Genomic DNA, 57,671 nt, shown 5'->3' on the forward strand with positions numbered 1-57,671 from the left:
ACGCACAACACTGACCGGCGCGTGCGCCGCCTGCAGCGCCGCCGCCAGGCTTTCCGTGTTGAGCGCGGGGTCAACCGTGGTGTCGGCCATGCCCACCATCAGCAAGGCCGGCGGCGCGGCGGCGCTGACGTGCGCAATCGGTTGGGAATCCGCCGGCGTGCCGGGGAAATGGAAGACGGGTTTCAGGCTGCGCGCCACGATGGGCAGAAAGTTGTAGGGGCCGGCCATGCCGATCCAGCCGCGCAGCATGGCGGGTGACGCGTCAAAGCGCGCCAGCCAGCGCGCGTCCAACGCCACCATGGCCGCGTTGTAGCCACCCGCGCTATGCCCGGCTACGAAGACTTCGGCCGGGTCGCCACCGTAGCGTGCGATGTGATGCAAGGTCCATGCGACGGCGCGCGCGGAATCGTCCACAAAGTCCGGGTATGACACGTCGGGGTAAAGCCGGTAGTCGGCGATAACGGCCATGATGCCGCGCGAGGCCAGCGCGTCGCCCACGAACTTGTAGTCGGCACGCGAACCGCTGCGCCAGCTGCCGCCGTAAAAGAACACCACCACGGGCGGGCGATCGACGCCGGGCGGCGCGTAGATGTCCAACTGCTGGCGGGGGCTATCACCGTAGGCCACGCCTGACACGACGCGGCTGGCGTCTTCAGGCACCGCGCCATTCAGCACGGCCAGCGGCGAACACGCCGCCAGCCCCAGCACCAGAACCGAGGCCAGCACGGCAAGGATCAGCGCGCTACGCATCGGCGTGCCTGAACGAAGGAACCACGGGGCGGCAAGGTCGTCTCCTTGTGAAGAACATGGGGCATGGGGCCAGTGGTCTGTGGCCCCATGCCCCATATACGAAGACGGCAAGGATTTGGATGCGGGCAGGCGGCCGGCTACACCGGCTACGCCTTGGTCATCAGCCTCTTCCAGCCTTCCAGACCCAGCTTTTTCATCGTGTCGATGTTCTTTTCATAGATGTCCGCCGCGTCCGGGAACGATTCCACTGCCCGGTCGATGCTGTCTTCGCGCAGCAGATGCAGAATCGGGTACGGCGAACGGTTCGTGTAGTTCTCGATGTCGTCCGGCTGCGTGTCCGCAAACTGGAACTGCGGGTGGAAGGTGGCCACTTGCAGCTCGCCCACCAGCCGCATGCGCTTGAGCAGGCGGTCGGACAGCTCTTCGAAATCGTTGAAATCCAGGAAGTCGTCCAGCGCGTCGGGCAAGATCAGCAAGGTGGTGTCGATCTGTTCCGGGTCGGCCTCGGCCAGCAAGGCAAGCTCGTCCTGCAAGTCGGTCAGGACGCCCTCGGCGTCGGTGGCGTCGCTGACCGCAAAGCGGATCTGGTCCTTGACCTGAACCGCTTTGGCGAACGGGCAAAGGTTCAGGCCGATGACGGCCTGAGTCAGCCAGTGGCGGGTTTCAGCCACCACATTGGCGTAAGCGTCAGAAGTCGAAATCATGCCGGCATGGCCGCCATGGTCTGGGCGACGGCAGCCGTCAGCTTCTTGCCATACGGCACGTGCAGGAATTCATTGGGGCCGTGGGCGTTGGACTTGGGGCCCAACACGCCGCACACCATGAACTGCGCCTTGGGGAAGCCCTTTTGCAGAATGCTCATCAGCGGAATCGTGCCGCCCTGGCCGATGTAGCCGCAAGGCTGGCCGTAGTACTGCTGCGAGGCGGCATCCAGCGCCTGGGTCAGCCACGACACGGCGGCCGGCGCGTTCCAGCCGGTGGCGGCGCCTTCGTTGGCCTTGAAGATCACCTTGGCGTTGTAGGGCGCATCGGCTTCCAGCAGCGCCTTGATCTCTTGCGACGCGGCCACGGCGTCCACCAGCGGCGGCAGGCGCAGCGACAGCTTGAACGCGGTGCGCGGGCGCAGCACGTTACCCGCGCTGGACAGCGGCGGCAGGCCTTCGGCGCCCGTCACCGACAAGGTCGGGCGCCAGGTGCGGTTCAACAGGGCTTGTTCGGGCTCGGTCGTCATGGGCAGCACAAAGCCGCCTTCGGCGCCGCAGCTCCAGGGGAAACGGCGCCACACTTCGTCGCCCAGGATGCGGGCGGTGGCAGACACCTGTTCCACGCGGTCGGCGGGAATTTCGCAATGCAGGCTTTGCGGCAGCAGGCGGCCGGTGCCGCTGTCTTCCAGGCGGTCCAGCAGATGGCGCAAGATGCGGAACGACGACGGCACGACGCCGCTGGAGTCGCCCGAGTGCACGCCTTCGTCCAGCACCTGCACTTCCAGCGTGCCGGACACCATGCCGCGCAGCGACGTGGTCATCCAGAGCTGGTCGTAGTTGCCGGCGCCCGAATCCAGGCACACGACCAGGGCGACGTTGCCCAGGCGGTCGCGCAGCGCGTCTACGTAAGGCAGCAAGTCGTAGCTGCCGGACTCTTCACAGGTTTCGACGATGCCCACGCAACGCGGGCGCGGAATGCCTTGCTTGTCCAGCGCCATGATGGCGGTCAAGGACGCATACACGGCGTAGCCGTCGTCTGCGCCGCCGCGGCCATAGAGCTTGCCGTCTTCGTACTTCGGGGTCCACGGGCCCAGGCCCGCGCGCCAGCCCGAGAATTCCGGCTGCTTGTCCAGGTGACCGTACAGCAGCACGGTGTCGCCGTTGTCGCTGCGGGTGGCCGGCGCGTCAAAGAAGATGACGGGCGTGCGGCCCGGCAGGCGCACCACTTCCAGTTTCAGGCCCGATACTTTCTGCGCTTCCACCCACTGCGCCGCATCACGCACCACGCGTTCAATGAACGCGTTCTTTTCCCAGTCGGCGTCAAAGGCCGGGCTCTTGGCGGGAATGGCGATGTAGTCGGTCAGTGCGGGGATGATCTCGTTGTCCCATTTGTCGTCGACAAATTCCTGGAGCGCTTTCGGGTCCAGGGTGGGCGGCAGTGCGTCTTCGGGGATACGTGCGTTCATGGCGCTGGAATCCTGTGTGCGGGTGTGCGGGTATGGGGTAATTCGCTATTTTATGCCTGAATGGTTATGGCTGAACGGCGCCGCTATCGGGCCGCGTAGGCTTCGATCCGGGTCCAGACCTGGCGGGCCAGCAATTTGGCGTTGTCCACCGACTGATACAGCCGAATCTCCATATGGATGTCGTTACGCGCGCTGTCGGCCCGCACCAGCTTGCCTGCGCGCAAGTCGGCCTCGATCAGCGTATGCGGCAGCCAGGCCAGGCCAAAGCCCTGGCGCGCCATGGCGTGCAGCGCGTCGGCCAGGTCTGACTCATACAACGCCTGCAATTGCGGCACCACGCAAAGCCCGCGCAGGCGGTCGTGCAGGATGCGGCCTAGCGACATGCTGTCGGCATAGGCCAGGAACGGCACGGCCGGGTCCGACGCCAGCTTGGGCACGGCATAGCGGGGGTGGCGGCCGCCCTCCGACACGGGCGCACTGACCGCAACCAGTTTGTCGGCGCCCACGCGCCGGCAGCGGTAGCCGGGGTTATCGATCTTGGCGTACAGCGGCTCGTGCGCATGGCACAGCAGGAAGTCGACCTCGCCATCCGCCAGCATGTCCACGCCGTAGTTCAGGGTGGTGGTGATGACCTTCAGCTGGAACGCCGGCATGCCCTGCTGCACGCTGGCCATCAACCCCGGCAGCACCGAATGCGCCAACGTCTTGCCCGACGCGATGATGATCTTGCGGTTGCGTTCCTGCTCGGGCTTTTGCAGCGCCAGCCGGGTGTCGCGCAGGATGTCCAGCACGTCGATGGCGGCGGCCAGCATGCTGCGCCCGGCCGCGTTCAGCGTGGTGGCCTGATGGCCGCGTTCCACCAGCGCCACGCCCGCCCATTCCTCAAGCGCCTTGATGCGGCGGCCGAACGCCGGGTGCGTCACGCTGCGCGCCTCGGCCGCCTGGAACATGTTGCGCGACTTCGATAGCGCGACGAAGTCTTCCAGCCATTTGGTGTCCATCTGTCTCTCTCACCCCTGCCCGCTTGTCCGGTGCGGGATCGGTATTCATGGGCTGTGCCGATTCGGCACAGCGGGTGCTCATTTTGCACAACCCAGAAACAATTGGCAACTAACATCCCGGCATCGACTTCTGGAAAACCCTGATGCCCGACGCCCCTGTTTTGCTCAAATCCATCCGCAGCCACTTTCTGGGCGGCGCCGAGGCCGTCGCCGGCGGTGTGCCGATGCAGCAACAGCAAGTGGTGGACAACGCGTCGGCCCGCCTGGTCGACATGAACGGCGGCTACAGCGTCGGCCAGTTGTACGTGCAGGAATACCGGCTGGCCCAGCCGCGCCACCCCTACCCCATCCTGCTTTGGCACGGCGGCGGCATGACGGGCGCGCAATGGGAAAGCACGCCCGATGGCCGCGAGGGCTGGCTGTGGCGCTTGCTGCAAGCGGGCTATGACGTGTTTGTGTCCGACGCGCCCGAACGGGGCCGCGCGTCGTGGGCGATGTATCCGCAGGTCTATGACAGCGCGCCCATCTTCCGGTCCAAGGAAGAAGCGTGGCGGCTGTTTCGCATCGGCCCGGCCGACGGCTATGCGCCCGCGGGCCAGCCCCGCCACGCCTACCCCGCGCAGCAATTTCCCACCGACGCCTTCGATACGTTCTCCAAGCAATTCGTGCCGCGCTGGCTGACTCACGGCGACATGGCGCTGGACGCCTACCGCCAATTGCTGGACCTGGCTGGCCCCTGCATTGTCATCGGACACAGCCAGGGCGGCGGCTTCGCCACCCTGCTCGCCCAGGAATACGCGGCCACCGTGCGCGCGGTGGTCGCCGTCGAACCGACGGGCACGCCCGCCACGGCTTGCTGTCAGTTGCCCCCGCAACTGCTGGTCTGGGGCGATCACTTTGGCGCGGACGACACCTGGCAGCGCTACCGCGCCCAGACGGACGCCTACTGGAACGCCCTGCGCACGGCCGGCCAACGCGCCGATGTGCTGGACCTGCCCGCCGCCGGCATCGCCGGCAATTCCCATTTCTGCATGCTGGACCGCAACAGCGACCAGATAGCCGGATTGATCGTCGATTGGCTGAACCGCAGCCTCGACTAACCTTCGCCTGGAGACACAGATGAATTTCAAGAAATCCACCATTGCCCTGGCGCTGCTGACCGGCGCTACGCTGGCCGCCGGCGCCGCTTCGGCGCAGCAAGCCGCCGACTACCCCGCGAAGCCCCTGCGCCTGATCGTGCCGTTCGCCCCGGGTGGCACGGCCGACATCATCGGCCGCGTGTTCGCCGCCCAACTGGGTACCGAGCTGGGCGCCACCGTCGTCGTGGAAAACAAGGCGGGCGCAGGCGGCTCGATCGGCACGCGCTACGTGGCCGATGCCGCACCCGACGGCTACATCCTGCTGCTGGCGTCCTCCAGCACCCACGGCACCAACCCGGCCGTGTACAAGACGTTGACGTATGACGCCGTGCAAGACTTCACCGCCATCACGCAACTGGTCACCGTGCCGGGCGTGCTGAGCGTCACCAAAGACTTCCCGGCCAGCGACCTGAACGCGCTGATCGCGGCGTCCAAGGCCAACCCGGACAAGTACACCTACGCCTCGTCGGGCGCGGGCGGCCTGGGCAACCTGGCCATGGAACTGATGAAGTCGATGACGGGTTCCAAGCTCATGCACATCGCCTACCGTGGCGCGGGCCCGGCCTTCACCGACGTGATCAGCGGCCAGGTGTCGATGATCTGGGAACCGGTGCCGGCCTCGCTGCCCTACATCAAGGGCGGCCAGATTCGTCCCATCGCCATCGCCGCCGACACGCGTTCGCCGGAACTGCCCGACACGCCGACCTTCAAGGAAGCCGGCCTGCCGCGCTACGAAGCCAACGCCTGGAACGGCCTGCTGGCGCCCAAGGGCCTGCCGGAAGACGTGAAGAAGAAGCTGCACGACGCTTCCGTGAAGGCGCTGAACACGCCCGAAGTGAAGGCCAAGATGGCCAGCCTGGGCGGCACCGTGGTCGCCGGCACGTCGGATGAATTCCAGCAAGTGATCGCAAGCGACGTGAAGAAGTGGAAGAACGTGGCGGCCGACGCCAAGATCCAACTGGATCAGTAAGCAGCAAAACGCCCCGGGCAAGCGCGGCTTCCCCGGGGCGATGACGATGGCTGTTGCCAGATACGGCTGTGGCTTGCGTCAGCCGATGCTTGCGTCAGCCGATGCCTGCGTCAGCCGATGCTTGCGTCAGCCGCCGCTGAATTCGGCTATTGCTTCAGGCCGATACGGCTGTTGCCTGAAACCTTAAGCGCCGATCAGCGCCGCCTGCGCGCCCCGTCCCAGCGCCGGCGCATCGGCGTCAATCACCTGCCCGCCCGCCTGCAACTTGAACACGGCCACCGCTTCGCGCAAACGTTGCGCTTGGGATTCCAGCGACGCGGCGCTTGCCGCGGCCTGTTCAACCAGCGCGGCGTTTTGCTGCGTCACGCTGTCCATCTGCGACACCGCCTGATTCACCTGCTGAATCCCTTGCGACTGCTCTTCGGACGCGCTGGAAATCTCGTTGATGATGTCCGTCACGCGGCGCACCGACGTCACAATCTCTTCCATCGTCGCGCCCGCGGCTTCCACCTGATCTGACCCGATCGACACCTTCTGCACGGAATCGTCGATCAAGCCCTTGATTTCCTTAGCCGCCTGGCCGCTGCGCTGCGCCAGGGCGCGCACTTCGCTGGCCACCACCGCAAAGCCCTTGCCCTGCTCGCCTGCACGCGCGGCTTCTACTGCGGCGTTCAGTGCCAGGATGTTGGTCTGGAATGCGATGCCGTCGATCACGCCCACGATATCGGCGATGCGCTTGGAGCTGTCGGCAATGCCGCGCATCGTGCCCACCACGTCGCCCACGGCCTTGCCGCCGCGCGTGGCCACTTCGGACGCCACCGTCGCCAATTGCGAGGCGCTGCGCGAACTGTCGGCATTGTTCTTCACGGTGGACGACAGCTCGTCCATGCTGGCGGCCGTTTCTTCAAGCGAAGCCGCTTGCTGCTCGGTACGCGAAGACAAGTCGATGTTGCCAGCCGCGATCTCGCGCGAACCGGTGTGGATTTCTTCCACGCCCAGACGAACGGCCGACACGGTGCGCGCCAGGCTGTCCTGCATGCGCTTGACGGCGGCGTACAGCACGCCGATTTCGTTGTCGCCGCGTTGTTCGATGCGGTTGCTCAAGTCGCCACCCGCGATGCGGTCAAACAAACGGCCCGCGTCATGCAAGGGGCGGAAAACGGAGCGGGCGAAGATCGCGTACAGGCTCACCACCAGCACCGCCACCACCACCAGCAAACAGACCAGCAGCACAATCGCGCCGTTGATGCGCGTGGATGCCTCGCGCGCCACGCGTTGGCCGATTTCGTCCGCGTAGTCCACATACTTCTGGATGGCTTGCGTGAAGGCGATGCCCAGCGGCGTGACCTTCTCCAGGTTCAGGCGGCTGGCGTCTTGGGGCTTGCCGGCGCGAATGGCCGCCACCATCGGCGCGATGGCGTCGCGCTGGTAGACGTCATAGGCGGCCAACGCGGCGTCGAACAAGGGCTTACCTACTTCCGACACTTCGGGTTGCTTGCGCGCCATATCAATCAAGTCAGACGCTTTTTTCGTGTAGCCGTCCAGACGCTGCATGCTCGGCAGGCTGTCGATGCTCTTGCCTTCGATCAGCGCGCTCTGGGCGGCCAGCAAGACGAGACGCGCGCGCAGCAGTTCGGCAGCGGCGCCGTCCACGGCATTGGCGCGCACCAGGTTCGTGTCCAGCAAGACTTCAATGGACGTGCGGTTGGACGTGAGTTGCTGATAGACGGCCACGCCGGTGACCAGGAAAAGGCCAAAAAAGACGGCCAGGGCGGTCGTCAAAATGGCGCGGATACTTAAATTCTTGAACATATAGGGTCACTCCGGTTTGCATAACGCTCCCCGGGTTAACGACAGGCTGCAATGAAAAGTTAAATATCTCATTGGGTTACAGCGCGCTGACAGCCGCTGACAGCCGCTGGCAGCCCCTGGCAGCCCCTGACCGCCCCTGACAGCCCCGGACCGCCCTTTGCCCAGTCAGCGCAGCGGCATGTGGCGCTGCGTATACCCCAGCCCGGTGGCGGCGTCGTGCGGAATCACGGGCATCGCCGCATTCCATTGCAGCCAGTCGCGCCGCATGTCCGCCAGCCTGCCGGGATCATGCGTGGCCTGATTGGCGCGTTCGCGCTCATCGCGCGACAAGTCGAACAAGTACGAGTAGCCATCCACCTGCAAATACTTCCAGTCGCCCTGCCGGCTGGCGCGCTGGCCGCGGTGCTTGGTGCGCCAATACAGCTTGCGTTCGAACTCCGGCTTGCCATGCAACACGCCCAACATCGACACGCCGTCCAGCGGAAAGTCCTCGTGCGGCGCCACGCCCGCCGCGTCCAGCACGGTGGCGGTCCAATCCATGGTCATGCACTGTTGACGGCTGATGCGGCCGGGCGAGATCACGGCGGGCCAGTGCGCAATCCACGGCACGCGGATGCCGCCTTCGGTCAGGTCCATCTTGCCGCCCATCAAGGGCCAGCTATCGGCAAAACGGTCGCCGCCGTTGCCGCTAGTGAAGATGATCAGGGTGTTATCCAGCAGCCCGTTGCGCGCCAGCGCCTGGCGCACGCGTCCCACGCCTTCGTCCATGTGATGAATCATGCTGCGGTAGGTATGCACGCTGCCGCCATTCAAGTCGAGCAGATTGGGCGCCACCTGATAGGCGCGCGCTTCATCGCCGCGCGCTTCCCACGGCGATTGCGGCGCCGTGTAGTGCAGGCTAAGAAAGAGCGGCGTGCGCGCTTGGGCCGCGTGGTCGATGGTTTGCACCGCGCGCTCGGTCAGCAGATCGGTCAGGTAGCCGGTGGCATTGGCCGCACGCAGGTTCTGCCACAAGTCGTACTGGCCATGCTGGTCGCGATGGCTGAAGTAGTCCACGTTGCCAGACAGCGATCCGTAGAAGTCTTGATACCCCGATCGCAACGGGCCGAAATGTGGCGGGTAACCCAAGTGCCATTTTCCGACCAGCGACGTCGCGTAGCCCGCCGCGCGCAACAACGACGCCAGCGTAGGATGCGCCGGCGGCAGGCCCAACATGTCACTGCCGCGCGCGCTGCCGTTCAAAGGTTCTTCGGCCGCGCCACGCAGCCGGTATTGGTAGCGCCCCGTCATCAATGCAAAGCGCGTGGGCGATCCCACGGGCGCATTGGCATAGCCCTGCGTGAAGCGAATGCCGCTTGCAGCCAAGGCATCCAGTTCAGGCGACACATCGCCAAAATCCGCGGGCCGGCCGCCATAGCAACCCAGGTCTGCGGAGCCTAAATCGTCCGCCACGATGAAGACTACGTTTGGCCGTTCCGCCACGTTCTCAGTGCGCATGCTTGCCTCCTTCGTGTGAATGAACTACGGTCACTGAGCACTCTAGATGCGAGCAAGCGGGGACGCTAATAGCAAGATCGACCGAGTAATAACGGGGAGGCATCAACATGAAGTTGCAGCAAGTGTTCGACTTTCTGGCGGTCACGCAACATGGCAGCGTGCACGCGGCAGCCCGCGCGACCGGGCAAACTCAACCGGCAATGACCAAATCCCTGCGACGGCTGGAACGCACACTGGGATTACCGTTGTTCGACAGGCACGCCAAAGGCATGCGGCCCAACGACTACGGCAAACGTTTTCTTCCTCATGCGCAGCATTTGGTTCACGAGACCAAACGCGCGCGCGACACCATGTCGCAAATGCGCGGCGAGCGCATGGGCACGGTGCAATATGGCATCTCGGCGGCGGCATCGGTGTTGCTGGCGCCGTCCGCCATTCAGCGCTTTCGGCAGGTCTACCCCGAAGTGGAGCTCAGTTGCCGCAGCGGGCTTTACCACACGCTGACGCCGTTGCTGCGCGACGGCCAACTCGACTTCGCCATCTGCCCCGTGAACGCAGAGAATGCGGACTCACAGTTGAAGGTGCGCTCGCTGATCGACAGTCCGCTGGTGGTGGCGGCGCGCCGCGATCATCCTTTGCGGCAAGCGCGCACGATGTATGAATTGCAAGACGTGGTGTTCACCGTTGCAGGGCCGCCCGGCCAGCCAGGTGCAGCGGTCTACAAGGTATTTGACGACGCCGGGCTCGGCGCGCCGCGCGTGGACATGTACACGGATGGCCTGATCGACGCGGCAGCGTTGGTGGCCAACAGTGACCGCATGGCGCTGCTGCCCACCGCGCTGATCACAACCGGCATGCTGCGCGAACAGCTTGAAATTGTGCCCGTGTCCGAACCCTTGCCCAGCTATGCCATCGGCTTGTTCCAACGCAGCGCACATCCGCTGACGCCGGCCGCCGAAGAACTGGCGACGCAGTTCGAGCGCGAAGCCACGTACTTTCGCAACGGCGCCTCATAACCGCAAGGCCTAGCGCGTTTTTCGCTTGCTCTCGCGTGACAATGCCTGCCGCTTCGGCAGGCATTGTTGCTTCTGGCTTGTTGCTTCTGGCTTGTTGCTTCTGGCTTGTTGATTCTGGCTTATTGCTTCTGGCCGTGTCACTTCAGGCACGTTGCTTCAGGCAAGTTGCCTCAGGCCGCAGAATGGCGAGCCGCCCGGCAGGTCCAGGCCAACGCCGCTGCCCACACCGCCTGCAACGCTGCCCACGCATAAAACACCGGCGCCAGCACCACCGACATCGCAATGCTGAACCACAGCCAGGCGAACACGCCCCATGCCCAGCGGATACGGTGCGCGGGCGAGCGCCGCAGCAACATCCACGCAGCCGCGGCAGCGAATGCGCCGGGCGACAACGCCATGTGCAACATGCCTCGAGCAAGCGCCACGCCGTGGCTATCGCCAGCGGCAATAAACCCGCCTTGGATTTTTCCGAAAGACAGTGCCATCACGGCCACATAAAACGCGTAGATCAGTGGAACCAGGATAAGCAAAACGGTTCCGATGACATCGTGCAGCTTATTCAGCTTCATGACGATTCCCCCTATGAATGCAGGATTCCGCCAATGCGGGCTGCCCTCATCCTACTTGCGGAACCGGCGCGTGGCCAATCGTGGCCCGGCCAATCGTGGCCCGCTCAATCGGGGCCCGGCCTCTCGTGGCCCCGTCAATCGGGGCATGGCCGCTCATGGCCCGGCCGCTAATGGCCCGGCCAATCCGAACTCGCAAAAAAAGAACGGGCGCCAGGCCCGTTCTTTATGCTTCCGATGCACCGCGCAAGCGGCAACCGGAACGCAAGCATGTTATCGCTGTAGCTTTACTTCAACCAGGCGCGCGCGTTGCGGAAGATGCGCATCCACGGGCTGTACGCGCCACCCGTGTCGGCATTGCCCCAGGTCTCGGGCGCCCACGACATCATGACGTTGCGGGTCACGCGTTCCGGGTGCGGCATCATGACCGTGAAGCGGCCATCGGCGGTGGTGACGGACGTCAGGCCGCCCGGGCTGCCGTTCGGGTTGAACGGGTAGGCCTCGGTGGCTTGGCCACGGTTGTCGATGTAGCGCGCAGCGGTGAGCACGCGGCTGGCGTCGCCCTGCTGCGAGAAGTCGGCAAAGCCTTCACCGTGCGCCACGGCGACGGGAATGCGAGCGCCTTCCATGCCGGCGAAGAAGATGGACGGCGACTTCGCCAATTCCACCATCGACAGACGGGCTTCGTACTTTTCCGACTGGTTGCGCGTGAAGCGCGGCCAGTGCTCGGCGCCCGGAATCATCGGGGCCAACGCAGCCATCATCTGGCAGCCGTTGCACACGCCCAGCGCGAACGTATCGGGACGCGCGAAGTACGCAGCGAACTGATCCGACAGCTTGCTGTTGAAGCGGATGGTGCGCGCCCAGCCTTCGCCTGCGCCCAGCACGTCGCCGTAGCTGAAGCCGCCCACGGCCACCAGGCCTTGCATCTGCGCCAGGTCCACGCGGCCGGCCAACAGGTCGGTCATGTGGACGTCGATGGCTTCAAAGCCCGAGGTATCAAACGCCCAGGCCATTTCGACCTGGCTGTTGCAACCCTGCTCGCGCAGGATGGCCACGCGCGGACGCTTGCCGGTGTTGATGAAGGGCGCGGCGATGTTCTCTTGCGGGTCGAAGGACACGTTCGGGCTCATGCCCGGGTCGGTCGTGTCGTTCCAGACGTCAAGTTCCGCTTGCGCGCACGCCGGGTTGTCGCGGCGCGACATGATGCGGTAAGACACTTCGCTCCAGGCGCGGCCGAGTTCAGCGCGCGGCTGGCCCCAGACCTTCTTGCCGTCGCGATAGAACTCGACTTCATCGGCGCCATTCAGGCCGCCGATCACGTGCGAGTGAGCCGACAGGCCGGCGCCACGCAGCACTTGCATGACGGCGTCACGTTGCGATGCCGGCACTTGAATGACGGCGCCCGCTTCTTCCGAGAACAGCGCCTTGAGCGTCAGTTCTTCGCGCTGCACCTTCACTTGATCCGGGCGGATCTTGTAGTCGCCCCAATCCGCCGATTGCGGATCGAACGTCAGCATGTCCAGATTCACCGAGATACCGGTGCGGCCGGCGAAGGCCATTTCGGTCAGCGTGGCGAACAGGCCGCCGTCGGAACGGTCGTGGTAGGCCAGGATGGTGCCGGCTTCGGCCAGCGTGCGGATCGTGATGAAGAACGCGCGCAGCTCTTGCGGCGCGTCGATGTCCGGCACGGTTTCGCCGACCTGGTTGTACGTCTGCGCCAGAATCGAGCCACCCATGCGGTGACGGCCACGGCCCAGATCGATCAGGATCAGCACGCTGTCACCGGCGTCGGTGCGCAACTGCGGCGTGAGGCTGGCGCGCACGTCGGCAACGGGTGCAAACGCCGTGACCACCAGCGACACCGGCGCCACCACCTGGCGCTGTTCGCCGTCCTGTTCCCAGGACGTCTTCATGGACAGCGAATCCTTGCCCACGGGAATGGACAGGCCGGTCGCCTGGCACAGCTCGCTGACGGCGGACACGGTGTCATACAGCGCGGCGTCCTGGCCGTCGACGCCGCAAGCCGCCATCCAGTTGGCGGACAGCTTGATGTCTTCCAGGCGCGCCACGTCGGCGGCGGCCAGGTTGGTCAGCGCTTCGGCCACGGCCATGCGGCCGGACGCCGGAGCGTCGAGCATGGCGATGGGGGTGCGTTCACCCATCGACATCGCTTCGCCGCGGAAGCCTTCGTAGTCGGCCAAGGTGACCGCGCAATCAGCCACCGGCACTTGCCACGGGCCCACCATCTGGTCACGGCTGGACAGCCCGCCCACGGTGCGGTCACCGATGGTGATCAGGAACGACTTGTTGGCGACCGTCGGGTGACGCAGCACGCGGTAAGCGGCTTCGGTCAGGTCGATGCCGGCCAGATCCAGCGGCGCGGACACGCCAGGCAGGCGGCGCACGTCGCGCGTCATGCGCGGCGGCTTGCCCAGGATGACGTCGATCGGCACGTCCACGGGGCGCACTTCGGCGTCGCCTTGCGGGCGAATGGTGTCCAGGCCGGGCAAGCCCTCGCCGTCCACCACGCGCAGCTGGCGTTCTTCAGTGGCCACACCCACCACCGCGTACGGGCAGCGTTCGCGGCGGGCGATGGCGTCAAAGCGTTCCAAGTCTTTCGGCAGAATCGACAGAACATAGCGTTCCTGCGATTCATTGCTCCAGATTTCAGCGGGCGACAAGCCCGATTCTTCCAGCGGCACACGCTTCAGATCAAAGATGGCGCCACGGCCGGCGTCGTTGACCAATTCCGGGAAGGCATTGGACAAACCGCCCGCACCCACGTCGTGGATGGCGATGATGGGGTTGTTCTCGGCCTGCTGCCAGCAGCGGTCGATAACTTCCTGGGCACGGCGTTCGATTTCCGGGTTGCCGCGCTGGACGGAATCAAAGTCCAGTTCGGCCGAGTTGCTGCCCATGCTGATGCTGGAGGCGGCGCCGCCGCCCATGCCGATACGGAAGCCCGGGCCGCCCAGCTGAATCAGCAGCGCGCCAGGGGGGATCACGTCTTTGTGGGTCAGGCCCGCGTCGATGCTGCCCAGGCCGCCCGCGATCATGATGGGCTTGTGATAGCCCCAGCGCGTGCCGCCAGCGGTCTGCTCGAACGAGCGGAAGTAGCCCAGCAGGTTGGGCCGGCCAAATTCGTTGTTGAACGCCGCGCCGCCGATGGGGCCGTCGATCATGATGGACAGCGGCGAGGCGATGCGCTCGGGCAGGCCGTGGTGGTCGGCTTCCCAGGGTTGCAGCGCGTCGTCGAAACGCAGGTGCGACACGGTGAAGCCGGTCAGGCCCGCCTTGGGCTTGGAGCCGCGGCCGGTTGCGCCTTCGTCGCGGATTTCGCCGCCCGCGCCCGTGGACGCGCCCGGGAACGGGGCGATGGCGGTCGGGTGGTTGTGCGTTTCCACCTTCATCAAGGTGTGCACGGTGGTGTCGCGGCGGATGTACTTGGCGCCGTCAGCGCCCTCGCCCGTGACACCGGGCACGCCGGCCTGGAAGCGCTGCGCGGGGCCGCCTTCCATGATGGCGGCGTTGTCCGAGTACGCGACGACGGTGCCTTCCGGCTGCGCCTTGTGCGTGGCGCGGATCATGCCAAACAGCGTGTTGGGCTGCGACTGGCCGTCGATCACCCATTCGGCGTTGAAGATCTTGTGGCGGCAGTGTTCGCTATTGGCTTGCGCGAACATCATCAATTCCACATCGGTGGGGTCGCGGCCCAGGTCGGTGAACGACTTGGCCAGGTATTCGATTTCGTCTTCCGACAGGGCCAGGCCCAGCGAAATATTGGCTTCGGCCAGTGCTTGCACGCCGCTGGCCTGCACGCCAACCGTGCGCATGGGCTTGCCGGCCAGCGTCTGGAACAGCGCCTGGCCGTCAAAGCTGGCGTCAACCACGGTTTCGGTCATGCGGTCGTGCAGGCAGTCCGCCGCGCGCGCCAGCATGGCGTCGTCAAACGATTTGGTGCCGAGCAGGCCGCGTTCCGGGGTGATCACGTAACGCACGCCGCGCTCGATGCGGTGCACCGACGACAGGCCACAGTTGTGGGCGATGTCGGTGGCCTTGCTGGCCCACGGGGAAATGGTGCCCAGGCGGGGAATGACCAGCAGGGACAGGCTCTTGGCCGGGGCGTCGGCCGTGCTGGGCGTGCCGTAGTCCAGCAGTTGGGTCAGGTGTTGCTGCTGTTCGGCCGTCAACGCGGCGTCGGTGCTGACGAAGTGCTCGTAACGAGCGGAGATGTCGGCCACCGGCAGGCCGGCTTCCTTCAATTGCGCCAGTAGGCGATCGCGACGAAAGGAGGACAGGACGGAGGAACCAGGCAGATGCTGAACTAGGGACACGATGCGGGCGCCGTATAAGGATGGGTGCAAAAAGTGATTTTACCTGTTTAGGGGGTTTTCCCGGAGCCGATATTCAAGAAGCGTTCAAGAACCGTTCAAGAATCTTGCCAACCCCCGGTTTTCCCTATTGTTACAAAAGAATTCCACCGGCCTTGCACCCGCATGGTGCGTAGCAATATTTCGGTAAAGCCCTGAGGGCATCGCGGTTTATCCGCCACCCCGCGGCCCTGGCCAGGGCTTGTCTGACGCGATGCAACATGTTGTTGTCGCCCCGCACCACGGGAAAACACGAGCTATCGCGCCCTCGGGGCAACGGTAGGATGCAGCGACTCTCAATAGAAAGCGCGCCTAGCGCCCTGCCGTCGCCTCACCCATGTCCCGTTCCGAAGCCCCCGCCGAGCCTGTCGAACCGATCATCCCCGTTGAAGCAGATCCCCCCGTCCGCGTGCCGCTGGCCATCGAAGACTGGCTGGCCGTGATCCTGCTGGCGACGCTGGCGCTGATCACGTTCGCCAACGTGCTGGTGCGCTACTTCACCGACCAGTCGTTTGCGTGGACCGAAGAAATTTCGGTGTTCCTGCTGATCGTGCTGACCATGGCGGGCGGCAGCGTGGCGTTCGTGCGCAACCACCACATCCGCATCGAAATCCTGGCCGACAACGGTTCACCCCGCCGCCAGCGCATCATGGCGCTGATTTCCAACGGCTGCGTGCTGGCGTTCTTCCTGCTGCTGACCGTGCTGTCGGTGAAGCTCGTGTCCGACGAATATATCTACGAAGAAACCTCGCCCGCGATTGGCGTGCCGACCTGGTGGTATTCKATCTGGCTGCCCGTGATGGCCGCGGCGATTTCGCTGCGCACCATCGGCACGATCCGCCGCATCGCCCGGGGCGCCGACACGAAATGATCGCCACCCTCTTGTTCGTTGTCTTCATCGTGCTGATGCTGATCGGCGTGCCGGTTGGCGTGGCGCTGGGTATTGGCGGCACGGTTGCCATCGTGCTGTCCAACCTGGACACGCCCTGGTATGGCCTGTTGACCGTGCCGCAGAATTTCTACGCGGGGCTGGCCAAGTACCCGCTGCTGGCGATTCCGATGTTCGTGCTGGTGGGGTCCATCTTCGACCGCTCGGGCGTGGCCAAGCGGCTGGTGGACTTTGCCATCGCCATCGTCGGCCGCGGGCCGGGCATGCTGCCGCTGGTGTCGATTGCGGTGGCCATGTTCCTGGGCGGCATCTCGGGTTCCGGCCCGGCCTGCGCGGCGGCGGTGGGCGCGGTGATGATCACGGCGATGTCGCGCGCGGGCTATCCGGGTTCATTCTCGGCGGCGGTGGTGGCCGCAGGCGCCGCCACCGACATCCTGATCCCGCCGTCGGTGGCCTTCATCATTTACTCGGTGCTGGTGCCGGGCGCGTCCGTGCCGGCATTGTTCGCTGCGGGCATGATCCCCGGCATTCTGGCCGGTTTCGCACTGATCATTCCGGCGGTGTGGCTGTCGCGCAAATACAAGATGGGCGCGCTGGAAGCCCACCTGCCCCGCCCGCCTTTCTGGGCCAGCCTGCGCGAAGCGTCGTGGGGGCTGGCGGCGCCTGTGCTGATTCTGGGCGGCATGCGCATGGGCTGGTTCACGCCCACCGAGGCCGCCGTCGTCGCCGTGTTCTACGGCTTGTTCGTGGGCGGTTTCATTCACCGCACCATCAAGTTCCGCGACTTGTACAAGATTTTGCGAGAAGCCGCCGAGCTGTCCGCCGTGATCATGCTGGTGGTGACGCTGGCCGGCATCTTCGCGTGGGCGCTGTCCACGCTGAGCGTGATTGACCCGATCACGAACGCCATCGTCAATTCCGGTCTGGGCGAATGGGGCGTGCTATCGCTGCTGATTCTGCTGCTGATGACGGTCGGCATGTTCCTGGACGGCATTTCGATCTTCCTGATTTTCGTGCCGCTGCTGATGCCGATTGCCAACGCCTACGGGTGGGACCCGGTGTGGTTCGGCGTGATCCTGACCTTGAAGGTGGCGCTTGGCCAATTCACCCCGCCGCTGGCCGTGAACCTGATGGTGTCGTGCCGCATTGCGCGCGTGCCGATGGAGTCCACGGTGCGCTGGGTGGTGTGGCTGCTGGGCGCGATGTTCCTGGTGCTGGTGGCGGTGCTGGTGTTCCCGCAGCTGGCGCTGTGGTTGCCGAAAAAGCTGGGCTATTGAAGTGCAGGTTCTCAACACAACAACAGACACACTCGCAAAGAGAGGAGACATCGCATGAACTTCCGCAACCTGATCGGCGCCGCGCTGTGCGCGGCGGCTGCCGTCGGCATGACGCCGGTGCACGCGCAAAACTACAAGCCCGAATACAAGCTGTCGATCGTCGTGGGCACCACCTTCCCGTGGGGCCAGGGCGCCGAAATCTGGTCCAAGCTGGTGCGCGAGCGCACCGATGGCCGCATCAACATCAAGGTCTATCCGGGCACATCGCTGGTGCAAGGTGACCAGACGCGCGAATTCACCGCCATCCGCCAAGGCGTGATCGACATGGCCGTGGGCTCAACCATCAACTGGTCGCCGCAGGTCAAGCAGTTGAACCTGTTCTCGCTGCCCTTCCTGATGCCCGACTACGCTGCCATCGACGCGCTGGTGCAAGGCGATGTGGGGAAAGAGATGTTCAAGCTGATCGAAAAGGCGGGCGTCGTGCCGCTGGCATGGGGCGAAAACGGCTACCGCCAGGTCAGCAATTCCAAGCGCGAAATCAAGAAGCCCGAAGACATGAAGGGCATGAAGCTGCGCGTGGTGGGTTCGCCGCTGTACATCGACACGTTCACCGCGCTGGGCGCCAACCCCACGCAGATGAGCTGGGCCGATGCGCAGCCGGCACTGGCCAGCGGCGCGGTTGACGGCCAGGAAAACCCCCTGTCCATCTACACCGGTTCCAAGCTGTACACCGTGGGCCAGAAGTATCTGACCCTGTGGAACTACGTGGCCGACCCGCTGATCTTCGTGGTGAACCGCGAAGTGTGGAATTCGTGGTCGGAAAAAGACCGCGACATCGTGCGCCAGGCCGCGCTTGACGCCGGCAAGCAGCAGATCGTGATCGCGCGCAAGGGCGTCACGCCGGAAGACCCGTCGCTGCTGAAGGAAATTGAAGGCCACGGCGTGACGGTCACGTCCTTGTCGCCGGCTGAGCACGACGCGTTCGCCAAGGTGACGCAGCCCGTTTACGACAAGTGGAAGAAGCAGATCGGCGAAGACCTGGTCAACATGGCCGAGAAGTCCATCGCCGCACGCAAGAAGTGAGCCGCACCGTACCGACTTAGCAGCAAGCCCCAGGGGAACGGCGGCGCAAGCCGCCACACCGAGGCAGGGACGTCAGATCCCTCCCAACCAAACAGGCGCCAGCCACAAGCTGGCGCCTGTTTCCTTTTCAGGGGAGATTCGCCGATGGGATGCGATCGCAGGATCGGGTCATCGGTCTCAATGGGCGTCCATTACGCCGGATAGCTGACTTCCAGAATATCCAGCTCTTCAATGCCGCCCGGCGTGCGCAGCACCACCGTGTCGCCTTCCTTCGCCTTGATCAGCGCGCGCGCCACAGGGGAAATCCAGCTGATTTTCCCGGCCAAGGGTTCGGCTTCGTCCACGCCCACGATGGTGACCTTGTGCTCTTCGCCGGCCTTGTCCGAATACAGCACCGTGGCGCCGAAGAACACCTGGTCGCGGTTGGGCTGGATGGCCGGGTCCACGACTTCGGCAATGTCCAGGCGCTTGGTCAAAAAGCGCATGCGGCGGTCGATTTCGCGCAGGCGCTTTTTACCGTACAGATAGTCGCCATTTTCAGAGCGGTCGCCGTTGGAGGCGGCCCAGGACACCACTTGCACCACCGACGGGCGCTCGACGTTCATCAGATGCGTGAGCTCGGCGCGCAGGCGTTCGTAGCCTTCGGGCGTCATGTAGTTTTTGGTGCCTGCCGGCAGCGCTTGGGTTTGCGGCAGATCATCGTCGTCGTCGTTGTCCGACTCTTTCACAAAGGCTTTGTTCATAGCGGCTGCGCCGCAATGGCGCGATCCCAGTCAATGGCTTGCAGGATGGGCGGCGGCGCCGCCCGCGTCAGAACCAGTCGTGCCAGACTGGTTTCAAGTCGGACGGCAGCGAGGGCAGACGGCCCAGGTCGATCCGGCTTTCCTTGGGACTGTGAAAGTCCGAACCGCGCGAGGCCAGAAAGCCGTAGCGGCGTGCAACGTCGGCGTATTGGCGGGCTTCTTCGACGGTGTGGCTGCCCGTCGTGACTTCGATGCCTTCGCCGCCCAGTTGCAGGAATTCGTCGAACAGCGCGGCGAATTGCAAAGGGGTGTATTTGTAGCGGCCCGGGTGGGCGATGACGGCGCGGCCGCCCGCGCCACGAATCCAGCCCACCGCTTCGGCCAAGGTGGCCCATTGCATGGGCACGTGGCCGGGGCGGTCGTCGCCCAGGTGCTTGGTGAATACGGTTTGCACGTCGGGGCAGTAGCCGGCTTCGACCAGATAGCGCGCAAAGTGCGTGCGGCTGATCAGTTCGGGGTTGCCGGCAAAAGGCAGCGCGCCTTCGTAGGCGCCGGGCATGCCCATTTCAGCCAGCCGGTCGCCGATGCGCTTGGCGCGTTCGGCGCGGCCCGAGCGCGTCTGGCGCAGCCCTTCCACCAGCGCGGTGTTGTTCGGGTCAAAGCGCAGGCCCACGATGTGCACCGTCAGCCCTGCCCACGTCACCGAGATTTCCACGCCCGTGGCAAAGCGCATGCCTAGGTCTTCGGCCGCACGCGCGGCTTCGGCCAGGCCGCCCACTTCGTCGTGATCCGTCAGCGCCCAGACGTCCACGCCATTGCCGTGCGCGCGCTGCGCCACGTCGCGGGGCGCAAGCGCGCCGTCCGAAACGGTGGAATGGCAATGGAGGTCGATGTTCAAGGTGCGCGATGTCATCGGGCTATTGTAGAGAAGGCCCGGCGCGGTGGATAGCGCCGGGCTGTCCCCATAATCGCGGGGCGGACGGTTCGGCCTGGTCTGGTTCGGTCTGGTCCGGGCAACAAACTCAGGTCAGCAGCTCAGCCGAGCAATTCAGCCGACCCATTCAGCCCAGCAAGAACGCCGCCACCGGTTCAACCTGCGCGTCAGCGATCAGCGTGGGGGCATGGCCCACGCCCGGCACTTCCATGGCTTGGGCGCGCGGATTGCGTTTCAGCATCTCGTCAACCGTGGTGCGCGTCAGCAAGTCAGACTTTTCGCCGCGCACGATCAGCACCGGGCAAGGCGTCGCATCATAAGACCGCCACAGAATCTGTTCGCCCGCCGCCAGTTCGTCAGGGGTTTGCGCGGCCAGCGCCTGGGCCAGCGCCAGGTCATAGTGCTTGACCCACTTACCACCGTTTTCCGGGTACAGGTACTGCGCCAAGTCTGCCCATTGCGCGTCGGTATGCGGCCCAAAAGTCTCGGAATTGGCGCGCATGGTGGCCACCGCTTCTTCAAACGTGGCGAATTCGCCCGGCTCGCCCACGTACTGGCCAATGCGCGACAAGGCGCCCGTTTCCAGGCGCGGGCCGACATCGTTCAGCACCAGCTTGTCCAATTGAATGCCCTGGCCTGGCGGCAGCATGCCCGCGTGCGGGCGCATGGCCTGCATCGCGGTGGCGAAGACGGACGCGCCCGACAGCGCCATGCCGATCAGCCCGCCCATCGACGTGCCCACCCACGCCAGCCGGGCCGGCTGCAACCGCGCAATCAACGTGACCATGTCGGACACGTACTGCGGCACTGTGTAGAACGCCGGGTTGACGAGCCAATCCGACCGGCCGCGCCCCACCACATCGGGGCAAACCACCCGGTACTGGCCGGCCAGCCGGCGCGCCAGCACATCGAAATCGCGGCCGCTGCGGGTCAGGCCATGCACGCAAAGCAGCACCCGGTCGTTGGCGGGGTCGCCCCATTCCCAGTAGGCCATCCGGTGCAAACCGGCCGGGCTGGCGCAAGTGACGAAGTCCAATCGGGGCTGCTGGGTAGCGTCCACCATCTACACACTCCACAAACCGGCGCGCGCCAGGACGGCGGCACAACAGGGCGGACTAGTGTAATCGCGCTACTCGAACATGCACATGAATGGGGCGCGGCAGCCACGACGATGTCGGCCACGCGCCGCACCCCTTCCCCGTGCTGGACACTGCGCCCGCGCCTCGCTACGATCTCCCCATTCTCTTCGGCGCCCCCGGCAGGAAATTGCATTTTTCTATCGCGCCGATCCATTCATTAAATTGGAATCGGCCGCCGCTTAGGGCGAGAGTTATGAGCTTCAGGCATTGCCAGATCAGTCATCCCAAAATTGATATGGAGTCCGTATGCAGCAAAGCAGTCCTGCCTCTCCGCTGACCACCCCCGACCATTCCCCCCCCGCGGTCAGCCCCCCTCCCCCCGAACCTCCCAAAGTGCTCCAGGATGTGCTGTCGCGCGCCGACGTGCAGATCAATGGCTCGCGCCCGTGGGACATCCAGGTGCATGACAAGCACATGTACGAACGCGTGTTCGCCAGCTGGTCGCTGGGGCTGGGCGAATCGTATATGGATGGGGAATGGGATTGCGAGCGGCTGGACGAGTTGTTCACGCGGCTGCTGCGCGCCGACATGGGTTCCGCCGCGCTGGGCGTGGCGCGCATCAAGCTGATTGCCGAACACCTGCGCCACAAGCTCTTCAATTTGCAATCCAAGGGCCGCGCCTTTGAAGTGGGCGAACAGCATTACGACGCGGGCAACGACGTGTTCGAAGCCATGCTCGACAGCCGCATGATCTATTCCTGCGCCTACTGGGAAAACGCCAAGACGCTGGAAGAGGCGCAACTGGCCAAGCTGGACATGATCTGCCGCAAGCTGCAATTGAAACCCGGCGAAACGCTGCTGGATATCGGCTGCGGCTGGGGCGGGCTAGCCAAGTTCGCCGCCGAAAACTATGGCGCCACGGTCACGGGCGTGACGGTATCGAAAGAGCAATTGGCGCTGGCGCAGGAACGGGTCAAAGGCCTGCCCGTGACGCTGCTGCTGCAAGACTACCGCGACCTGCAAGGCAGCTTCGACAAGGTCGTGTCCGTGGGCATGTTCGAACACGTCGGCCCCAAAAACTACGACACCTACTTCAGCAACGTGCAGCGCCTGATGTCGACAGACGGCGTGTTCCTGCTGCACACCATCGGCATCGCGGCCACCAGCCAAAGCACCGACCCGTGGATCGACCGCTACGTGTTCCCGAACGGCAAGCTGCCGTCCGCGCGTGAAATCGCCACCGCCGTTGAACACCGCTTCATCATCGAAGACTGGCACAACTTCGGCGCCGACTACGACCGCACGCTGATGGCCTGGTGGGACAACTTCGAACGCGCCTGGCCCACGCTGCAAGCGCGTTATGGCGTGCGCTTTTACCGCATGTGGAAATACTATCTGATGTGTTGCGCGGGCTTCTTCCGGTCGCGCGAGGGTCAGCTCTGGCAAGTGATGCTGACCCACCCGCAACGTCAGGACACGTACCGCTCGTTGCGCTGAACGCGTCAGGCCGGCATTGCATCCTGGCGGATCATGTCGGCCGCGCGCTCCGCAATCATGATGGTGGGTGAATTCGTATTGCCGGACGTGATCAGTGGCATCACCGACGCGTCCGCAATACGCAGGCCTTCCAGCCCGAACACCCGCAAGCGCGAATCCACCACCGCACCGCTGTCGGCGTTCTTGCCCATCGCGCACGTGCCTACCGGGTGGAAGATGGTCGTGCCGATCTTGCCGGCGGCTTCGCGCAGCTGCGCATCTGTTTGATAGTCCGGCCCCGGCAGCCATTCCTGCGGCTGATAGCGCTGCAAGGCGGGCGCAGCGGTAATGCGGCGCACCAGCTTTATGGAATCGGCCGCCACTTGAATGTCGGCTTCCGTGCTCAGGTAATTCGCCGCGATGACGGGCGCACTGGCCTCGCCCGCCTGCACCGGCCCCTGCGCATGCACGCTGCCGCGCGAGGTCGGCCGCAGGTTGCAGACGCTGGCCGTGAACGCATCGAAACCATGCAGCGGTTCGCCAAACGCGCCCAGCGACAGCGGCTGCACATGGAATTCCACGTTGGCGCGCGCTTGCCCCGGGTCCGACTTCGCAAACGCCCCCAGCTGCGACGGCGCCATGCTCATCGGCCCGCTGCGCTTCATCAGGTATTCCAGGCCGATGCCCGCCTTGCCCCACCACGACGCTGTGATGCGGTTCAGCGTCTTCACGCCATTGACCTTGATGATGACGCGCAGTTGCAGATGGTCTTGCAGGTTTTCGCCCACACCGGGCAAGGCATGGCGCAGCGCGATACCGCTTTCGCGCAGCCGCGCGGGTTCGCCGATGCCCGACAGTTCCAGCAGATGCGGCGTGTTCACCGCCCCCGCTGCCAGCACCACTTCGCGCCGCGCGCGCACGGTCAGGCTTTTGCCATCGCGCCGTAACTGCACGCCCACGCAGCGCTTGCCTTCCAGCATCAGCTGTTCCACATGCGCGCCCGTCATCACATGCAGGTTCGGGCGCTTTTGCACGGGGCGCAGAAACGCCTTCGACGTGTTCCAACGCCAGCCGCGCCGCTGGTTCACTTCGAAGTAACCGCTGCCAAAGTTGTCGCCCCGATTGAAGTCCTGCACGCGCGGAATGCCTTCCTGTTCGGCCGCGCTGGCAAAGGCTTCCAGGATGTCCCAGCGCAAGCGCTGCGCTTCCACCCGCCATTCGCCGCCCGCGCCATGGAATTCGTCGGCGCCACGGTGATAGTCCTCGCTGCGCTTGAACACCGGCAGCACCTGGTCCCAGCTCCAGCCGGGGTCACCGGACAGCGCCGCCCAGTCTTCATAGTCTTCACGCTGGCCGCGCATGTAGATCATGCCGTTGATGGACGAGCAGCCGCCCAGCACGCGGCCGCGCGGATAGATCAGTGAACGCCCGCCCAGCCCCGGTTCCTTCACCGTGCGGTACATCCAGTCGGTGCGCGGGTTGCCGATGCAGTACAGATAGCCCACCGGAATGTGAATCCAGTGGTAGTTGTCGCGCCCGCCCGCTTCCAGCAGCAGCACCCGCGTGTTCGGGTCCTGGCTCAGCCGATTGGCCAGCACGCAGCCGGCCGAGCCTGCGCCGACGATGATGATGTCGTATGTCTCCATAAGCTCTTCTTATCTGGTTTTATCCGGCGCCCCCCAATCGAAGGCCGCCGTCACGATGAGCCGACCCGGCTGCGTCGCGTGCGCGCGCGCCGGGCATCTGGCAAGACTCTGGCGCAGCGGCCCGCAACTGTCCAATGAAATGTTGAAAACCGGTTTATAAGCATCTTTAATAATGCTCATCCCCCGATTCCGGACATCGCCATGGACCTGAAGCACATCCGCACCTTTGCCGCCGTGGCCCGCGAAGGCAATCTGACGCGCGCGGCCGAGCACCTGCACCTGACCCAGCCGGCGCTCAGCTTGCAACTGAAGAACTTTCAGGAATCGCTGGACCTGACGCTGTTCGCGCGCACCGCGCAAGGCCTGGCGCCCAACGCCGATGGCCGCGCGCTGCTGCCGTCGGCGCAGCGCATCCTGGACGCGCTGGACGATTTCCAGCGCGCCATCGGCGCCTTGCGCGACACGGTGCAAGGCGAGTTGCGCATCGGCACCATCCTGGACCCGGAATTTTTACGGCTGGGCGCGACCCTGCAATACCTGGTCGAGCACTACCCGAAGATCCGCCCCACGCTGCGCCACGGCATGTCCGGCTCGGTGGGCCGGCAGGTGCGGGCGGGGGAATTGGATGTGGGCTTCTTTCTGGGGCCTGCGGGGTCCCAATGCGGACCGGGGCTGGACGCGCTGCCGCTGGCGTCGTTTGCCTATTACGTGGTGGCGCCCAAGGGCTGGGGCGCGCAGGTGGCCGGACGCGGCTGGGCGGAAATTGGCGCGCTGCCGTGGATCTGGACCCCGCCAGATTCCGTGCACCATCGCCTGCTGGCGGACAAGTTCGATGCGCTGGGCATCGCGCCCAACGCGGTGGCAGAAGTGGATCAGGAAGCGTCGATGCTGGACCTGGTGCGCTCGGGTGTGGGGCTGTCGCTGGTGCGGGACTCCATCGCGCTGCGTGAGTCGCAGGCCAACGGCTTGCTGCTGATCAAGGGGCTGTCGATTCAGGCCGAGCTGTCATTCATCACGCAGGCGCCGCGCCGTGCCGACCCGCTGGTGGCGGCCGCGTTTGCGGCGGTCGAGGCGGCGTTTGGATAGCCGCCCCGAGCAGCACGATTCTCAGCCCCGAGCCGCACGGTTCTCAGTCCCGAATGCCGGCTTGAACCCACGTCCCCAGCCCCCCCCGCTTTTACACGGCCGCCGACGCCGAACCGCCCGCACGCAATGACGCGGCCTCCTCAGCCGTGAACGCACGCGTCGCCAAGGCTTCGGGCGCGGGATGCGTCGCCAGCTCACGCAGCGCCGGCACGGGTTGGGCGAGCTTGGTCAAATCCGGACGCGGACGGCGCAAGGCGTCGCTGGCCGCAAACGCCTGCTCCATCGCATGGCCGCACGCCAGCACGCGCGCATCGCCGCGATGCGGGCCGATGACTTGCAGGCCGAATGGCATGCCGCGTTCGTCCACGCCGCACGGCAAAGACAGCGCCGGGTTGGCCACCAGCGTCACCACGTAGGTCAGCCCCAGCCAGTGGTAGTAATTGCGCGCAGGCTTGCCTTCGATGGTCTGCGCATACAGCTCCGACCACGGAAACGGCGACACCGGCGTCACCGGCGACAGCACCAGATCGTAATCGCGGTACAGCGCTTGGAAACGGCGGAACAGGCGCGTCTGCTCCAGATGGCTCCAGGCGCGGTCGGCCAGCGTCATGTTGGCGCCGATCTCGTAATTGGCGCGCACGTTGGGGCCGAGCAAACCAGGATCTTTTTCGTACGTGTCGCGAAACGCGGCGACGAAGCTTTCGGCGCGCACCACGTCAAAGCAGCGGTCGGCCTCGCCCATGTCTATCGACACCGGATCGCAGCTGCGGAACAAATGCCGCATGGCTTCGATCTTGGCGCGGAAGGTGCGGCGGATATCGTCGTCCACCGGGCACACGCCGAAGTCTTCGGTGTAAGCCACGCGCAATGACCCCAAGTCCACCCGGCCCGGCACCGCGTACAACGCGCCGTCATCGGAATACGACAACGGGTCCAAGGGATCAATGGCGACGGTGGGCGCCATTTGCAGGCAGGCATCTTCGACGCTGCGGCCCATGGGGCCGACGACAGAAATCGGCGTCCAGCCCAACTGGCGGCGGTCAACGGGAATCAAGCCCGGTGATGGCCGAAAGCCCACCACGCCGCACTTGGCGGCGGGGATGCGCAGCGACCCGCCGGTATCCGACCCGGTGCACAAGGGCAGCATATCGGTGGCCAGCGCCGCAGCCGAACCGCCTGATGAGCCGCCCGCGTTCAACATGGGGTTGAAGGGGTTGCCGGTGGCGCCCCAGACGGGGTTGCGGGAATTGGCGCCCGCGCCCATTTCCGGCACGTTGGTCTTGCCCACCACAATGGCGCCGGCCGCCCGCAAGCGCGCCACCAGAATGTTGTCGGCCACCGGCACGTTTTCGCGGAAGTTGGGCGACCCGTAAGTGCTGAGCAGGCCGCCCGTATCTTCCAGGTCTTTCACGCCCAGGGGCAAGCCATGCAGCGCACCCAGCGCATCGCCGCGCATCACGGCCGCTTCGGCGCGCCGCGCTTCGTCGCGCGCGCGGTCAAAGCAGGTGGCCGTCACGGCATTGATGGCCGGGTTCACCGCCTGGATACGGGCGATGCAGGCATCCAGCAGCTCCACTGGCGACAGGCTGCGGGCGCCGATGCGCCGGCGCAGTTCAACCGCGGACAGCGACAGCAGATCGTTGGAATGGCTCATGCAAAAATCCTTGTCAGTCTTGAAAACAGCGCGGGGACGGCCATGACCCCCCCCCGGGTGTTGCGCGGCATGCCCGGCGCGGCGGGCATGCCTTGCGAAGCGTGGGAGCAGGCTTACTGTGCCTTGATCCCCGCGCGTTTGGCAATCTGCGCGAAGCGCGGCGTTTCTTCAGCGATGATGCGCGCGACCCCCGCGCCGTCCATCGGCGTGGGTTCAAAACCGCTGGCGCGCAACTGGTTCTGGGTGTCGGGGTCTTGCAAGGTCTTGGTGATGGCGGCGTTCAACGTCGCGACCACATCCGCTGGCACGCGCTTGGGCGCGAACACGGCAATCCAGGTGTCCATGCTGACGTCCGGGTAGCCGGCCTCGGCCACCGTCGGCACGTCCGGCAGGAAGCCGGAACGCTGCGGCGTGGTCACGGCAATGGCCTTGACCTTGCCCGATTTGATCTGCGGCATGGCCGACACCACCGTATCGAACAAGACCGGAATCTGGCCGCCGATCAAGTCCGTCATGGCCGGCGAACTGCCCTTGTACGGAATGTGCGTCATGTGCGTGCCGGCGGCTTCCTGGAACATCTCGCCCGCAAAGTGCGACACCGTGCCAATACCGAACGAGCCATACGAAAACTTGTCGCCCTGCTTGCGCGCGGCGTCCACCAAACCCTTCACGTCTGAATACGGCGTCTGCGGATTGGCGACGATGATCAACGCCGCGCGTCCCACCATGCCCACCGGCTGGAAGTCTTGCGACGGGCTGTACGGCAGCTTGTCGTACACGGCCGGGTTCACCGTAAACGTCGTGCCTGAACTCAGCAGCAGCGTGTAGCCGTCGGGCTCAGCTTTAGCCACCGTCTGCGCGCCCAGAATCGTGCCTGCGCCCGCCTTGTTCTCGACGATGATGGACTGCCCCAGTTCCTGCCCCATGCGCTTGGCGATGATCCGGCCCAGCACGTCGCCCGCGCCGCCCGGCGGAAAGGGCACGATCAGCTGAATCGGCCGTTGCGGATACCCGGCGGCCTGCACGGCCCCGGCGCTTGCGGCCAAAGCGATGGCGGCGCACGCCACGGCAAACTTCCTGCGTTGCATGAACATGGTTATTTTCCCCTTGTTGTTCAATTGGTCTGAGCAGAAGTCACAGCAAATAATGCGTTGAAAGCCTGGGCCTAGCCCCCGGGTGCCTTGCGCAGCCGCATGGGCGACAGCAACGACGGGGCCACGCCCTCGTCGATCAGCGCGTCCGGCAGCGGCTGCCCGGTCAAGAGCGCCGCCGCCATCGCCGACACGCCCGCCGCCGACTGAATGCCATAGCCGCCCTGCGCCGCCAGCCAGAAAAAGCCCGGCTGCGCCGCGTCAAAACCCACCACCAGATCGCCGTCCGGCACGAACGAACGCAGCCCGGCCCACACATGGGCGGGCCGGCGGATCGTCAGCGTGGTGGCTTCTTCTATGTGATAGATGCCGGTGGCCACATCCAGTTCTTCGGCCACGACATCGTGCGCGTCGACCGGGTCGGCGTTGGCGGGCGAACCCAGCAACTGGCCCGCATCCGGCTTGAAATAGAAACTCTCGTCGATGCCAACCACCGCCGGCCACGCCGTGCAGTCCACGCCTTCGGGCGCGGCAAACGTGAAGGCGCTGCGGCGGCACGGCTGCAAGCCCACCGGGGCCACGCCGCAACGCTTGGCCACTTCATCGGCCCAGGCGCCCGCGGCGTTGACGACGATGCCGGCGTCAAGATGCGTGCCGTCCGTCAAGGTCAGCGCCCACCGGCCATCCTCCTGCCGCGCGCCCGACGCGACTTCGGCGTGGCAATGCAGCACCGCGCCATGGCGGCGCGCGCCCGCCAGAAAACCCTGGTGCAGCGCATGCACGTCCAAGTCGCGCGCGTCGGGTTCGAACATCGCGCCGCCCGCCACGGCCTCGGGCCGCAGGCATGGCACGCGCGCCAACGCGTCATCGCCATCCAGCAATTCCACATTGCCGGCCAGCGCCCGCGCGGCCTCGAAACTGTGGATGAGCGTGTCGCGCTGCGCTTGGCTGGCGATATACAGGCAACCGCGATCCTGAAGAATCGGGTGCTCGGAAAAGCCCGCCGGCGGCTGTTCGTAGAACGCGCGACTGGCGCGCGTCAGCGCCTGGATCTGCGGCGTGCCATAAGTTTCCATGAACATCGCGGCGGAGCGGCCCGTGGAGTGATAGCCCGGCTGCGACTCACGCTCCAGCAGCAGTACACGGAGCGGAACACGGAGCGGAACACGCGGCGGCGGCTCGGTTTCCGCAGCCAACCGGTAGGCCAGCGACGCGCCAGCAATGCCGGCCCCCACGATGACAACATCAAACTGCTGCGTGCTCATGATGCCCTTCAGAATTCTCGTATATGAGAATTCTCGGATATGACAAAATACTCGTCAACCAAAAAAGGCTGGCGAAAAACACGCTAGCCCGTGCCGCTAAGGGAAAGCACCGATATGGCCCCCGTTCGCCCGCCCTCGCCCGCCGCCGACATCCTGGCCGACCGCAGCAGCCTGGGCGTGCGCCTGCGCGCGCTGCGCAAATCGCGCTCGATGACGTTGAAGGCGTTGTCGGCGCTGACCGGCGTGGCGCTGTCCACCCTGTCGAAGATGGAACTGGGCCAGGTATCGATCAGCTACGCCAAGTTCGCCGCCGTGGCCCGCGCGCTGGACGTGGATATCGCGGAACTGTTCGGCCCCGTCGAACACGCCGACCCCGCTGACGCCGCGCCCAGCGCCTTGCGCTGCACGCTGGCCGACGCCCCCGGTTACCTGACCGGCACCTACGACTACAAACTGCTGGCCGGCCAATACCCGCGCCGCAGCATGACGCCCATGTACGGCCGCATCCTGGCCCGCGATGCCTCCGAGTTCGAGGACTACATGCGCCACGCCGGCCAGGAATTCCTGGTGGTGCTGGAAGGCGAAATCGAGCTGCGCTTCGAGAACGGCGAATCGATGCGGCTGGCCAAACACGACACGGCCTACTTCGACAGCGGCGTCGGGCATATCTATTTGTCCTGTAGCGCCGCCCCTGCCGAAATCATGGTGGTGATGACGGGCGGACACGACAGTTAACGCGTCAGGCACGGGGTTTGCTGACCCTGCGGATCATCCCCTGCAGGCAGACCCCGATGACCGCATCCAAGCCCGATATCCGCAAGGGGCAATATTCCGGCCCGCTTTCGCGCGACACCTTCACGCTGCGCTTCATGCGCCGCTTTTACGACCCCGCGTTCAAGGCTGAAATAGAGGCGCTGGCACGGTTGGAAGCCATCGCGTGGGATGCGTACCAAGACGGCCGCAAAGCGCCCATCACCGAGAAAGCCGGTGCGGGCTACGCCGACCCGGACTACGACCTGTCCGTGGAATGGAAAGACGCGCACGATCGCCTGGAGCAAGCCGCAAACGTCCAGCGCGACCCCGGCACCCGTTCGCGTGTGCTGATCGTCATCGGGTCCGCCCGCAACGACGGCACCTGTCCGGGCGAAGTTTCAAAAAGCTGGCGGCTGGCGGGGTTGATGCAAGCCGAAGTGGAAAGCGCGGGCCTGCAAGCCGACATGCTCGACCTGAGCCGGCTTACGTCGGAATACCAGTATCAGATCCATGCCTGTAAAGGCTGCGTGTCGTCGGCTATGCCGCTGTGCCATTGGCCGTGCAGCTGTTACCCCAACCATTCGCTGGGGCAAGACAACGATGCCATGAACGATATCTATGAACAATGGGTCGCGGCGCACGGCGTGATTCTGGTGGCGCCCACGTATTGGTACCAATCGCCCAGCCCGTTAAAGCTGATGATTGACCGCCTGGTGTGCGCGGATGGCGGCAACCCAGATCCCACAACCACGTCCGGCAAAGATGTGGAAAAGGCAAAGCAGCTTGAATTGGCCGGCTGGCCCTACCCCAAGCACCTTGCCGGCCGCGCTTACGGCGTGGTGGTGCACGGGGATGTCGCCGGCATCGAAGTGCAGCGGCGCGCGCTGTGCGACTGGCTTGACTGGATGGGGCTGATCGATGCCGGGGCCATGGCACGGCTGGATCGCTACATCGGCTATTACGAACCCTACGCCACCAGCCACGCCGACCTGGACCACGATCAGGCGGTGCAGGAAGAGGTGCGCAATGTGGCGCGCGCCATGGTCAATTGCCTGCCCCGTTTGCGCTCGGGCGAACTGGCCCCGGCGGATGAAGGCCTGCGCAGTCCCCGGCCGAAATAGGTGAGGCCCATGCCGAAGCCGAACGTGAAGAACGACGACAACGAACAGCACGCAAAACGGGAACAACCACCGCCTGCAAAGTCGCACGCGATCACGCGCTTCTTCGACCACTTTGCCGCGCACGTCACCAAATGGGCGGGGTCGCCAACCGCGTTCGGCGCCGCGCTCATCGCGGTGTTGATATGGGCCTGCACCGGCCCCGCCTTTGCTTATTCAGAAACCTGGCAACTGGTCATCAATACCGGCACCACCATCGTGACGTTCCTGATGGTGTTCCTGATCCAGCAGAACCAGAACAAGGACGCCCGCGCCCTGCACCTGAAGCTGGACGAATTGTTGATCGCGCTGAAAGGCGCCGACGAAGGATTGGTTGACGCCGAGCAACTGGACGAAGACAAGCTGCTGGCGCTGGCTGCGGCCTGCACGGCGCGGGCCCGCGCGCAGGCCCGCGTCGACCGCAGTAAAGGGCGCCGGTCGACGTCAATAAAAGGCGCAAAGAAAACCGTGCGCGGCAGCCTGCGGGTGCGCCGGCGAGTGATGCGCGTGGGCAAGACGGCCACGCCCTAGCCGCCCGCCCCTGCCCCATCAATCAGAATTCCGCCGTCACCGACAACAGCACGGTCAACGGTGCGCCGACGGTCAGGCCTTCACGCGCGGCCGACTGCCAGTAATTCTTGTTGAACACGTTTTCCACCGTGGCCCGCACCATCATCGGCGTGCCGTTGGCCTTGAACCCGTAGCGCGCGCCCACATCGAAACGAGTCCAGCCGGGAATTTCCTGCGTATTGCCCACGTCCACGTATTGGCGACTCGTGCGCAGCATGCGGGCCGTCAAGGTCAGGCCTGGCAGAAAGGGCGTATCCCATTCCGCCGCCGCATTGAACTGGAACTGCGGCACGGCCGGCGCGCGGTTGCCGTCGTTCACACCGCCTTCCGTGCGAGTCAGACGCCCATCGGTATAAGCCACGCCCCCCAGCAGGCGCACGCCTTTCGCGGCGTCGCCTTGCACCAGGAATTCCAGGCCACGGTTGCGTTGCTGCCCATTGGACACGTAGCGGCGGGTGGCCGGGTCCAGGAAACTGCTGGGGTTCTCGATCTGGAACGCGCTGAGCGACGTGGCGAACTGGCCGAAGTCGACCTTCGCCCCCACCTCGACTTGTTTGGAGATGGCAGGCGCAAACATTTCGCCCGCGTTGACGGCGCCTTCGGGCGCGGTGCCGCCCTGGCTCAGGCCTTCGATGTAGTTGGCGTACAGCGAAAGGGGCTCAATCGGCCGAACCGTCAATGCAAACGCGGGGGTGACGGCCGACTTGTCGTACTCGGACGTGTGCCGCCCCGTAGCCGCGTCGAAGTTGGTCGACTTCACCTGTTGATGCCGCACGCCGGCAATGAACTGCACCCGGTCGTCAAACATCGAAAGCGTGTCCGCCAAGGCCACGCTGTACAGGCGCGACTCGCTCGTGCGGGGCAGGTCGCCGGGGCGGGCAATGTTCGGCTTGGGCAGATCAACCGGATCATAAATATTCGAGAACACCGTGCGCGAACGGATGCGGGCGGACGAATAGTCGATGTCCAGCGCGCTGGCGCTCAGCGCGGGCTCGTGCTTGATCGCGCCGGTATGGAAGCGGCCGCGCACGCCGACCTCTGCCGTCTTGCTCAGCAACGACTCGTTCAGGCGCGCCGGCACGGCGCCAATATCGCCATTGCCATCCAGCATCAGCCAGCTGGTTTGCAGGCTTTCGAAGTCGTGCTTGCGCGCACCCACCGCGCCGTACACGGTCCAGTCCGGCGACAAGTCATATTCAGCGCGCAGCGCGCCCGACCATTCCTTGGTTTTCCAATACGTCCACGACGGGAAGAAGTTGCCCCGCGCATCGGGCGCCCGGCCAATGGCCACGCCCGGCTCCGGCGGGAACAACAAACCGCTGCGCGCGTCGGTATTCCGGTTCTGATAGTTGATGTCGCCTTCCAGGCGGAAACGCTCGGCCTGGTAATCCAGGCCGAGGGCTACCGCGCCCAGGCTTTCTTTCGAGCCATCCATGGGCAGGTCGCCACCGCTGCCCGCCACGTTCAGCCGCACGCCCCATTCCTGGGTATCACCATAGCGGCGGGCCAGATCGGCATGCACGCCAAACTGGCTGTCGCCAATGTAGGACAGGGTGTAGCGGTTCAGCGGTTCGGCCCCCGCGCGTTTGGGCACCAGGTTGATCGAGCCGCCCACGGACCCATAGGGCGCCATCCCGTTGAGCAAGGCGTTCGGGCCGCGCAGCACTTCCACGCGCTCCACACCAATCAAAGAACTGGAATTGCGCGGCGACACGCCATACAGGCCGTTGAACGACACGTCGTAATTGAACAGCGTGAAGCCGCGAATGTTGAACTCGTCGCGGCCCGCCCCGCGCGAATAGGTGTTGCGCACCGACGGATCATTGACCAGCACATCGCCAATGTTCTGGGCCTGCTGATCTTCGATCAGCTTGGACGTGTACTGCGTCACGCTGAACGGCGTGCTCATGTCGTCCATATTGCCCAGCAGGCCGACACGGCCGCCGCGCGCCACCTGGCCGCCGGCGTACTCGGGCGGCAACCCGCTGGATAGCGCGCTGCCGGTGACGGTCACCGTATCCAGCACGGTGGCGCCTGCTTCTGGCGTCGCGTTCAAGCGAAATTGATTCGGCGCCTGGCGCGTGGCGCTCAAGCCTGTGCCGACCAAGGCCTGGCGCAGCGCGTCCGCTCGCGAGTAGTTCCCCCGCACGCCGCCGCTTTGGCGGCCCGCCACCAGGTCTGGTGCCGCGGCCAGCAAGATGCCCGATTCATTGGCCAGCCGCGCCAGCACGTGGTTCAACGCGCCCGGCGGGATATCGAACGACAAGACGTCCGACGTTTGGGCGGCGCCCGCTGACGCCGCTTGCGCCCGGGCTGGCTGATCCCAGGCCGCAAGCGCCACGACTAACGCCAGCGGCAAGCCCAAGGCTCGCGCCCCGCTGCGGGTCAACGCCATGGGGCGAGCGGGCGCGGCGGCGAACGCCGTGCGGGAAAGAGGGGTGCGATGGGGCATGACTGGCCTGTGCTCTCGTGCGAAGGAAGGTAAGGAAAGAGAGGGGCGATACGCCGGCCAAACCTCGGGCTCGGCAGACTCTCACTATCCTTAATCGAACGAGATGGCGATTTCCGGAACCGCTAGATGCAGATTTTTTCTTTCAGCCCCGCGGTTCAACGCTGATCCACCAGGGCAGCGTGCGTTGAACGCGAATCGGCAGCACCGACGACAGCATGTCCAGCGCCCGGTCGGCATCGTTGATGGGGTAGCTGCCGAACACGCGCATGCGCGCCAATTCCGGCGATAGCCCCACATGGCCATAGCGGTAACGGCGCAACTCCGCCACCACTTCTGAGAGCGGCGTGTTGTCGGCCACCAGCACGCCATGCGCCCAGGCTTCGTGCGCCGGATTGGCGGGCGCCATGGTTTGCAGGGCATGGGCGGTGAACCGGAGCTGCTGGCCCGCCGGGACGATGCCCGTCGCATGTGAGCGCGCGGCGTCGACGCGCACCGCGCCTTCAAACACCGTCACCAAGGTATCGCCAGCGTCCTGGCGCACGGTAAAGCGCGTACCCAGCGCCTGCAGACGCCCTTGCTCCGTATCCACCAGGAACGGGCGCAGCGGATCTCGGCCCGTATCGATCAGCATTTCACCGGCCACTAATTGCAGCCGGCGCTGCGCTGGGTTGAAGTCCACGTTGAATGCGCTCAGCGCCTTGAGCCAAACCTGGGTGCCGTCGGGTAGCGCGACGCGCGCAGTTTCGCCCACGCCCGCGCGATGGTCCGCACCCCACGTCGACGCCATGACAGGCAGCGCCGTGTGCCGCCACGCGCCCCAGCCCAAGCCGCCCGCGGCCAGGCCAGCCAAGCCCAGCAGCACGGCGCGGCGCCTGCGCGGCGCCCCGTTCGCCGCCTGGCCAAAGGCCCTGACCGCCGCATCGCGGTCCGGGCTGGCATGCAAAGGTTCAAAGCGACGGCCCACGCGTTCCACATAACGCCATGCCTGCTGGTGCTCCGCCGCGTTGTCCAGCCATTGTTTCCACTTGCGCTGCTCAGCCGCAGACGCCGACCCGGTACGCAACAAGGCGTACCACTCGGCCGCCTGCTCCATCACCTGGTGCGACGGTTCCTGCCCAGACGCCTCGACCCGGCCCATCACGCCAGCGCCAAGTCTGTGCCGCCAGCGGCCAGCCGCGCTTCGAGCTTCATGCAGCACAACATGGCCTGCGCCACGTACTTGCGCACCATCCGGGATGACACCTTCAGCACGGCCGCGACTTCGTCGTCGGTCATTTCGCACGCCACCGCCATCACGAATGCGTGCGCCGCCTTGGGCGGCAGTTCGCGCAGCATCGCGTCGATCTCGCCCAGCGCCTCAAGCACCATGGCCTGCTGTTCGGCGGACGACGCCGTCGGCTCGGGTTGCGCGGCCAACTCTTCCAGCCAGGCCTGCTCCAGCGTGCGGCGGCGCCACAGGTCCACGCACATGCCGTTGGCCATCTTGCGCAAATAGGTGCGCGCCTGCTTGGCGTCATCAAAGTGGCAGGGCCGCGTCAGCAGGCGCACAAACGCGTCATGCGCCAGGTCGGCCGCATCCGCAGCGTTGCCCAGACGCCAGTTAACCCAAGCCAGCAGCCAGTGGTGATGGTTGCCGTACAGCTGCTCGAATTCCTGCGACACACTTTGCGATCCACTCACGATCTTGCCCGCTCCTGACCCGACGCCCTGCGCCCGTTCTTGCCGCAATTCAGCATCAATGTGAATGCGAACGGTTATCAATCCAACGAAGGGCAGATTATGGCCCGGCAGAAAGCGCTTTGGCAACGCCGCGTGAGTGGTATCGATGCAACGGCGCAAGTGGGCGCGGACCCAAATCGGTGCGGCAACGCACAACGCGGTGCACCAGTTTGGCGCGCGAGCCTGATCCCGCGCCCTGCCAACGCCATGCAGCCTGCGGGCACACGCTGCCTGCCGACTGCCCTATTCCCCTATGAGCCGCGCGTTAAAACGTGCCCCCGTCATGACGGACCTGCCGCGTTGGCACGGTCTTTGCTTGATGGTTCATGCAGGCCGCAAGGCCGCACCACAACTTGAGCAGTACCGGCAAAGGCGCCCCGACCAACAGGTCCAGGGCGCCTTTTGTCTTTTGATTCACATTCAGCGCTTGGGGATATTCATGAAAGCAGCGGCCTCTCCCGATTCCTTGCAGACGCTCGTCGTCATTGGCAACGGCATGGTGGGACACCATTGCGTCGAGCAACTGATCGCGCGCGGCGCACTTGAGCGCTATCGCATTCACGTCTACGGCGAAGAGACGCGGCGCGCGTATGACCGCGTGCATCTGTCTGAATACCTGAACGGCCGCGACGCCGAATCAATGGCGATGTGCGAGGCGGCCTTCTATGAACAAGAGGGGCTGCATCTGCATCTGGGGGAACCGGTGCTTGAGATCGACCGCCACACGCGGGAAGTCGTCACGCAGCGCGGCCGCCTGGCCTACGACAAGCTGGTGCTGGCCACGGGGTCTTACCCGTTCGTGCCGCCCATCGCGGGCGCGGAAGGCGCGTCGCGCCTGGTGTATCGCAGCATCGATGACCTGGACCTGATCCGCGAGGCCGCACGCGGTGCGCGGCGCGGCGTGGTGGTGGGCGGCGGCCTGCTGGGGCTGGAAGCGGCCAACGCCTTGAAGTCATTGAACCTGGAAGCGCACGTGGTGGAGTTCGCGCCGCGCCTGATGCCGGTGCAACTGGACGAGGCGGGCGGCGCGGCGCTCAAGGCGCGCATCGAAGCCTTGGGCGTGGGCGTGCATCTGTCTCGCGCCACGCAAGACATCAAGCCGGGCACGCGTTACCGCTACCGCATGCGCTTTTCCGAAGGCGAGCCCCTGGAAACGGACTTGATCGTGTTCTCGGCCGGCATCCGCCCGCACGTGACGCTGGCGCGCAAAGCCGGGCTGACGTTGGCCGAACGCGGCGGCGTGGCCATTGATGACCGCTGCCTGACCAGCGATGAACGCATCTACGCCATCGGCGAATGCGCGGCCTGGAACGGCACCGTGTTCGGCCTGGTGGCGCCGGGCTATCAGATGGCGCGCATCGTCGCGGCCGACCTGTGCGGCGCGGAAGAAACGCCCTTCACCGGCGCCGACATGTCCACCAAGCTGAAGCTGCTGGGCGTGGACGTGGGCTCCATCGGCGACGCGCACGGAGTCACGCCGGGCGCACGCAGCTACCGCTACATCGACGAAGCCGGCTCCAGCTACCGCCGCCTGGTGGTGTCCGAAGACGGCAAGCGCGTGCTGGGCGCCGTGCTGGTGGGCGACAACCGCTACTACGACACCCTCCTGCAATACGCGCAGAATGGCATCGCGCCGCCCGCCGACCCCGCCAGCCTGATCCTGCCGCTGGGCAAGGCCGCACCCGCACTCGGCGTGGACGCGCTGCCCGCCACCGCCACAATCTGCTCCTGTCACAACGTCAGCAAAGGCGCGGTCAGTGCGGCCATTGATGGCGGCTGCACCGACTTAGGCAGCGTCAAACAATGCACCAAGGCGGCCTCGGGCTGCGGCGGGTGCGCCGCGTTGCTCAAGCAGGTGGTGGAACACGAACTGGCCAGCCGGGGCGTGGAAGTCGACAAAAGCCTGTGCGAACACTTTGCCTACACGCGCCAGGAGCTTTACGCGATGGTGCGCGTGGGCGGCATCGAAACGTTCGACGAATTGCTGGCCCGCCATGGCAAGGGCCACGTCGGATGCGACATCTGCAAGCCTGCCGTGGGTTCGATTCTGGCGTCGTGCTGGAACCGCCCCATTCAAGACCCGCACCTGGTGCCGCTGCAAGACACCAACGACACCTTCATGGCGAACATGCAGAAGAACGGCACGTACTCGGTGGTGCCGCGCATACCCGCCGGCGAAATCACGCCCGATGGCCTGATCGCCATCGGCGCCGTGGCCAAGAAGTACCAGCTGTACACGAAGATCACGGGCGGCCAGCGCATCGACCTGTTCGGCGCGCAGCTGCATGAATTGCCCGACATCTGGGCCGAACTGATCGCCGCCGGTTTCGAAACCGGGCACGCCTACGGCAAGTCCACGCGCACCGTGAAGTCGTGCGTGGGCAGCACGTGGTGCCGCTTCGGCGTGCAGGACAGCGTGCGCATGGCGCTGGACATCGAGCACCGCTACAAAGGCCTGCGCGCGCCGCACAAGCTGAAGTTTGCGGTGTCGGGCTGCACGCGCGAATGCGCCGAAGCGCAGAGCAAGGACATCGGCGTCATCGCCACCGAAAACGGCTGGAACCTTTACGTGTGCGGCAACGGCGGCATGCGCCCGCGCCACGCCGAGCTGTTCGCCACCGACCTGGATGACGCCACGCTCATCCGCACCATCGACCGCGTGCTGATGTTCTACATCCGCACCGCCGACAAACTGCAACGCACATCCGTCTGGCGCGAATCGCTGGAAGGCGGGCTGGACTATCTGAAGGACGTGGTGCTGAACGACAGCCTGGGCCTGTGCGCCGAACTGGACGCGCAGATGCAGCTGGTGGTGGACCGCTACGAATGCGAATGGGCCAACGCCATCGCCGACCCGGAAAAGCTCAAGCGCTTTCGCACCTTCGTCAACGAGCGCGGCGGCGACCCCGACATCCAATTCGTGCAAGAACGCGGCCAACCCCGGCCGGCCCCGGCTCGTGCTGCACGTGTCATTCCGATTGCCGAGGAGATCGTCTGATGGCTGCCATAAAACCTGCGTTGAACGCCGCATTGAGTCCGGCCTCCGCTCTGAACTGGCGCGCCGTCTGCTCCCGCCACGACCTGGTCGCCGGCTCTGGCGTCGTCGCCCTGCTGGACGGCCAGCAGATCGCGCTGTTCTACCTGCCTGACGCCGACGGCGCGCCCTTGTACGCCCTCGACAACCGCGACCCGAAATCGGGCGCCAACGTCATCGGACGCGGTCTCATCGGCCAACTGGGCGGCGACCTGATCGTGGCCTCGCCGCTTTACAAGCAGCACTTCCGCCTGGCCGACGGCACGTGCGTGCAATACCCCGAACAACGCTTGCGCACCTGGCAGGCGCGCTTCAACGGCGACGCCGTCGAAGTCGCCTGAGCGCCACGCCCTCTTACCTACAACGCAATAGGGAATCATCATGTCCTACCTGGTACCTTCCGAATTCGTCACCAAAATGGTGGACGCGGGCGAGTCGAAAATCTACATGGCGACCCGTGACGTCCTGATCCGCGCCTTCATGGCCGGCGCCATTTTGGCGATTGCCGCCGTGTTCGCCGTGACGGTCACAGTGCAAACCGAGTCGCCCATTCTGGGCGCGGCCCTCTTTCCAGTGGGCTTCTGCATCCTGTACCTGATGGGCTTTGACCTGCTGACGGGCGTATTCGTGCTGACGCCGCTAGCGCTCTTTGACAAGCGGCCCGGCGTCACCGTGAAAGCCATCCTGAAGCATTGGGGTTTTGTCTTCATCGGCAACTTCGCCGGTGCGCTGACGGTGGCGGTGCTGATGGCCATCGTGTTCACCTACGGTTTTTCCGTGCCGCCCAACAAGGTCGGGCAGGTCATTTCGCACATCGGTGAAAACCGCACGCTGGGCTACAAGGAATACGGCGCGGGCGGCATGCTGACCATCTTCATTCGCGGCGTGCTGTGCAACTGGATGGTGTCGCTGGGTGTGGTGGGCGCGATGATCTCGACGTCGGTCAGCGGCAAGGTCATCGCCATGTGGATGCCGGTGATGCTGTTCTTTGCGATGGGCTTCGAGCATTCCATCGTCAACATGTTCCTGTTCCCGTCGGCGATGATCATGGGCGGCAACTTCTCGATCATGGACTACATGATCTGGAACGAAATCCCGGTGGTGCTGGGCAACCTGATCGGCGGCATCTCTCTGACCGGCCTGACGCTCTACACGACGCACATGAAGACCGCGCCCAAGCGCCGCTTCAACTGATCCCGCCAGGACGCGCGCCGTGATGGACCGCCCCGCCCCCGGCGCCGCCGCCTGCTTGCAGGTGGCGGTGGGCCAGCACACCGAGCCGGGGCGCAAGCCGGTCAACCAGGACTTTCACGGCCTGTGCGTGCCGGCCGAACCGCTGCTGGGCGCCAAGGGCATCGCCATCGCGCTGGCCGACGGCATCAGCAGCAGCCAGGTCAGCCACATCGCCAGCGAAACCGCCGTGGCCAGCTTCCTGGAAGACTATTACTGCACGCCCGAAACGTGGTCGGTGAAGAAGTCGGCGCACAAGGTGCTCAGCGCCACCAACGGCTGGCTGCATGCGCAGACCCGCCAGCGCCATCACCCCGACCAGCCGCGCGACGCCGACCGCGGCTACGTCTGCACGCTGACCGTGATGGTGCTGAAGGCGACGACCGCGCACATCCTGCACATTGGCGATGCGCGCATCTACCGGCTGCGCGGCAGAGCGATGGAACCGCTAACCGACGACCATCGCGTGTGGATCTCGCAAGACAAAAGCTATCTGGGCCGCGCGCTGGGCCTGGCGCCGCACTTGGAAATCGACTATCACACCCAGCCGCTGGAGCTGGGCGACGTCTTCCTGCTGGCAACCGATGGCGTCTACGAATACATCCATGCGCATGACGTCACGCACGCCATCGCGATGCATCCCGACGCGCTGGACGATGCGGCGCGCGCGCTGGTGCAACTGGCGTTTGAACGCGGCAGCGACGACAACCTGACCGTGCAGCTGGTGCGTATCGATGCCCTGCCCCCGCGCCGCGCCGACGAAATTGCGCGCTACAGCCTGAACCTGCCCTGCCCGCCGTTGCTGGCCGCCGGCATGGAATTTGAAGGCTTTCGCATTCAGGATGAACTGCGCGCCAGCCACCGCAGCCACGTCTACCTGGCCCGCGACATCGCCAGCGGCGACGCCGTGGTCATCAAGATTCCGTCGTTGGACTTGCGGCATGACCCGGCGTATCTGGAACGGCTGATGACCGAAGAGTGGATCGCCCGCCGCATCGACAGCCGCCACGTGCTGCGCGCCTGGCCGATGCCGCGCGCGCGCCGCTATCTGTACACGGTCAGCGAGTGCATTGCGGGCCGCACGCTGACGCGATGGATGGCCGACCACCCCCGCCCCACGCTAGAGCAAGCGGTGGCGCTGATCGAACAGATTGCGCGCGGCCTGCAAGCGTTTCACCGGCTGGAGATCGTGCACAACGATTTGCGGCCCGACAACATTTTGGTGGGCGACGACGGCAAGGCCACGATCATCGACATGGGCTCCACGCAGGCCGCCGGCCTCTTGGACCGCAGCGCGCAAGATGACGACGCGCCCCCGATGCTGGGCACCGCGCAATACGCCGCACCCGAGCTGTTCCTGGGCGAAGCCGGCACGGCGCGATCTGACTTGTATTCGTTGGCCGCAATGCTCTACCAGATGCTGTCCGGCCGTCTGCCTTATGGCGCTGACGTGGCGCGCGCCCGCAGCCGCGCCGCGCAGTTGCGCTTGAACTATGTGTCAGTGCTGGACCGCGAGCGCGAACTGCCCGCCTGGATTGACGGCGTGCTAAGCCGCGCCCTGCATCCCGACCCGGCCGAGCGCACGCCCGAGCTATCGGAATTCACGCATGCACTGCGTCACCCGCCAGCGTCCGCCGCCCACCAAGCGCGCCTGCCGCTGCTGGAACGCAATCCGCTCGCCTTTTGGAAAGGCCTGTGCGTGGTGCAGCTGATCGTGATCCTTATCCTTTTTCTTGATCGTTGAATCCAGGAGCCCTCTCATGAACCCTTCCGTCTGGTTGATTGGCGCCGGCCCTGGCGACCCGGAACTGCTGACCCTCAAAGCCGTGCGTGCGCTGGGTTTGGCCGACGTCGTGCTGGTGGATGATCTGGTCAACCCGCAGGTGCTGGACTACTGCGCGCAAGCCCGCTTGGTCCATGTCGGCAAGCGCGGCGGCTGCCGCTCCACGCCGCAAGCCTTCATCCAGCGCTTGATGCTGCGCTATGCCCGGCAAGGCTTGCGCGTGGCGCGCCTGAAAGGCGGCGACCCCTGCATCTTTGGCCGTGGCGGCGAAGAAGCGCAATGGCTCAGCGACCACGGCGTAGGCTGCGAAATCATCAATGGCATCACCGCTGGCCTGGCCGCCGCCACCGCCTGCGGCATCCCATTGACCCAACGCGGCATGGCTCAGGGCGTTACACTGATCACCGCTCATTCCCAGGACGGCACGATGCCCGACTGGACGGGGCTGGCACGCAGCGGCACCACGCTGGTGGTCTACATGGGAGTGGCCAAATTGCACGACATGAGCAGCCAGTTGCTGACGGCCGGCATGGCGCCCGACACCCCCGTGGCAATGATCGAACGCGCATCATTGGCCGACCAGCGTGAATGCCGCTCGACACTGGCCGCCATGACGCACGACGCCCAAGACTTTCAATTGCGCAGCCCCGCCGTGCTGGTCATCGGCAACGTTGCCGCCTGCCAGGTCTTCGGCGCCATGGATACGCCAATGGATACGCCGATGCTGACGTCCATCAAAGATACGCCGATGCTGACCTCCACCAAAGATACGCCGATGCTGACGTCCACCGAACCCGTTTTGCGCCGCCGCGCCTGACTTTCCGAGACTGACAAAGAGACCGCCATGGCCGAACGCCACATGCCGCCGCCCTTGCGCTTTCTGCTTGCCGCCCGGCGCAGCGAGCTCCACGGGCTGGAAGCCTTGGCCGGCACCTGTGAATTGGTGGTGCGCATCAGCGCGCTGGTACACGCGCTGCAAAAGGAACGCGGCTACTCCAACCTGACGCTTTGCAGCCCGCAAGAACGCTTGCAGCAAACGCTGGCGGGCTTGAGCGACACCGCCGTCCGCATCGAGGCCGACGCGCGCCATTTCCTGGATGGCCTGGCGGCCGACCCCGCGCATGGCAGCGGCAAGGCCCGCTTGCTCAACGGTATCGCCTTCGCCCTGTTCCGGCTGGACGAACTGCCCGCCCTGCGCCGCCAGATCCGCGACCGCGCCATCGCCGTCGCGGACGCCGATGCGCGCTTCACACAGGTCATCGGCAGCCTGCTGGCCGTGGTGTTCGAAGCGGCCGATTCGGCGCTGGACCCCGGCGTCACCCGCATCCTGGTCGCGCTCTTGAACTTCATGCAAGGCAAAGAGCTGAGCGGGCAGGAACGCGCTTGCGGTGTGATGGGATTTACAGCCGGGTTTTTCAGCGACGCGCAAAAGGCCCGCATGCTGGGGCTGGCGGCCAACCAGCGCCGCAGTTTTGATATCTACGCCGAACACGCTGACGGCGCGCCGCGCACGGTTTGGGAACAGATCCAGCAACAAGGCGAACCCGTAGAACGCATGCGAGACATGGCGCAGCGCACCGCCGACGGACAACGCGTAGACGGCAGCCTTGCCGAACTGTGGTTCGACCTGTGCACCGCGCGCATCGACGCCATGCGCGAAGTGGAAAGCCTGCTGGCCCAGGCGTTGGCGCAGCAGTGCGAACGCCGTATCGCCGACACCCGCAAAGAACTGGACGACCGCCGCCTGCTGCTCAGCCGCTATGCCGAGCACGCCAGCGGCCAGGCGCCCAGCATGGTCTTCAGCGTGCAAAGCCGCATCGTCGACACTCCCGCGCCTGACGGCGTGGGCAGCGAATTGGAGCGGTCGATTCTGGACATGATGCGCGAGCAGACGCTGCGCATGCAGCGCGCCGACGACGCGCTGCACACCATGCGCGGGGCGCTGGAAGAAAAGAAGCGCATTGATCGCGCCAAGCTGCTGCTGATCAGCCATTACGGCCTGACCGAGCACGCCGCGCACGAACGGCTGCAACGCGCGGCGATGGATGGCGGCCTGTCCTTGTCGGACGTGGCGCGCCAGGTGATCGGCGAGCTGGCCGGGAATTGATCCGCCGCGCCGCCTAGCGAAACACCCGCTGCATGACGCTGACCACCACCCCGGCCAACGCCAGCACGGCCAACACCCGGAAATGATCCAGGTTCGCCAGCAGCACCGATTGCTGATCCAGCCATTGCGAGATATGCGCCATGGCCATCTGCTGCGCCCGCGCGGGGTCGGCCGCCGCCGCGTAGACGCCGCTCAACTGCGCCTTGGCCGCTTCAAAATTGGCGTTGCCTTGGGCGATGCCCGCCATCAGCACGTTGTAGTGTTCCGACGTGAACCACTGCTGGCCCACCGTCGCCACCATGATGCCCAGCGCCTGCCCCACCTGCGCCAGCATGTTCTTCACCTGCTGCGCATGCGCGAACACCGCGGGGTCATGGGTCAGCCCCGTGAAGGTGTTCATGGCGGTGGCCGGCATGACGATCATGATGAACACGCCGTAGCAGGCCAGCGCGGGCAACACATCCGTCCACGGGTCAGCCGAAGGCGTCAGCCGCGACATCAACACGGCAAACGCCGCCAGCGCGGTAAAACCCGCCACGAAGAACTTGCGCGGCGACGGCCAGCGGGCAAGCAACTGCGACATCACTGCAAACGTCAGCACGCCCGCGCCCAGCCCCATCGCAAAGAACACGCCCGTGTTCGCCCACGACAAGCCCAGCGCGCGTTGCAGCATCAACGGCACCAGATAGCCGTTGGCGCCCAGCATCAGATAACAAAACATGAATAGCGCCAGGCCGCTCAGAAAGCGCACTTCCTTCATGCCGCCCAGCTTCAGCAACGGCGCGCCATGACGCGTTTCCGAGCGCACAAAAAACGCCAGCGCCGCCAAGCCCGCTGCGGCGTAAAGCACCAGCAGATGGCGGTCGCTGAAAAAGTCGTAATAAGACCGCTGCAACGCGTGCAGCAGCAAGAAACTGCCCAGCCCCAGGGCTGCAATCGGCGCCAGCCGCGCCTGCCCTGCCACCGTCACGCCACCGTGATCGGGCATGGCGAGCGCTACCGGAATCATCGCCAGCAACGACAGCGCGGCGACCAGCCAGAACATCACGTGCCAGCCGGTTTGATCCACCGCCACCGACGCCAGCAACGGCCCCAGCGCCGTGCCCGTGCACAACCCCGTCGCCAAGGCCTTGATGCCCTGAAAACGCGCGGGGCCTGGCGGAATCAGGTTCACCGTCAGCCGCGATGACGTCAGCATTGCTGCGCAGCCCATTGCCATCAGCACCCGGCCCAGCAGAAACCCCGCTTCGCTGCGCGACAGCGCACACACCACCGCCCCCGCCGCCGCCGCGCCCAACGACGCCAGCAGATAACGCCGCAAGCCCAAGTGATGCACCAGCCAGCCTTGCAGCGCAATCATCACCACGGCCACGCAGGCATAGATGACCGCGACGGTGGTGTATTCCTCGGGGCTGGCGCCGATCTCACCCATGATGGGCGAGGCCGCGAACGTGACCATGCCGTTTTGCAGGAAGTCGACAAACGTCAGCGCGCCGATCGTCATCAACAAGGCGGGGGGAATGGGAGGATGCGGGGAAGCTTGCATGGCGCGGCGAGTGTTCTTGAATTTATGCCCAGGCTGTATATGCCTAGGCAGATAAATAAATAAAAAAATGCGGACGGACCGATTCAGTCCCTGCCCGCGTTGATCAGCAGCCGCGACAACAGCTTGTGCAGAGTCTCGGCATCGTCTTCTGAAAACCCTTGCAGCAAACGCCGCATGGCGACTTCGGTTGCGTCCAGCGCTTGCGGCAAGGCGGCCTGCCCCAGCTCGGTCAGTTCGATCAGGTAGCTGCGCCGATCCGCCTCGTTCTCGACCCGCCGGATAAAGCCCTTGGCCACGATGCGGTCCAGCAAGCGGGTCATCGCACCCGAGTCATAAGCCAGCACCCGGCAAAAGTCGCTAAGCGTACGGCCCCAGCCCTTGGCCAGACAGTTCAGCACCACGTACTGCGGCGTCGTCAGGTCATACGGCGCCAGTTCGCGCTCCAGCGCATCGTGAATGCTGGCGCGCACGGACGTCACCATGAAGCCGAGTTCACCGGTATAGAAACTGTCCAGCACGGAAGGTTTGGCAGGCGACATGGCAGTCTGGGAGATCAAAGCGAAAAGCAATTCCCGGATTTTATCTGCCTAGGCAGTAAAAACACAAGCGCTGGCGTCAATTCGTCAGGTGCAACGCCGCCAGGGCCAGCAACAGGGCGGGAGGCATCACAACGAGGCCCAGGCGCAGGAAACTGAACGCGCTGATATGCATGCCCTCGCGGCGCACGGCCAGCAGCCAGAGCAAGGTGGCGAGCGAGCCGCTCACGGACAGGTTCGGACCCAGGTCGATACCAATGAGCAACGCGGCGGTTGTGCCGCTGGGCAGGTCAGCCATGCGCGCCAACGACCCCGCCATCAGACCCGCCGGCAAGTTGTTGATGACGTTGCCCGACAGCGCCGCGCCGATGCCGCTGGCCCACAGCGCGGCGTTGGCGGACAGGCCGCGCATCAGCTGCGCCAGGTCTTGCAGCACGCCGCTTGCGGCCATGCCTTGCACCAATACGAACAAGCCGGCCACCAAGGGCAGAACGCCCCAAGCGACGCCCTTGATCAGGCGCCATGGGCTGGACCGCGTCACGCCCAGCACCAGCACCGCCGAGGCGGACCCCGCGACCAAGGTGGGCATGCCCAGCCGGTAGCCCAGCGCCGACGTGATCAGCAAGGTGCACGCCGTGCCCGCCACGCCGACCGCCGCAATCCGCAAGGCCGGCGTCATCGGCGGCAGCGGCGGCGATGGCTTGAGCGGCTGTCGCAAGTCGTCGCGAAACACCAGCCGCAGCGTGACGTAGGTGGACGCAATCGCCAGCACGGAAGGCAGCGCAAAGTGCGCCAGCCAAGGCATCAGTGCGGGCATGCGGTCGCCAAACACCACCAGATTGGCGGGATTCGAAATCGGCAGCACGAAGCTTGCCGCGTTGGCGATGAACGCGCACACGTACAGATACGGCAAAGGCGGCGCGCCCACCACGCGCGCCACGGCATAGACGGCCGGTGTGAGCACCACCGCCGTCGCATCGTTGGACAGCAGCACCGTGACCACCGTGCCCACCAGGAATACCAGATCGAACAGCCGCCGCGCCGAGCCGCCCGCATGATCGGCCGCCGCCACCGCCAGCCAGTCGAACAGCCCTGCCTGACGGGCCACCTCCGCCACGAGCATCATGCCGATCAGGAACAGGTAGACATCCGTGCCTTCCAGGATGGCGCTGCCCGCCTGGGCGGCCGGCAGCAAGCCCAACCCCACCAGCGCGACGGCGCCCGCACAGGCCCAGACGTATTCAGGCAACCGCCAGGGGCGAAACAAGATGGCCATGGTGGTTGCCGCGGCAATCAACCAGATCAGTGCATTGGACAAAGACATGCTTACCGGCAAGAAATCAGGAAAGGGATGAGACGGAAGTGGTGGGTTTTACGAGCGCCTTGCGCGTTTCCGGCAAGGCCAGCAAGGTGACGCACGCGAGCGCCGCGATGCCGGCCAAAGCGAGAAAAGCAGCGCTGTAGCCCGCCTGCTGAACGATCACGCCGGCCACGCCGTTGCTCAGCGACGCACCGATGCCAAACACCGTGGTCACCGCGCCCAGGCTGGCGTTGAAACGCCCGGTGCCTTGGGTCAGGTCCAGCACCATCAAAGGCAGGACGGCCCCGAAGATACCCGCGCCCACGCCGTCCAGCAACTGCACGGCGACCAGCCAGGTGGTGTGGTCCGAAAAGGTGTACAGCACGCCGCGCAACGGCAGAATCAGGAATCCGATCAGCAACAAGCGCTTGCGGCCCAGGAGGTCGGCATAGCGCCCCACCGCCATCGCCGCCGGAATCATGACGAATTGCGCGGCGACGATGCAGGCGGCGGTCAGCGGCGTGGCAAGCGCGGGGTTCGCCAGCGCCAGCTTCTGGCCCACCAGCGGCAGCATGGCGGCATTGGCCAGGTGGAACAAGGCGCAGCTCAAGGCCAGCAACAGCAGTGATCGGTTGCTGAGCAACTGGCGCAGCGCAACGGGGTGGGCGTCGGCAGCGGCATCGTGGTCCAGCCCGCGAGCCCGGTCCACATCAATATGCGCGGGGAAGCGCGACGCCGCGGCCAGGCTGGCCAGCGCCATCGCCGCCATCAGGTAAAACACGGCCACCGGCCCCCACACATACGCCAGGCCGCCGGCCAGCAAGGCGGCAAACGCGTTGCCGGCATGGTTATACGATTCGTTGCGCGCGATACGCCGGGTAAATCCGTTGGCGGCGGTCAGCCCCAAGGTGATGCCCGCGATCGCCGGCGCGAAGACCGACGACGCGATGCCCGCCAGCGCCTGCGTGACCGTGACCCACGCAAAATTGTCATTCGCCAGCACCGCCATGCACGCCACCGTCACCAGGATGGCGGCCGCCATCAACAGCCTGCGCTTGTTCGCCGTGCGGTCGACCAGCGCGCCAGCCGGTGTTTGCGCCGCCAGCGCCGCCAGCCCGGAAATGGTCATGACAAGACCGATGCTGTCAGGCCGCCACTGGTGCACCGCAAGCAAATAGATGGCCAGATATGGCCCAAGGCCATCCCGGACATCGGCCGCGAAAAAGTTCAGCCAGTCCAAAGGACGCGAAGCAGAGGATGGAGATGGCAAGGTAGCGATGAAAGCCGTGGGCCGCAGATGGCGGATTGTAGACAGGCATGGCAATAAAAAGAATTGCCGTTTCAATCCTTCACGCGGCTACGGCAGATTCTCTCGAAAGATCACCTGGCTGCGCGCCAGTTCCACCCCGTTCATCGTGCTGCGTTTGTCGCGCAGGTTGCAGAAAATGCGCACGCAGCTCATCAGCGCTTCCATCGGGCTTTGCGTGATGACGGCATCCATCGTGCCGTCGATCAGCAACGAACGGGTGTCGGGCGTCAGGCCGTGGCCGATGAACACCACGCGATGTTGCAGGCCCGCTTCCTTCAGTGCGCGGGCGACACCGTCGGACGCGCCGCCGATGTTGTAGATACCCGCCAGGTTCGGATATTGCTCCAGCAGCTGGCGCGTCTGTTCGTAGTTGCGCTGCGCGTCGTCATAGCCTTCGCGCAGGTCCACCACCTGCATCGCCTGGAACTGTTCGGCATACAGCTGAAGGAAACCGCTTTCGCGTTCCTCATGCGCGCGGTAATGGCGCGACCCGGCAATCAGCGCCACGTGCGCCGCGCGCAAGCCAATGAAGCGCGCGATCAGATAGCCCGCCGTGCGGCCGGCGGCGCGGTTGTCCAGCCCCACATAGGCCGTTCGCGCGCTATTGGCGATATCGGAAATCAAGGTCACCGTGGGCACGCCCTGCTGCGCCAGCGCATTGACGGCTTCGCGCACCACCGGGTGCTCCAGCGCCATGAAGGCAATGCCGTCGGCGCGTTTGCCGTGCTTGGCCAAGGCCTGCGCCAGCGCATCGGGGTTGAAGCTTTCCACGTATTCGATCTGGCACTTGGCGTTCAGCGGCCCGAAATGTTCATGAGCGTAGCTGACGGTGTCGCCCAGCATGCGCAGATAGCGGTTGCTGCCGCGCGGCAGCAGGAACACCAGCCGCATCGGTTCCGCGGGCGCCGCAGCGCTCAGCTCCTGTTCAGGCAGGTAGTCCAGTTCGATGGCGGCCTTGAAGACCTTTTGCGCCGTATTGGCGCGCACGCCGGGCCGGCGGTTCAACACGCGGTCGGCCGTGGCGGTGGAGACGCCAGCGCGCTCGGCCACATCGGCCAAGCGCGCCAGCTTGCGTTCGGGAGCAGGTTTATTCACATCAAAAACCATCATGAATAAGGTTTGACGATGATACTGCCTATTCACTATTGTCCAGTCTGCCGCATGGTATTGGCGTATTTGTGGCACATCAAAAAACATCATAACTACGATTATGGAGACAACCATGAAGCTGCTGACACGCCGCAGTGCCTTGCGCCGCCTTTGCGCCGTTCCCGCCGCCGTCGCCCTGGGCGGGGGCTTCCCGCTGATTGCCCGCGCCGCCGACTACTCGCTCAAGTACGGCAACAACCTGCCGGTGACGCACCCGCTGAACGTACGCGCCCAGGAAGCCGCCGAACGCATCCTGAAGGAAAGCAACGGCCGCGTGGACATCAAGATTTTCCCGAACAACCAGCTGGGCGGCGACACCGACATGCTGGCGCAAGTGCGCTCGGGCGGCATCGACTTCTTCACGCCGTCGGCGCTGGTGATCGCCACCCTGGTGCCGGTGGCCGCCATCAACGCCGTGGGTTTCGCGTTCAAGGACTACAACCAGGTCTGGGGCGCCATGGACGGCGCACTCGGTGCGCACGTGCGCGCCGCCATCGCGCAGCGCAAGCTCTACGCCTTTGAAAAGATGTGGGACAACGGCTTTCGCCAAACCACCAGCAGCAAGGCGCCGGTGGCTTCCGCTTCCGACATGAACGGCCTGAAGATCCGCGTGCCCGTGAGCTCGCTGCCGATCTCCATGTTCAAGGGCCTGGGCGCCGCGCCCGCCAGCCTGCAATTCAGCGAGGTCTATTCGTCGTTGCAGACCAAGGTCGTGGACGCGCAGGAAAACCCGCTGCCCATCATCCAGGTCGCCAAGCTGTACGAAGTGCAGAAGTACTGCTCGCTGACCAATCACATCTGGGACGGCTACTGGTTCATCGCCAACGGCCGCATGTGGGAAGGCCTGCCGGAAGACCTGAAGACGGTTGTTGCGCGCGGCATCAACGAAGCCGGTCTTGCGCAGCGCGAAGACATCAAGAAGCTGAACGCCTCGGTGCAGTCCGACCTGGAAGCCAAGGGCCTGCAATTCAATCAGCCGGCCGCCGACAGCTTCCGCGAACAACTGCGCACGGCGGGCTTCTACAAGGAATGGCAAGGCCGCTTCGGCAACGAAGCCTGGTCGCTGCTGGAACAAAGCGTCGGCAAGCTGGCCTGAGGTCGCGCCATGTCTTCCTTGTCCGCCCCCCACACGGCCGCCCCGGTGCTGCCCGCCAACCCCTTGCGGCGGGCGGCCAACGCCCTGGACAGCGCGCTTGGCTGCGTGGTTGAACACGTCGCGGCCGCGATTGTGCTCGTCGAAATCATCGTGCTGTTTGCGGGTGTGGTGGCGCGCTACGCGTTCCACAGCCCGCTGGTCTGGTCCGATGAGCTCGCCTCGATCCTGTTCCTGTGGCTGTCCATGCTGGGCGCGGTGGTCGCGTTGCGGCGCGGCGAGCACATGCGCATGACGGCGCTGGTCAACAACGTCAGCCCCGCACGGCGCGCACAGCTGGAAACCGTGGCGCTGGCGGCATCGCTGGCGTTTCTGGTGATGATCCTGGCGCCCGCCATCGAGTACGCGCACGAAGAACACTTCATCATCACGCCCGCGCTTGAGCTCAGCAACGCGTGGCGCGCATCGGCCATTCCCATCGGCATGGCGCTGATGGCGGTGGTGGCGTTGTTGCGTCTCTTGCGCACGCAGCCCTTGCCGCAAGTGCTGATGGCGCTGGCGGGCGTGGCGGTCGTCGTCGCCCTATTCTGGTTCGCGCAGCCGCTGTTCAAGGGGCTGGGCAAGCTGAACCTGGTGATCTTCTTTGTGGGCATTGTGGCGGCCACGGTGTTCTCGGGCGTGCCGATTGCGTTCTCGTTCGCGCTGGCCACGTTCTCGTACCTGGCGCTGACGACCAACACGCCGATGGAAGTCATGGTGGGCCGGCTGGACGAAGGCATGTCGCACCTGATGCTGCTGGCGGTGCCGCTCTTCATCTTCCTGGGTTCGCTGATTGAGATGACCGGCATGGCGCGCGCCATGATCCAGTTCCTGGCGAGCCTGCTGGGCCATGTGCGCGGCGGCCTGTCGTATGTGCTGATCGGCGCCATGTACCTGGTGTCGGGCATTTCGGGTTCGAAGATCGCCGACATGGCGGCCATTGCGCCCGTGCTGTTCCCGGAAATGCAGAAGCGCGGCGCCAAGCCGGGCGATCTGGTGGCGCTGTTGTCGGCCACCGGGGCGCAAACTGAAACCATCCCGCCGTCCATTGTGCTGATCACGATTGGCTCGGTCACGGGCGTGTCGATTGCGGCGCTGTTCACGGGCGGCCTCTTGCCCGCGGTGGTGCTGGGCCTGGCGCTGTGCTCGGTGGTGTGGTGGCGCTATCGCCGCGAAGACCTGAGCCTTGTGCAGCGCTTTTCCTTCAAGGAAATCGGCCGCTTCTTCGTGATTGCGCTGCCCGCCGTCGCCCTGCCCTTCGTGATCCGCGCAGCGGTCGTCGAAGGCGTGGCCACCGCCACCGAGGTCTCGACCATCGGCATCGTGTATTCGGCAGTGATCGGCATCCTGATCTATCGCCGTTTTGACTGGGCGCGCTTGAAGCCCATGCTGATCGAAACGGCATCTTTGTCGGGCGCCATCATGCTGATCGTGGGCTGCGCCACCGCCATGGCGTGGGCGCTGACGCAATCGGGTTTCTCGGGCGATCTGGCCCGCCTGATGGCCGGCATGCCCGGCGGCAGCTACGGCTTCCTGGCCGTGTCCATCGTGGCCTTCATCATTCTGGGCAGCGTGCTGGAAGGCATCCCCGCCATCGTGCTGTTCGGGCCGTTGCTGTTCCCGATCGCCGTGCAGGCGGGCGTGCATGAAGTGCACTACGCGATGGTCGTGATCTTCGCCATGGGCATCGGCCTGTTCGCACCGCCCTTTGGCGTGGGCTACTACGGCGCCTGCGCCATCAGCCGCGTCGACCCCAACGAGGGCATCGGCCCGATCTGGGGCTACATCGGCGCGCTGCTGATCGGGCTGATCGTTGTGGCGGCCTTCCCCTGGTTCTCCATCGGCTTCCTGTGACCTGACGCGGCCCGGACGTGATTGCGCGTCGGGCCGCTTCCCCTTCCGTCTCCCTCTTTATAAAGATCCATCATGAGTCGTTTCCTGGGCGAGATCCGCCAACTTGGGTATGTCGTGCACGACATCGAAGCCGCCATGGAGTACTGGAGCACCACGCTGGGCGTGGGCCCGTGGTACTACAACCCGCGCGTGCCGATCGTGAATTACCAGTACGACGGCGAACACTACGAACCGCACAACTCGGTTGCGCTGGCGAACTCCGGCTTCGTGCAGGTGGAACTGATCCAGACCCGCAACGACGTGCCGTCCATGTACCGCGACTTTCTGCAAGCCGGCCGCACCGGCCTGCAACACGTGGCCTACTGGACCGAAAGCTACGACGCCGATCTGGAGCGCCTGCTGGCCCAAGGCTTCAAGCCCAAGATGAGCGGCGAAGTCGGCGAGAAAGGCCGCTTCATTTATTTCGATACCGAATACCACCCCGGCACGGTGATCGAACTGTCTGAAGTGGCCGGCCCCAAAGGCCGCTTGTTCGACCTGATCCGCGAAAGCGCCTCGGGTTGGGATGGCAAAGACCCCGTCCGCCCCTTCCCCGATCTGTCCCGCCTCTGAAGCCCCCTTCGACTCGACACCGTTGTCCGCCGCCACCATGAATTCCCAATCGTTTAGCGCCACCTACCTGATCGAAACCCCGATGGACCCCGCACGGGTCGCGGAGGTCATGGCCGGCGAACAGTCCTGCGGCACCTTCACCCGCGTGCAAGGTGAAACCGACGAACTGCGCGCCCGGGCCCGCGCGCGTGTCGAGTCCATTGAACTGCTGGACACCGTTCCCGCGCCCAGCCTGCCCAACGCGTGGCTGGCGCGCCAGCCGGGCGGCATGCCGGGCACGTACCAGCGCGCCCGCGTGCGCATTTCGTTTCCGGTGGCAAACGTAGGCGCCAACCTGGCGACGCTGGCCGCAACCGTCGGCGGCAACCTGTACGACCTGGGCGAAGTCACCGGCCTACGCCTGGAAAGCATGGAGCTGCCCGCCAACTACCGCGCGCAGTTTGAACTGCCGCAAGTGGGCATCGCCGGCACACGCCAGTTGACGGGCGTGGCGCAAGGGCCGCTGGTGGGCACCATCATCAAGCCCAACGTCGGCCTGTCGCCCGAACAAACCGCGCATCTGGTGGCGCAGCTGTGCGCGGCGGGAGTGGACTTCATCAAGGACGACGAAGTCTGCGCCAACCCCGCCCACGCGCCGCTGGCGCAACGGGTGGCCGCCGTCATGGCGGTGGTGCGCGCGCACCGCGACCGCACGGGCCGGCAAGTCATGGTGGCCTTCAACATCAGCGACGAAACCGACGCCATGCGCCGCCATGCAGAACTGATCGAACGCGAGGAAGGCACCTGCGTCATGGCCAGCCTGAACTGGTGCGGCTTCTCGGCCATCCAGACGCTGCGCCGCAGCACACCGCTGGCGCTGCACGGCCATCGCAATGGCTACGGCGCGTTGTCGCGCGATCCGCTCCTGGGCATGGGCTTTCAGGCGTATCAAACCTTGTGGCGGCTGGCGGGTGTGGACCACATGCATGTGCACGGCCTGCAAGGAAAATTTGCGCAAGACGACCGCGAAGTGGTCGACTCCGCGCGCGACTGCCTGGCATCGTTGACGCCCGGCATCGACGACGCCGTCATGCCCGCGTTCTCGTCCGGCCAATGGGCCGGCACCGTGCCCGCCACCTGGGCCGCCGTGCGCACCGACGACCTGATGTTCATGTCCGGCGGCGGCATCCTGGCCCACCCGGATGGCCCGGCTGCGGGCGTGAAAAGCATCCGCCAAGCCTGGCAAGCGGTGCGCGAAGGCCAGCCGTTGGACGACTTCGCGCGGAATGCGCCGGAGTTGCAACGCGCGCTGGCCTTCTTCGGAAGCCGCGCATGACTGCGGCAGGTAACGAAGCCCGGGCCAAGTCCCCCACCGAATCCGGGGGTGAATCCCAGGGCGAGGCCCATCGCGACGCGCCCGTTGTTCACGCGCCGCGCGTGTGCTGGTATGGCGACGACTTCACCGGCGCCACCGACACGCTGGCCGAAGTGGCGCGCGCCGGCCTGCGCGGCCTGCTGTTCCTGGGCGTGCCATCGCCCGAGCAACTGCGCCGCGCCGGTCCGCTGGACGCCATCGGCATCGCCGGCGCCGCGCGCGCCATGACGCCCGCCGACATGGAAACCGAACTGCGCGCCGTCGGCCGCTTCATGGCCGGCACCGGCGCGCGCGTGCTGCACTACAAATGCTGTTCCACGTTCGACAGCGCGCCGCACGTCGGCAGCATCGGCGTGGCCATCCGCGAACTGCGCCGCCACATGCCCAACCCGCTGGTGCCCATCGTTGGCGGGCAGCCCAGCATCGGGCGCTATTGCAGCTTCGCGCAGTTGTTCGCGCGCGCCGGCGCATCGCCCGAGATCCATCGCATCGACCGCCATCCGGTCATGAGCCAGCATCCCGTCACACCGATGCACGAGGCCGACTTGCGCCGGCATCTGGCCGCGCAGGGGCTGCCCGATATCYGCTCGGTGCCGCACACCGCCTACCCTCGCCTGCGTATGGCGGATGACGCGCCGCGCGTGGAAGACTGGATCGACAACATCATCGAAACGTCCGACGGCCCCGTGCTGTTCGACCTGACCGATGATGAGCAGCTTGCCGTCATCGGCCGCCTGATCTGGCGCGCCGCCGCGTGCGTGCCGCTGTTGGCGGTTGGCCCCAGCAGCGTGCAACAGGCGCTGGCGCGGGCCGCTTCACCGGGTCACGCTGGCCACACCGGTCACGCTGGTCACACCGGTCACACTGGCCACACCGGCCACCTGGACCCCGCCGGCCCTGCCGCCCCACCTTTGCCACCCGCATCGGGGCCGGTGCTGGTCGTGGCGGGCAGCCTGTCGCCCGTCACGGCCCGGCAGATCGCAGCGTGTCAGCGCTACGTGCATCAATCTTTGAACGTGCAGCAGCTGCTGAATGACCCGGCGTATGCGGCCGCTCAAATCCAGCACGCAGCCTCCATCTTGCAACGCGGCCAAAACGTGCTGGTCCACACCGACCGGCCCGATCAGGCCGTCACCGCGGATCAGGCCGCATCTACCGCGCGCGCCACCGCGCAATTGGCGGCGAACATCATCGCCGCCAGCGCGGAACGCGGCGCGCGCCTGTCGCGCATCGGCATCGCGGGCGGCGACACCTCCAGCCAGGCAACGCTCGCCTTGGGGCTCTGGGGCCTGGCATTCCGCTGCGTGCTCGCGCCCGGCGTCACCGTCAGCATTGCCCGCAGCGACAATGCGTTGGTCGACGGCGTGGAATTGATGCTCAAGGGCGGACAGATGGGCGGTGATTTGCTGTTCGACGATCTGGTGACGGGCACGGCCTGACGCCGCAGGCTGGGCCGTAGGTTGGGCCGTAGGCTGGGCCGTAGGTTGGCGTTGGATTCATGTCGGTTATGCTGCCCCCTGATTTGTCCGGCAGCATGCCGCACGCCCCCCAACCAGGAGATCACCCCATGCCTTGGCGGTTCCGCGCAACCTGCATTGCCGCGCTTGTCCTTAGCCTGTCCGCCCCCGTCGCGGCCAACACGTTGACGACACAGGCCGAGTGGAACACCGCCGTCCGCAAGCAAGTGCAGCGCAAGATCGTCACGCCGCCCGCCGTGCTGCGCGCCGGGCGGACGCTTGACGTCCAGGTGCGCATCGACATCCTGGCTGATGGCACGCTCGATGCCGTGACGGTCAGCCGCTCATCCGGCGACCCCGCCGTCGATGACGCCACCGTCACCATGATCCGCCGCGCGGGCCGCCTGCCCGCTTTCACGCCCGATATCAAAGCGCAAAAGCAAAGCCTGATGCTGCCCGTACGGTATGTGGTTGAAGGCAGCGGCAACGCTCCGCGTGCGGCCGCACCCGCACCGGCCGCCCAACGCACCTATGCCAACGACGCGCTGGGATTCCAGGTCAGCGTGCCCGCTCCCTTCCACATCGCGGGCCATCGCAAGACCTCGCGCTACGACGTACTGGTGGAAATCGCCAGCGCCAGCGGCGGCCCGCCTGCGGTGGGCGGCGGCAACATCGTCTGCACGGTCGGCTACCAAACCACACGCGTCACGAAAGCCACCAGCAAGCACGCCCCCGATTCCCCTGAAGCCCAAGCCGCCAGACTGGCCGCTGTCCGCAACGTGCAGGCGGCGCAAGGCGCAACGTTGGAAACGCTGGATAGTTTCGTTCTGGCCGGCATCCATGGCGTGGATTACGTGGTGGCGCCCGGCATGCAAGGCAATGCGGGCGCCGGTGACATTCGTCAATACACCGCGCTGTTCGACGCGCCGCAAGCCCGCGTCGTCCTTGCGTGTGCGACGACACGCGCAGCGATGGCCAGCGCGTTGCCGGCGTTCCGGCAGATTCGGGATGGCGTTGGCATCAGCGGGCGCTGATGCTTGGCAGCACCTGCCCGTCGATGTTGGTGGGAAGCCGTCTATCTCCCATGCCAGTACCGCCGC

The 57,671-nt window shown here is 65.4% G+C and carries 47 protein-coding genes (2 of these 47 cut by a window edge); 23 read left to right on the forward strand and 24 right to left on the reverse strand.

Going from position 1 to position 57,671, the window contains the following annotated elements; translation table 11 throughout:
* The 4 genes from AC1DB0_RS02660 to AC1DB0_RS02675 form a co-directional block, all read right to left on the reverse strand.
* Positions 1-750 carry the 5' portion of an alpha/beta hydrolase gene (locus AC1DB0_RS02660; protein WP_476756628.1) on the reverse strand. Its footprint begins 156 nt before the window's first position, so the window shows 750 of its 906 coding nt (coding positions 1-750); its start codon is at positions 748-750; the stop codon falls past the left edge of the window.
* A gap of 146 nt (positions 751-896) precedes the next feature.
* Entirely contained in the window at positions 897-1,454 is a 558-nt protein-coding gene (locus tag AC1DB0_RS02665; protein WP_054425291.1) for a DUF1415 domain-containing protein, read from the reverse strand.
* Positions 1,451-2,920 (reverse strand): M20 family metallopeptidase, encoded by a 1,470-nt coding sequence (locus tag AC1DB0_RS02670; RefSeq protein ID WP_476756627.1) that lies wholly within the window; start codon positions 2,918-2,920, stop codon positions 1,451-1,453. The genes AC1DB0_RS02665 and AC1DB0_RS02670 overlap by 4 nt, the downstream gene beginning before the upstream one ends.
* Before the next feature lie 83 nt (positions 2,921-3,003).
* Complete coding sequence (locus AC1DB0_RS02675) at positions 3,004-3,921, reverse strand: LysR substrate-binding domain-containing protein (RefSeq protein WP_454669248.1); 918 nt, start codon at positions 3,919-3,921, stop codon at positions 3,004-3,006.
* 143 nt (positions 3,922-4,064) lie between these two features.
* On the opposite strand from AC1DB0_RS02675, the gene AC1DB0_RS02680 reads away from it, so the two are divergent.
* Together AC1DB0_RS02680 and AC1DB0_RS02685 are read left to right on the forward strand one after the other, a co-directional pair.
* Positions 4,065-5,021, forward strand: a complete 957-nt coding sequence (locus tag AC1DB0_RS02680) for an alpha/beta hydrolase (protein ID WP_175169231.1) — start codon at positions 4,065-4,067, stop codon at positions 5,019-5,021.
* Positions 5,022-5,040: 19 nt separating this feature from the next.
* Positions 5,041-6,030, forward strand: coding sequence for a Bug family tripartite tricarboxylate transporter substrate binding protein (locus AC1DB0_RS02685; RefSeq protein ID WP_054425283.1), 990 nt, complete (start codon positions 5,041-5,043; stop codon positions 6,028-6,030).
* Positions 6,031-6,213: 183 nt separating this feature from the next.
* Here AC1DB0_RS02685 and AC1DB0_RS02690 read toward each other — a convergent pair whose 3' ends face one another.
* Positions 6,214-7,842 carry a methyl-accepting chemotaxis protein gene (locus AC1DB0_RS02690; protein ID WP_175169233.1) on the reverse strand — a complete coding sequence of 543 codons (1,629 nt, stop codon included), beginning with the start codon at positions 7,840-7,842 and terminating at the stop codon, positions 6,214-6,216.
* 165 nt (positions 7,843-8,007) lie between these two features.
* A complete protein-coding gene (locus tag AC1DB0_RS02695; RefSeq protein ID WP_054425279.1) occupies positions 8,008-9,339 on the reverse strand; it encodes a sulfatase family protein in 1,332 nt (443 codons plus the stop codon).
* 107 nt (positions 9,340-9,446) lie between these two features.
* Here AC1DB0_RS02695 and AC1DB0_RS02700 point away from each other — a divergent pair, with 107 nt between their 5' ends.
* Positions 9,447-10,355, forward strand: a complete 909-nt coding sequence (locus AC1DB0_RS02700; RefSeq protein ID WP_054425277.1) for a LysR substrate-binding domain-containing protein — start codon at positions 9,447-9,449, stop codon at positions 10,353-10,355.
* 170 nt (positions 10,356-10,525) lie between these two features.
* Here AC1DB0_RS02700 and AC1DB0_RS02705 read toward each other — a convergent pair whose 3' ends face one another.
* A complete protein-coding gene (locus AC1DB0_RS02705) occupies positions 10,526-10,924 on the reverse strand; it encodes a hypothetical protein (protein ID WP_054425275.1) in 399 nt (132 codons plus the stop codon).
* Positions 10,925-11,208: 284 nt separating this feature from the next.
* Entirely contained in the window at positions 11,209-15,258 is a 4,050-nt protein-coding gene (purL, locus tag AC1DB0_RS02710; protein ID WP_175169235.1) for a phosphoribosylformylglycinamidine synthase, read from the reverse strand.
* A 373-nt stretch (positions 15,259-15,631) separates the two neighbouring features.
* Here purL and AC1DB0_RS02715 point away from each other — a divergent pair, with 373 nt between their 5' ends.
* From AC1DB0_RS02715 to AC1DB0_RS02725, 3 genes are read left to right on the forward strand one after another with little or no spacing between them, the layout of a single operon-like run.
* A complete protein-coding gene (locus AC1DB0_RS02715) occupies positions 15,632-16,165 on the forward strand; it encodes a TRAP transporter small permease (RefSeq protein WP_054425273.1) in 534 nt (177 codons plus the stop codon).
* Complete coding sequence (locus AC1DB0_RS02720; RefSeq protein WP_054425271.1) at positions 16,162-17,460, forward strand: TRAP transporter large permease; 1,299 nt, start codon at positions 16,162-16,164, stop codon at positions 17,458-17,460. The genes AC1DB0_RS02715 and AC1DB0_RS02720 overlap by 4 nt, the downstream gene beginning before the upstream one ends.
* A 54-nt stretch (positions 17,461-17,514) precedes the next feature.
* A complete protein-coding gene (locus tag AC1DB0_RS02725; protein WP_054425269.1) occupies positions 17,515-18,543 on the forward strand; it encodes a DctP family TRAP transporter solute-binding subunit in 1,029 nt (342 codons plus the stop codon).
* 191 nt (positions 18,544-18,734) lie between these two features.
* On the opposite strand, the gene greB is transcribed toward AC1DB0_RS02725, so the two are convergent.
* The 3 genes from greB to AC1DB0_RS02740 form a co-directional block, all read right to left on the reverse strand.
* The gene (greB, locus tag AC1DB0_RS02730; RefSeq protein WP_447982000.1) at positions 18,735-19,286 is read right to left on the reverse strand and encodes a transcription elongation factor GreB; all 552 of its coding nucleotides are present in this window, start codon (positions 19,284-19,286) and stop codon (positions 18,735-18,737) included.
* A gap of 67 nt (positions 19,287-19,353) precedes the next feature.
* The gene (locus tag AC1DB0_RS02735; protein WP_054425266.1) at positions 19,354-20,199 is read right to left on the reverse strand and encodes a 3',5'-nucleoside bisphosphate phosphatase; all 846 of its coding nucleotides are present in this window, start codon (positions 20,197-20,199) and stop codon (positions 19,354-19,356) included.
* Between the two features lie 148 nt (positions 20,200-20,347).
* Positions 20,348-21,283, reverse strand: a complete 936-nt coding sequence (locus AC1DB0_RS02740; protein ID WP_476756625.1) for an alpha/beta fold hydrolase — start codon at positions 21,281-21,283, stop codon at positions 20,348-20,350.
* A gap of 322 nt (positions 21,284-21,605) precedes the next feature.
* On the opposite strand from AC1DB0_RS02740, the gene cfa reads away from it, so the two are divergent.
* On the forward strand, positions 21,606-22,796 hold the full coding sequence (gene cfa / locus AC1DB0_RS02745) for a cyclopropane fatty acyl phospholipid synthase (protein ID WP_156336737.1): 1,191 nt from the start codon (positions 21,606-21,608) through the stop codon (positions 22,794-22,796).
* Positions 22,797-22,801: 5 nt separating this feature from the next.
* Here cfa and AC1DB0_RS02750 read toward each other — a convergent pair whose 3' ends face one another.
* A complete protein-coding gene (locus tag AC1DB0_RS02750) occupies positions 22,802-24,421 on the reverse strand; it encodes a GMC family oxidoreductase (RefSeq protein ID WP_476756624.1) in 1,620 nt (539 codons plus the stop codon).
* 201 nt (positions 24,422-24,622) lie between these two features.
* On the opposite strand from AC1DB0_RS02750, the gene AC1DB0_RS02755 reads away from it, so the two are divergent.
* Positions 24,623-25,507, forward strand: a complete 885-nt coding sequence (locus AC1DB0_RS02755; RefSeq protein WP_346550407.1) for a LysR family transcriptional regulator — start codon at positions 24,623-24,625, stop codon at positions 25,505-25,507.
* 91 nt (positions 25,508-25,598) lie between these two features.
* Here the strand turns inward: AC1DB0_RS02755 and AC1DB0_RS02760 are convergent, their stop codons facing one another.
* The 3 genes from AC1DB0_RS02760 to AC1DB0_RS02770 all read right to left on the reverse strand — a co-directional run bounded on the left by AC1DB0_RS02760 (position 25,599) and on the right by AC1DB0_RS02770 (position 29,520).
* Positions 25,599-27,161, reverse strand: coding sequence for an amidase (locus AC1DB0_RS02760; protein ID WP_476756623.1), 1,563 nt, complete (start codon positions 27,159-27,161; stop codon positions 25,599-25,601).
* Between the two features lie 113 nt (positions 27,162-27,274).
* On the reverse strand, positions 27,275-28,255 hold the full coding sequence (locus tag AC1DB0_RS02765; protein ID WP_082387152.1) for a Bug family tripartite tricarboxylate transporter substrate binding protein: 981 nt from the start codon (positions 28,253-28,255) through the stop codon (positions 27,275-27,277).
* Positions 28,256-28,326: 71 nt separating this feature from the next.
* Complete coding sequence (locus AC1DB0_RS02770; RefSeq protein ID WP_476756853.1) at positions 28,327-29,520, reverse strand: NAD(P)/FAD-dependent oxidoreductase; 1,194 nt, start codon at positions 29,518-29,520, stop codon at positions 28,327-28,329.
* A gap of 111 nt (positions 29,521-29,631) precedes the next feature.
* Here AC1DB0_RS02770 and AC1DB0_RS02775 point away from each other — a divergent pair, with 111 nt between their 5' ends.
* Genes AC1DB0_RS02775 through AC1DB0_RS02785 form a run of 3 tightly spaced genes read left to right on the forward strand, consistent with a single transcriptional unit; the run spans position 29,632 to position 31,958 of the window.
* The gene (locus AC1DB0_RS02775) at positions 29,632-30,252 is read left to right on the forward strand and encodes a helix-turn-helix domain-containing protein (RefSeq protein ID WP_054425254.1); all 621 of its coding nucleotides are present in this window, start codon (positions 29,632-29,634) and stop codon (positions 30,250-30,252) included.
* Between the two features lie 56 nt (positions 30,253-30,308).
* Positions 30,309-31,391 carry a flavodoxin family protein gene (locus tag AC1DB0_RS02780; protein WP_476756622.1) on the forward strand — a complete coding sequence of 361 codons (1,083 nt, stop codon included), beginning with the start codon at positions 30,309-30,311 and terminating at the stop codon, positions 31,389-31,391.
* Between the two features lie 9 nt (positions 31,392-31,400).
* Positions 31,401-31,958 carry a low affinity iron permease family protein gene (locus AC1DB0_RS02785; RefSeq protein ID WP_476756621.1) on the forward strand — a complete coding sequence of 186 codons (558 nt, stop codon included), beginning with the start codon at positions 31,401-31,403 and terminating at the stop codon, positions 31,956-31,958.
* A 22-nt stretch (positions 31,959-31,980) separates the two neighbouring features.
* On the opposite strand, the gene AC1DB0_RS02790 is transcribed toward AC1DB0_RS02785, so the two are convergent.
* From AC1DB0_RS02790 to AC1DB0_RS02800, 3 genes are all read right to left on the reverse strand, one after another.
* Positions 31,981-34,449 (reverse strand): TonB-dependent siderophore receptor, encoded by a 2,469-nt coding sequence (locus AC1DB0_RS02790; RefSeq protein ID WP_476756620.1) that lies wholly within the window; start codon positions 34,447-34,449, stop codon positions 31,981-31,983.
* Positions 34,450-34,591: 142 nt separating this feature from the next.
* Positions 34,592-35,587 (reverse strand): FecR domain-containing protein, encoded by a 996-nt coding sequence (locus AC1DB0_RS02795; RefSeq protein ID WP_476756619.1) that lies wholly within the window; start codon positions 35,585-35,587, stop codon positions 34,592-34,594.
* Positions 35,587-36,132 (reverse strand): sigma-70 family RNA polymerase sigma factor, encoded by a 546-nt coding sequence (locus tag AC1DB0_RS02800; RefSeq protein ID WP_420865329.1) that lies wholly within the window; start codon positions 36,130-36,132, stop codon positions 35,587-35,589. Before AC1DB0_RS02800 ends, AC1DB0_RS02795 begins: the two co-directional genes overlap by 1 nt.
* A 475-nt stretch (positions 36,133-36,607) precedes the next feature.
* Here AC1DB0_RS02800 and nirB point away from each other — a divergent pair, with 475 nt between their 5' ends.
* Genes nirB through AC1DB0_RS02830 form a run of 6 tightly spaced genes read left to right on the forward strand, consistent with a single transcriptional unit; the run spans position 36,608 to position 44,322 of the window.
* Positions 36,608-39,166: a nitrite reductase large subunit NirB gene (nirB, locus tag AC1DB0_RS02805; RefSeq protein WP_476758592.1), complete on the forward strand. Its 2,559-nt coding sequence runs from the start codon at positions 36,608-36,610 to the stop codon at positions 39,164-39,166.
* Positions 39,166-39,543: a nitrite reductase small subunit NirD gene (gene nirD, locus AC1DB0_RS02810; protein ID WP_346550414.1), complete on the forward strand. Its 378-nt coding sequence runs from the start codon at positions 39,166-39,168 to the stop codon at positions 39,541-39,543. Before nirB ends, nirD begins: the two co-directional genes overlap by 1 nt.
* Before the next feature lie 40 nt (positions 39,544-39,583).
* Positions 39,584-40,396 carry a formate/nitrite transporter family protein gene (locus AC1DB0_RS02815; protein ID WP_054425243.1) on the forward strand — a complete coding sequence of 271 codons (813 nt, stop codon included), beginning with the start codon at positions 39,584-39,586 and terminating at the stop codon, positions 40,394-40,396.
* Positions 40,397-40,418: 22 nt separating this feature from the next.
* Positions 40,419-42,176: a bifunctional protein-serine/threonine kinase/phosphatase gene (locus tag AC1DB0_RS02820; RefSeq protein WP_476756852.1), complete on the forward strand. Its 1,758-nt coding sequence runs from the start codon at positions 40,419-40,421 to the stop codon at positions 42,174-42,176.
* A gap of 16 nt (positions 42,177-42,192) precedes the next feature.
* The gene (cobA, locus tag AC1DB0_RS02825; protein WP_476756617.1) at positions 42,193-43,032 is read left to right on the forward strand and encodes a uroporphyrinogen-III C-methyltransferase; all 840 of its coding nucleotides are present in this window, start codon (positions 42,193-42,195) and stop codon (positions 43,030-43,032) included.
* Positions 43,033-43,059: 27 nt separating this feature from the next.
* Positions 43,060-44,322 (forward strand): nitrate- and nitrite sensing domain-containing protein, encoded by a 1,263-nt coding sequence (locus AC1DB0_RS02830; RefSeq protein WP_476756616.1) that lies wholly within the window; start codon positions 43,060-43,062, stop codon positions 44,320-44,322.
* A gap of 13 nt (positions 44,323-44,335) precedes the next feature.
* Here the strand turns inward: AC1DB0_RS02830 and AC1DB0_RS02835 are convergent, their stop codons facing one another.
* The 5 genes from AC1DB0_RS02835 to AC1DB0_RS02855 all read right to left on the reverse strand — a co-directional run bounded on the left by AC1DB0_RS02835 (position 44,336) and on the right by AC1DB0_RS02855 (position 50,123).
* A complete protein-coding gene (locus AC1DB0_RS02835) occupies positions 44,336-45,868 on the reverse strand; it encodes an MFS transporter (protein ID WP_476756615.1) in 1,533 nt (510 codons plus the stop codon).
* Between the two features lie 83 nt (positions 45,869-45,951).
* Complete coding sequence (locus tag AC1DB0_RS02840) at positions 45,952-46,407, reverse strand: MarR family winged helix-turn-helix transcriptional regulator (RefSeq protein ID WP_476756614.1); 456 nt, start codon at positions 46,405-46,407, stop codon at positions 45,952-45,954.
* A 76-nt stretch (positions 46,408-46,483) separates the two neighbouring features.
* Positions 46,484-47,728 carry an arsenic transporter gene (locus AC1DB0_RS02845; protein ID WP_175169248.1) on the reverse strand — a complete coding sequence of 415 codons (1,245 nt, stop codon included), beginning with the start codon at positions 47,726-47,728 and terminating at the stop codon, positions 46,484-46,486.
* A gap of 16 nt (positions 47,729-47,744) precedes the next feature.
* Positions 47,745-49,028, reverse strand: coding sequence for an MFS transporter (locus tag AC1DB0_RS02850; RefSeq protein WP_338077789.1), 1,284 nt, complete (start codon positions 49,026-49,028; stop codon positions 47,745-47,747).
* 33 nt (positions 49,029-49,061) lie between these two features.
* Complete coding sequence (locus tag AC1DB0_RS02855; RefSeq protein ID WP_054425229.1) at positions 49,062-50,123, reverse strand: LacI family DNA-binding transcriptional regulator; 1,062 nt, start codon at positions 50,121-50,123, stop codon at positions 49,062-49,064.
* Positions 50,124-50,235: 112 nt separating this feature from the next.
* Between AC1DB0_RS02855 and AC1DB0_RS02860 the strand changes: the two genes are divergently transcribed.
* From AC1DB0_RS02860 to AC1DB0_RS02885, 6 genes are all read left to right on the forward strand, one after another.
* Positions 50,236-51,258, forward strand: coding sequence for a TRAP transporter substrate-binding protein (locus tag AC1DB0_RS02860; RefSeq protein ID WP_054425226.1), 1,023 nt, complete (start codon positions 50,236-50,238; stop codon positions 51,256-51,258).
* 9 nt (positions 51,259-51,267) lie between these two features.
* Positions 51,268-53,148, forward strand: coding sequence for a TRAP transporter large permease (locus AC1DB0_RS02865; protein WP_054425224.1), 1,881 nt, complete (start codon positions 51,268-51,270; stop codon positions 53,146-53,148).
* A gap of 72 nt (positions 53,149-53,220) precedes the next feature.
* Entirely contained in the window at positions 53,221-53,760 is a 540-nt protein-coding gene (locus tag AC1DB0_RS02870) for a VOC family protein (RefSeq protein ID WP_054425222.1), read from the forward strand.
* Between the two features lie 37 nt (positions 53,761-53,797).
* Complete coding sequence (locus tag AC1DB0_RS02875) at positions 53,798-55,075, forward strand: ribulose-bisphosphate carboxylase large subunit family protein (RefSeq protein ID WP_054425609.1); 1,278 nt, start codon at positions 53,798-53,800, stop codon at positions 55,073-55,075.
* The gene (locus tag AC1DB0_RS02880) at positions 55,072-56,553 is read left to right on the forward strand and encodes a four-carbon acid sugar kinase family protein (protein ID WP_476758593.1); all 1,482 of its coding nucleotides are present in this window, start codon (positions 55,072-55,074) and stop codon (positions 56,551-56,553) included. Before AC1DB0_RS02875 ends, AC1DB0_RS02880 begins: the two co-directional genes overlap by 4 nt.
* A 128-nt stretch (positions 56,554-56,681) precedes the next feature.
* Positions 56,682-57,605, forward strand: coding sequence for a TonB family protein (locus tag AC1DB0_RS02885; RefSeq protein WP_476756611.1), 924 nt, complete (start codon positions 56,682-56,684; stop codon positions 57,603-57,605).
* Between the two features lie 41 nt (positions 57,606-57,646).
* On the opposite strand, the gene AC1DB0_RS02890 is transcribed toward AC1DB0_RS02885, so the two are convergent.
* A protein-coding gene (locus tag AC1DB0_RS02890) for a DNA internalization-related competence protein ComEC/Rec2 (protein ID WP_476756610.1) crosses the window boundary here: on the reverse strand, positions 57,647-57,671 show its final stretch. The gene runs 2,363 nt beyond the window's last position; the window shows 25 of its 2,388 coding nt (coding positions 2,364-2,388); its start codon lies off the right edge, out of view; the stop codon is at positions 57,647-57,649.

This window comes from Achromobacter sp. 10T422 (genome assembly GCF_056394065.1).

What these genes read in the sequence shown, in the direction of transcription:
- AC1DB0_RS02665 (WP_054425291.1), bottom strand. Translation starts at nt 1,454, where the DNA reads ATGATTTCGACTTCTGACGCTTACGCCAATGTGGTGGCTGAAACCCGC.
- AC1DB0_RS02670 (WP_476756627.1), bottom strand. Translation starts at nt 2,920, where the DNA reads ATGAACGCACGTATCCCCGAAGACGCACTGCCGCCCACCCTGGACCCG.
- AC1DB0_RS02675 (WP_454669248.1), bottom strand. Translation starts at nt 3,921, where the DNA reads ATGGACACCAAATGGCTGGAAGACTTCGTCGCGCTATCGAAGTCGCGC.
- AC1DB0_RS02680 (WP_175169231.1), top strand. Translation starts at nt 4,065, where the DNA reads ATGCCCGACGCCCCTGTTTTGCTCAAATCCATCCGCAGCCACTTTCTG.
- AC1DB0_RS02685 (WP_054425283.1), top strand. Translation starts at nt 5,041, where the DNA reads ATGAATTTCAAGAAATCCACCATTGCCCTGGCGCTGCTGACCGGCGCT.
- AC1DB0_RS02690 (WP_175169233.1), bottom strand. Translation starts at nt 7,842, where the DNA reads ATGTTCAAGAATTTAAGTATCCGCGCCATTTTGACGACCGCCCTGGCC.
- AC1DB0_RS02695 (WP_054425279.1), bottom strand. Translation starts at nt 9,339, where the DNA reads ATGCGCACTGAGAACGTGGCGGAACGGCCAAACGTAGTCTTCATCGTG.
- AC1DB0_RS02700 (WP_054425277.1), top strand. Translation starts at nt 9,447, where the DNA reads ATGAAGTTGCAGCAAGTGTTCGACTTTCTGGCGGTCACGCAACATGGC.
- AC1DB0_RS02705 (WP_054425275.1), bottom strand. Translation starts at nt 10,924, where the DNA reads ATGAAGCTGAATAAGCTGCACGATGTCATCGGAACCGTTTTGCTTATC.
- AC1DB0_RS02720 (WP_054425271.1), top strand. Translation starts at nt 16,162, where the DNA reads ATGATCGCCACCCTCTTGTTCGTTGTCTTCATCGTGCTGATGCTGATC.
- AC1DB0_RS02725 (WP_054425269.1), top strand. Translation starts at nt 17,515, where the DNA reads ATGAACTTCCGCAACCTGATCGGCGCCGCGCTGTGCGCGGCGGCTGCC.
- greB (WP_447982000.1), bottom strand. Translation starts at nt 19,286, where the DNA reads ATGAACAAAGCCTTTGTGAAAGAGTCGGACAACGACGACGACGATGAT.
- AC1DB0_RS02735 (WP_054425266.1), bottom strand. Translation starts at nt 20,199, where the DNA reads ATGACATCGCGCACCTTGAACATCGACCTCCATTGCCATTCCACCGTT.
- AC1DB0_RS02740 (WP_476756625.1), bottom strand. Translation starts at nt 21,283, where the DNA reads ATGGTGGACGCTACCCAGCAGCCCCGATTGGACTTCGTCACTTGCGCC.
- cfa (WP_156336737.1), top strand. Translation starts at nt 21,606, where the DNA reads ATGCAGCAAAGCAGTCCTGCCTCTCCGCTGACCACCCCCGACCATTCC.
- AC1DB0_RS02750 (WP_476756624.1), bottom strand. Translation starts at nt 24,421, where the DNA reads ATGGAGACATACGACATCATCATCGTCGGCGCAGGCTCGGCCGGCTGC.
- AC1DB0_RS02755 (WP_346550407.1), top strand. Translation starts at nt 24,623, where the DNA reads ATGGACCTGAAGCACATCCGCACCTTTGCCGCCGTGGCCCGCGAAGGC.
- AC1DB0_RS02760 (WP_476756623.1), bottom strand. Translation starts at nt 27,161, where the DNA reads ATGAGCCATTCCAACGATCTGCTGTCGCTGTCCGCGGTTGAACTGCGC.
- AC1DB0_RS02765 (WP_082387152.1), bottom strand. Translation starts at nt 28,255, where the DNA reads ATGTTCATGCAACGCAGGAAGTTTGCCGTGGCGTGCGCCGCCATCGCT.
- AC1DB0_RS02775 (WP_054425254.1), top strand. Translation starts at nt 29,632, where the DNA reads ATGGCCCCCGTTCGCCCGCCCTCGCCCGCCGCCGACATCCTGGCCGAC.
- AC1DB0_RS02780 (WP_476756622.1), top strand. Translation starts at nt 30,309, where the DNA reads ATGACCGCATCCAAGCCCGATATCCGCAAGGGGCAATATTCCGGCCCG.
- AC1DB0_RS02785 (WP_476756621.1), top strand. Translation starts at nt 31,401, where the DNA reads ATGCCGAAGCCGAACGTGAAGAACGACGACAACGAACAGCACGCAAAA.
- AC1DB0_RS02790 (WP_476756620.1), bottom strand. Translation starts at nt 34,449, where the DNA reads ATGCCCCATCGCACCCCTCTTTCCCGCACGGCGTTCGCCGCCGCGCCC.
- AC1DB0_RS02795 (WP_476756619.1), bottom strand. Translation starts at nt 35,587, where the DNA reads ATGGGCCGGGTCGAGGCGTCTGGGCAGGAACCGTCGCACCAGGTGATG.
- nirB (WP_476758592.1), top strand. Translation starts at nt 36,608, where the DNA reads ATGAAAGCAGCGGCCTCTCCCGATTCCTTGCAGACGCTCGTCGTCATT.
- nirD (WP_346550414.1), top strand. Translation starts at nt 39,166, where the DNA reads ATGGCTGCCATAAAACCTGCGTTGAACGCCGCATTGAGTCCGGCCTCC.
- AC1DB0_RS02815 (WP_054425243.1), top strand. Translation starts at nt 39,584, where the DNA reads ATGTCCTACCTGGTACCTTCCGAATTCGTCACCAAAATGGTGGACGCG.
- AC1DB0_RS02820 (WP_476756852.1), top strand. Translation starts at nt 40,419, where the DNA reads ATGGACCGCCCCGCCCCCGGCGCCGCCGCCTGCTTGCAGGTGGCGGTG.
- cobA (WP_476756617.1), top strand. Translation starts at nt 42,193, where the DNA reads ATGAACCCTTCCGTCTGGTTGATTGGCGCCGGCCCTGGCGACCCGGAA.
- AC1DB0_RS02830 (WP_476756616.1), top strand. Translation starts at nt 43,060, where the DNA reads ATGGCCGAACGCCACATGCCGCCGCCCTTGCGCTTTCTGCTTGCCGCC.
- AC1DB0_RS02835 (WP_476756615.1), bottom strand. Translation starts at nt 45,868, where the DNA reads ATGCAAGCTTCCCCGCATCCTCCCATTCCCCCCGCCTTGTTGATGACG.
- AC1DB0_RS02840 (WP_476756614.1), bottom strand. Translation starts at nt 46,407, where the DNA reads ATGTCGCCTGCCAAACCTTCCGTGCTGGACAGTTTCTATACCGGTGAA.
- AC1DB0_RS02845 (WP_175169248.1), bottom strand. Translation starts at nt 47,728, where the DNA reads ATGTCTTTGTCCAATGCACTGATCTGGTTGATTGCCGCGGCAACCACC.
- AC1DB0_RS02855 (WP_054425229.1), bottom strand. Translation starts at nt 50,123, where the DNA reads ATGATGGTTTTTGATGTGAATAAACCTGCTCCCGAACGCAAGCTGGCG.
- AC1DB0_RS02860 (WP_054425226.1), top strand. Translation starts at nt 50,236, where the DNA reads ATGAAGCTGCTGACACGCCGCAGTGCCTTGCGCCGCCTTTGCGCCGTT.
- AC1DB0_RS02865 (WP_054425224.1), top strand. Translation starts at nt 51,268, where the DNA reads ATGTCTTCCTTGTCCGCCCCCCACACGGCCGCCCCGGTGCTGCCCGCC.
- AC1DB0_RS02870 (WP_054425222.1), top strand. Translation starts at nt 53,221, where the DNA reads ATGAGTCGTTTCCTGGGCGAGATCCGCCAACTTGGGTATGTCGTGCAC.
- AC1DB0_RS02875 (WP_054425609.1), top strand. Translation starts at nt 53,798, where the DNA reads ATGAATTCCCAATCGTTTAGCGCCACCTACCTGATCGAAACCCCGATG.
- AC1DB0_RS02885 (WP_476756611.1), top strand. Translation starts at nt 56,682, where the DNA reads ATGCCTTGGCGGTTCCGCGCAACCTGCATTGCCGCGCTTGTCCTTAGC.